We start from the raw sequence: 57,671 nt of genomic DNA, 5'->3' as shown, positions 1-57,671 counted from the left end.
TGCAACTTGCTGCACTTGAACATCATCTTCAAGACTCATCTCAACCGCCGAGCGTTTGAATTCAAGTGAGTATTGTTTTGTCTTTTTCTGGTTCTTGTAAGCTGGCATAGAGCACCTTTTCGTAGTTAAAAAGGTGTCCGGTAAAACGGGGGAAGATCAATGTCCGACTTAATAGCCGTTGTTAGAACTCTTAGTTGAATTCAGACTCTATCAATGCTTGCTTTTTAGATTTTTCTATAAACCCTAATACAGCTTTCTCTGTCAGTGCGTCACGTAACTTCATTGCTTCTTTGTACCCCAAATAAATAGTTTCCGGGTTGTGACTAGAATATTCGTTATATTTATTTTTGAACTTTGGAAAAGAAACGACCAACTGATGAATTTCGTCGGATTGGGAAAAGAAAATTACCGACAAGCTTACTCCATAACCAAAATTCCAATCACCATTCCCGACCTTCCAGAATGTCTGATAAGTATTAACTTTACTAATCTCTTTTTCTAGCATTACCTTTTTTGATGATGCCTTTAGATTCCACTCTTTATACTTATCGATAGCTTCTATTAGGCTGTTCGCCTGATCTCTTGTGATAGTAAAACCAGTTAAATAGAGATTCTCCTTTATATAGAAATCAAATATTTTCCTTTCTAAATCATAATCGATACGGGTTGCCATATCATATTGCTTCTTCCAAACATCATTGAAATATTTTGGCGTAATTTCGCTTGTGTATTGAATTGCTTCTCCAAATGACGCACCGGAAACAACTAGCCCTATAACCAACAACATGTATCTCATTTTCTATTACCCCCTTTCAAAATTATAACGCCTTGCTAAACGGCAGCCGAAGCGCAGCGCGGGCTGTCCGGTGAAGGCCGCGTCTTTTGCGGCCGGAACGTATTTGAGAAATTTGTTATGAACCAACGCCAAGAAAACTTAAAATGACACCTGCAATTGCACTTCCTGGAACAGAGACAGATAAATCATAGAGCCACTGCAATGCATTTTGATTTTTTGCTTTGTTATTGGTTTTTAGAGATTCAATGGTAGAAGTGAAACCTTCTTGTTGCTCTAGCGTTAATTCATGAAAATGCTTCGAAGCTTCGGATACAAATGAAGCCAAAGAATCCGAGTTAACACTCACATTAAGATTTACAATATCGCCACGAACGTTATGACCTTCATTATCTGATATTTCAAGTTCCACATTGTGTGGTACATCGACCCTTATTAGATCACCACCAATATTTGTGCCTTTGTTCCCTTTAATAATTATTGCCATATAAATCTCCTTGATTCATAACAGTTTATTAATACGCATACGCGATTCCTAAGTCAGGCGGTTTTGAACAACCGTCCATAACCTACTGGTTTTCAGAGCCACTCACCTAGTACTGGTAATTCAATCACCGAGTTAATGCGCACTAACTCAACTCTTCTGTTCGCAAGGTCTCTTAAATCAGCCACTTACGCTACCAGCTGGATAAAAAACGAGCAAACCATTTCAGCCAATTGCGCATGAATACTTGATGCGGGCACGGGGTAAGAAGGTACAGGTACGCTGCTGGAAGGCTAACTTTTACGGGCGGGCCGTCGGAGCGCCGCTCTACCGCGCTCCCATCACTTTCTCTGGTAAAAAAAGAGGATCAAACGTTTCTGCGGAAGGCTCTTGAGAGCCTGCCTCAATCATCATCCTGCATAGGGATGCTGTAGATCCCGGCGTCCAGTCCTATCAGGCGTTTGTTCACCTCGGCTTGCTCGACCTCACTCAAGGCGTCTACAGCTGCATCCTGCTGAAACAGGTGCTTGCCGGTATCGGCGTTGAATCGGATTCGGCCAATGATGCGGCCGTCGTCGCTGATGCAGTCGAGTTCTTGCTGGATGGGGAAAAACAGCACGGTGTGGTCCTTGGTTAGTTATTGTTGGGTCGTGATGATGGTCCGGATTTTCTCACGTTCAAGCGCAGCCGTCCTCTTTGAAAAGCCACCCTGCAAGTATTAAAAAAGCCGCTCACCTTGCGGTTGAGCGGCTTTTTATCAACTACCAGCTGTCAGTTACCAGTCGTCAGTTACCGGCAATCTGTCGCCAGTCACCTGCCGCCAGAAACCGATAACGAGCTTGCGCAGCGGCGAAAACCGCTGCGCTGGTGATTACTGAGCCAGACGCTTGTACTTCACACGCTTAGGCGCAGCATCGGCACCCAGACGTTTCTTACGGTCGGCTTCGTACTCGGTGTAGTTGCCTTCGAAGAAGTTGACCTTGGAGTCGCCTTCGTAAGCCAGGATGTGAGTGGCAATACGGTCCAGGAACCAACGGTCGTGGGATACCACCATCACGGTGCCCGGGAAGGCGTCGACGGCTTCTTCCAATGCACGCAGGGTTTCTACGTCGAGGTCGTTGGACGGTTCATCCAGCAGCAGTACATTGGCGCCCTGCTTCAGGGTGTAGGCCAGTTGCAGACGGCCGCGTTCACCACCAGACAGCTCACCCACGCGCTTCTGCTGGTCACCGCCCTTGAAGTTAAAGCGACCAATGTAGGAGCGGCTTGGGTATTCCTTGCCGTTGATGTTGAGCATGTCCTGACCGTCGGAAATGGATTCCCATACGGTTTTGCTGTCGTCCAGTTCGTCGCGCAGCTGTTCTACGAAAGCCAACTTGACGGTTTCACCCGTCACCACTTCACCGGAATCCGGCTGTTCAGTGCCAGCAATCATGCGGAACAGGGTCGACTTACCGGCACCGTTACCACCGATGATGCCAACAATGGCACCGGCCGGTACGGTGAAGCTCAGGTCGTCGATCAACACGCGGTCGCCGAAGGACTTGGTGACGTTGTGGAATTCAATCACTTTGTCGCCCAGGCGTGGACCAGGCGGGATGTAGATTTCGTTGGTTTCGTTACGGGTCTGGAATTCGCGGGAATTCATTTCCTCGAAGCGAGCCAGACGGGCCTTGGACTTGGACTGACGGCCCTTGGCACCTTTGCGAACCCATTCCAGTTCGTGCTTGATGGCCTTGGCGTGGGCATCTTCGGCTTTCTTTTCTTGCTCCAGACGCTTCTCTTTGGCTTCCAGCCAGGTGGTGTAGTTACCCTGGTAAGGAATGCCGTGGCCACGATCCAGTTCCAGAATCCACTCGGCACAGTTATCCAGGAAGTAACGGTCGTGGGTAATGGCCACTACGGTGCCCGGATATTCTTCGAGGAATTTCTCCAGCCAGCCTACGGAATCGGCATCCAGGTGGTTGGTTGGTTCGTCCAGCAACAGCATGTCTGGCTTGGACATCAGCAGGCGGCACAGGGCCACACGGCGACGCTCACCACCGGACAGTTTGGTTACGTCGGCGTCCCATGGCGGCAGACGCAGGGCGTCGGCGGCGATTTCCATCTGACGGTCGAGGTCGTGACCACCAGCGGCTTCAATGATGGCTTCCAGACGGCCTTGCTTCTTGGCCAGTTCGTCGAAGTCAGCATCCGGTTCGGCGTAGGCAGCGTATACCAGATCCAGTTCGGCCTTGGCGTTCACCAGCTCGCTCAAACCGTCTTCAACGTTACCTTTAACGTCTTTGGCCGGGTCCAGTTCCGGCTCCTGCGGCAGGTAGCCAATGTTCAGCTCTGGCTGTGGGCGGGCTTCACCAATGAAGTCCTGGTCGACACCGGCCATGATCTTCAACAGAGTGGATTTACCGGAACCGTTCAGACCCAGTACACCAATCTTGGCGCCAGGAAAGAAAGAAAGTGAAATATCGCGCAGAATCTGACGCTTGGGCGGAACAATCTTGCCCAGACGATTCATCGTGAAGACATACTGTGCCATGGTGAACCTCATAACTTGATAAACCGCGCCAAACTACTCAAAAGCACGGTCATTGGCAAACAAAGGGTGGCCTGTCTCGCAATTCCTCTGCACACCGCTATCTTCTGAAGGGCCATGTGAAGACCAACAGCCAACGTTACAGCAAGAGAAACCGGGATAGTCAGGTTTGATCTGATCGACAAATGATCAAACAGTTGCCATTCTGATTGGCTTCCGGCTCTTTCTAAGTAGAATCAGCAGGCTCAGGACAGGGAAAGTTTTATGTCGAGTGAATCACACACCGGAGATGGCCAATATCAATGGCCAAGCCAAAAGCGCCTGCTCACCATCTCCTGGTTGATTATGGCGGTGCTGTCGCTGATCAACCTGTACAGCATTTATGTCGACGAACAACGCTATCTGTTAACCCAGGCGGAAAACAGCACCCGCGACCACGCTCGTCAGGTCACCGCGATCTTACAGGCCTATTCCGCCGTTCAATGCGACGACACCCCACAAACCGGCCTGTTGCCAGACGACCCCACCCCTGCCGCACTATTGATTGAGACCGCTGCCAACGCCGTTTTCCTGGATCGTTACGGAGCGATTTACCATCACCGTGGCGACTTCATGCCCGATATCCTCAGCTTCGAGCAAGTGCAGCGCGAACTCGGGCTGATTGCTCCCGGCATGAGCAGCCCGGTGATTGTTGGTGACGCCACTTATATGGTCAGCCACTGCGTCAGTGGCGAAAGCAACTGGGCCATCAGCCAGGTACCCAACAGCATCCTGCAAGACGCCCTGCTGGAAACCGCCCAGCCAGCCATGGTGTTCGCACTGGAAGACAGCATGGGGCAGCGCTTGCTGCCGAAAATTCGCGGCCACGCCGAGCTGGCACGTCTGTCAATTCCCAACAGCAGCTGGCAGCTGCTGGCTTGTGAAGTGGAAGGCTACATCGCCGGGCAAATTGCCGAACGCCTGATGAGCCCACTGATTCTGATTTTGGTGATGAGTCTGGTGGTACTGACGTCCATCCGGCTGCAAAAACAAACCGAGCAAACTGCCAGACAGGCAGAAATTGCCAGACTTCATGCCGAAGCCCGTGCCGACCTGGTGTTGCAGTCGATTGAAGACGCGTTGGTATCGACCGACTCAAAAGGCAACATCACCTATTACAACCCGCGCGCGGCCACCTTGTTTGGCATGGACTCGGCGACACCATCAACCATGCCTTCAACTGCACCTTCAGCTGGCCACTCCTCCACAAGCCCATCTCCAGTAACCGATCCGGGCTCGACCGCTGCTGCGGCCTATTTAAATGGCAGTGACGGCCGCTGGCTTAACCAGCCACTGGAGCAGGTTTGGCCGCACCCTCGTGCACTGTGGACCCACGGTTTGAGCATTCGAGAGCTGGAAGCCTTGCAGGATCAGGGTCGCACCCTGTCTGTGGTGGTCGGCGAAGAAGCCCGCGTGCTGGAGCAGAACTACCACCCGCTGTACCGCGACAACCAGATCGACGGCATCGTCTGGATTCTGCGTGATATCAGCACCTCGGTGCGAACCCGTCAGGAACTGGAGCGCAGTCGCCAGCGCTATATGTCGTTGTTTGAAGAAGCCGGTGTGGCGCACTGGGTGCTCGACCTCTCTGGCTTTAGCAACAGCCTCGACTCCATCGCCCTTGCCAACGCCAACAATGCCGCCGTTGAACTGGCTGGCGCTGGCAGCAAACCGCAAATGCAATTGCAGTTTGCCGAGCTGTTCCAGTTGGGTTGCGACAAGCTGATCGAATGCCTGCAACAAATGCAGCAGTCGCCCCATCGCATTGTCGAAGCCGAGCTGCAATTAAAGCGGCTGGATGGCCCGGTACGGGTGTTGTCGGCGCACTTCAGCAGCGGCATCGACCAGCAGGTGATGGTCAGCCTGATCGACATTACCGAGAAAAAACGCGCCAACGAATTAACCCGCGAACAGGAAGCCTTCTGGGGCGCGGTGATGGCCGCCATGCCCGACACGGTACGGGTCGCCAATCTGGATGACGAACTGCTGCCAAGCATCGTCTACAGCAACCGCAGTGCCGCCGAGACTCTGGGTTACCTGCCCGACAGCAGCGTGGACGCCTACGACTGGCCACAGTATTGCGCCACACCGGAATGCAAACAGGGCATGCAGGAAACCCTGCGCCAGCTGCGTAATTGCGGCAGCAACGAGCCGCTGCTGTTTCGGGGCAAATTCCTCGACGCCAACGGCACTCACCGGGTTATTCAGCTGGAATACACCCCTTTCCGGCGAGACATTGAAGGCCAGGTCGACCGCTATATCTGTACCTCACGGGACATCACCGAAGAGGTCACCAAACAGCAACAGATTGTCGACAGCGAAGCGCGCTACCGTCTGGTGGCTGAAAACATGACCGACATTGTCTGGTCCACCGACACCCATCTGAACTTCACCTTCGTCAGTGCCTCCATCGAACGGCTGCTGGGGTACACCTCGGCCGACCTGTTTGAACTGGGCATCGGTACCATTTTCGACAAGCGCGATATTCGCCGGCTGTTCAAGGAATTCCGGTCGCGCTTGCGGGTTGTTCTGAAAGCCGGTGAAGAAGAACACCACAAGGTGCTGATTCAACGGGACATCACCGCCCGCGCTCGCAATGGCGAACGCTACATTCTGGAGTTACAGGCCACCCTGCTGTGGAATTCCAACGGTGTGATGGAAGGCATTCTCGGGGTTTGCCGGGACGTGACCGAAGCCCGCCAGAACCAGCGCGAGCTGATGCTGGCGTCCGACGTATTTGAAAACTCCAACGAAGCCATTCTGGTCACCGACGACAAATTCCGCATCGTCAAAACCAATCGGGCGTTCTCGCTGATTACCGGCTTTGACAGCAGCGAGGTGCTGGGCAAAACACCGGAAACCCTGCTTGGCCCAGAGCACAACAACCACGACTTCCTGTCGGAAATGATGGAAAGCCTGCTGCACGACAGCTACTGGCAAGGGGAGCTGAAATTCCTCTGTCAGAACGGCGCGGTACGTACCTCCTGGACCGGGGTCAGCATCATTCGTGACGGTGAAAACAACATCCAGAGCCTGACCATCATTATGTCGGACATCACCGACCGTAAGGTGATTGAAGAACGCATCCACAAACTGGCGTACTTCGACCCACTGACCGGGCTGGCCAACCGCACCCAGATGCACGAACGCCTGGATCTGATGATGCATCGCGGCGACGGCAAAAACCGTACGGCATTGCTGTTCATCGACCTAGACCGCTTCAAGCCCATCAACGACTCGTTCGGCCACCCGGCCGGGGACAAGATTCTGGTGCAAGTGGCCGGGCGTCTGCGTAATTGCGTCAAGTCGACCGACATTGTGTCGCGGATGGGCGGCGACGAATTCACCATTTGCCTCAACTTCAGCGCCGGTGACGACGACATCGCCACCCTCTGCCAGCAAGTGGCCGAACGCATTCTGAAAGAAGTGAACAAGCCCTACTACATCGACAAGCACCAGCTGTTCCTCAGTGCTTCGGTCGGCATCGCCATCTACCCGAACGACGCCCTGACGGTGATCGAGCTGTTGAAAAACGCCGACATGGCGATGTACCACGCCAAGGAATCCGGCCGTAACAACCTGCAATTCTTCAATGCCGACATGAACCGTCGGGCGGTCGAACGCATGCAGCTGGAAAACGACCTGCATCAGGTGATTCAGCGCAACGAGCTGTACATGATGTTCCAGCCGCAGTTCGACTCCCGCTCTTTGCGCCCGGTGGGGGTGGAAACCCTGCTGCGCTGGCATCATCCGGATCGCGGTGACATTCCACCGCAACTGTTTGTCGACATTCTGGAAGACACCGGCCTGATCGTGCCGATTGGCCGCTGGGTGATCGAACAGTCCTGCTTGCAGCTGGCGCAGTGGCTGGAACAGGGCATCGACCTCGACCTGATCGCCGTCAACGTCTCAGCCCGGCAGTTCAAGCACCCGGATTTCGTCTCCGAAGTGAAAAACGCCATTCTGCGCTCGGGCATTCATCCCCATCAGCTGGAACTGGAGCTGACCGAATCCATCCTGATTGACGACATCGACTACACCCTGACCTTGCTGCATGAGCTGCGTGAGCTGGGCGTGCGTATTGCCATCGACGATTTTGGCACCGGCTACTCCTCGCTCAACTACCTCAAGCAGTTCCCGGTCGACATGCTCAAGATTGACAAGAGCTTCATTCAGAACCTGCCGTCCAACCGCAACGACGCCCAGATCACCCGCACCATCATCGCCATGGCGCACAACCTGGGCTTGGCGGTGATTGCCGAAGGGGTCGAAAACAACGACCAGCTCGATTTTCTGGTGCGCTCACGCTGCGAGAAAATCCAGGGCTTCCTGCTGTCGCGGCCAGTGCACGCAGAACAGCTGGTCGACTATCTGAAAACCGGTGCACCGGAAGACATCACGCTGGCAGACGCCGAGGCAGAAGTGAATTCAACTCACCCCGCACATGAAGAATGATCACGTGCCAGTGGCGGGCATTTTGCGGTAGAATGCCCGCCCTTTTTCTTTAATCTGGCGCAAATCGGCATTTCCTTGCCGTTTTCATGCCCCCATTAACTCTATTGAGGATGCCCGGATGTTTAGCCGCGATATGAACATTGCCGACTTCGATCCTGAACTGTGGACTGCCATGCAGGCAGAAGATGCCCGTCAGGAACACCACATCGAACTGATTGCTTCCGAGAACTACACCAGCCCACGCGTGATGGAAGCACAGGGCTCCCAGCTGACCAACAAGTACGCCGAAGGCTACCCGGGCAAGCGTTACTACGGTGGTTGTGAACACGTTGACGTGATCGAACAACTGGCCATCGACCGCGCCAAGGAACTGTTTGGCGCCGGTTACGCCAACGTTCAGCCTCACTCCGGTTCCCAGGCTAACGCTGCTGTATTCATGGCGCTGGTCAAGCCAGGCGATACCGTACTGGGCATGAGCCTGGCACACGGTGGTCACCTGACTCACGGTGCTTCCGTATCCTTCTCTGGCCGTATCTACAACGCCGTTCAGTACGGTCTGAACGCCGAAACCGGCGAGATCGACTACGAAGAAGTTGAGCGTCTGGCCAAAGAACACAAGCCAAAAATGATCATCGCAGGCTTCTCTGCTTACTCTCGCGTGGTTGACTGGGCTCGTTTCCGCACCATCGCTGACGAAGTAGGCGCTTACCTGTTCGTTGACATGGCCCACATCGCGGGTCTGGTTGCAGCAGGCGTTTACCCGTCTCCAGTTGGCATCGCTGACGTTGTCACCACCACCACTCACAAAACCCTGCGTGGTCCACGTGGTGGTCTGATCCTGGCCAAGGAAGACGAAGAGCTGAACAAGAAGCTGAACTTCGCTGTATTCCCTGAATCCCAGGGCGGCCCATTGATGCACGTGATCGCCGCCAAGGCCGTGTGCTTCAAGGAAGCGCTGAGCGAAGAATACAAAGCCTACCAGGCCCAGGTGGTTAAAAACGCCCAGGCCATGGCCGAAACCTTCATCAGCCGTGGTATCAACATCGTTTCCGGTGGTACTGACGACCACCTGTTCCTGGTTGACCTGATTGGTAAGGAATACTCCGGTAAAGACGCTGACGCCGCCCTGGGCCGCGCCAACATCACCGTGAACAAGAACTCCGTACCAAACGACCCACGCTCCCCGTTCGTGACCTCCGGTATCCGTATCGGTAGCCCGGCTGTGACTTCCCGTGGTTTCAAGGAAGAACAGTGCGCGCAACTGGCTGGCTGGATCTGTGACGTGTTCGAAGGTCTGGAAAACGGCAACTCCGACGCCGTTGAAGCCGACGTTAAAGCCAAGGTTGTTGCCCTGTGTGAAGAATTCCCGGTTTACCGTTAATTCAACACACGCAGCGTGTAATGCGCTGTAGCAAGACCAGCAAACGCCCCGTAAGCGCCGCTTACGGGGCGTTTGTGTATCTGGAGTCTGGAGTCTGGAGTCTGGCCAGTTATTGTGGGAGAGAGCTTGCTCTCGATAAACACACCCAATCGGCAGCAAGCTACCTCCCACAGCCTTCCTGTAGGTCGGATAAGCTTGCGCCATCCGACAAGGGGACAGCGCAAACACGTCAGATGGCAGCCGCTTCGCGTCTTTATCTGACCTACAAACTCCCACCCGACTCCCGACCTTCAAACAAGGTATTTTGCGCCACACTGGACATTTTACGACACCCAATTTTAGTGCCAGTTTTCATCAACAGATCCTGACAAAGTCTGTGATATCAAGGCCAAACCAGATAACTATCAACAACTTGCAGACACCGCTGTCACACGCTCGCAACAATTGAGTAACACCTTTCCATCAGGGGGCGTTTTTTTGGTTGCCCCTTCAAGCATTTTTCATAGAATTGCGAGCAATTTCCTTTCTGTCAGTCACCCACAAAGGAGGCGTCATGGACACTGTTTTTGGCCCAGCCCAAACCCAATGGACACCGATCAATGAAACTGGCCTGCAACAACGCATCAAAGCCGCGGTTGCTCGTATCCCGGAGCGCCAGAAAGCCCTGTGGGAATTGATTCGATTGCCGTCACCGGAAATCTGGGAGCAGCATCCCTGGGCCGATGAAGGCTGTGGTTTCTGGGTTGTCGCCACCTACGGCCGCTGCTGTGTGTATTTCAATGATGTCACCCACGGTTTCGCCGTCAGCCGCTTCAAACGTTGGGGCAATATCGACCACTTTGAAACCAAACCCGACGAACTGGACGACATTCTCTCCGAGCTGGTACAGAACGACGCTGAAATCGTTGCCTGAACCCGGTCGCAGGAGTAGAATTGCGCGCTTTGGCCAAAGCGCCTCCATTCGCTCTTTAGATCACCGTTCAGCTTATGCACTGTCCATTCTGCTCACATTCAGAAACCAAGGTGGTCGATTCCCGCTTGATGGCCGACGGAACTCAAATCCGTCGCCGTCGCGAGTGCTGTGACTGTAACCAGCGCTTCACCACCTTTGAAACCATCGAGCTCAATCTGCCGCTTGTCGTCAAGCAAAGCGGCGAACGCGAAACCTTCCTCGAAAACAAACTCCGCAGCGGCGTATTGCGTGCCCTCGAAAAGCGTCCGATTGCTGCCGACGCGACCGATGCCATGATCAACCGGGTACTGCAAACCCTGCGCAATCTGCACGAAAAAGAAGTCAGCAGCCGTCATATTGGCGAGCTGGTGATGGCCGAGCTGCGTCAACTCGACGAGGTAGCGTTTGTGCGCTTTGCCTCGGTATACCGCAGCTTTCAGGACATTGAAGAATTCCGCGCCGAAATCGAACAGCTGTCGCAGCAGGTTCCGGCCAACCAGCCAATCGGCGAATTCACCACCGACATCAAACCGGCGGTTTCCGGAGAGCCACTGCCATGAGCACGCTGTCTGGCAAAACCCCGGATCAGGTATGGATGGCCCGTGCGCTCAAGCTGGCCGCCAAAGGCCTCTACTCCACCAGCCCCAACCCTCGGGTTGGCTGTGTGATTGTTGGCCGTGATGCAGACGGCAACGAAGTCGTCGTAGGCGAAGGCTGGCATCAAAAAGCCGGTGAACCCCACGCCGAGGTCAACGCCCTGCGTGCGGCTGGTGAACGTGCCCGTGGTGCCACCGCCTACGTCACGCTGGAACCTTGCAGCCACTATGGCCGCACACCACCTTGCGCCAAAGGCCTGATTGAAGCGGGTGTGGCCCGTGTTGTTGCCGCCTGCGCCGACCCCAACCCTCAGGTTGCCGGTCGTGGTTATGGCATGTTGCGCGATGCCGGTGTCGACGTCACAGAAGCCTGTCTGGCGGCAGAAGCCGAACAGCTCAATGTTGGCTTTATGAAGCGCATGCGCACTGGTTTACCGTACGTGCGCATCAAGCTGGCCCAAAGCCTTGATGGCCGCACCGCCATGCAAAGCGGTGAAAGCCAGTGGATCACCGGGCCACAAGCCCGTAGCGACGTGCAACGACTGCGAGCCCGCAGCTGTGCGGTAATTACCGGCGCTGACTCGGTCTTGATCGACAACCCGTCGATGACCGTCCGACCCGCCGAGACCGGCATTGAACAAGCCGAGCAGCTGTGGCGTCAGCCCCTGCGCGTGCTGGTCGACAGCCGTCAACGAGTGACGCCGGAGGCCAAACTGTTCAGCCTCGCAGGGGATATTCTGATTGCCTGCCACAACGAACCGGGTGCCGACTTCAGTGCCTGTGAAGCCCGGGTCAGTCACTGGCAAGCCGCTGCCAGCAACGACAAGGTCGACCTCGAAGCCCTGCTGCGTTATTTGGCCGAGCAAGGCTGCAACGAAGTGCTGGTCGAAAGTGGCGCTCAACTGGCGGGCGCCTTTGTCGCCGCCGGTCTGGTCGACGAACTGGTGGTGTACACCGCTCCAACGCTGTTGGGCAGCAACGCCCGACCGCTATTGAATTTGCCGTTCGACCGCATGCAACAGCAACTGCGCTGGCAGTGGCAGGATGTCCGTATGGTTGGCAACGACCTGCGTCTGACCCTGACCCCGGCGGCTACCGAACAAGAGGAACACTGATGTTTACCGGTATTATTGAAGCCGTAGGCACCATCAGCCAGGCCCAGCAGGTTTCTGGCGATATCCGTCTGGTGATCAACACCGGCGCGCTCGATCTGGCCGACGTGCAGCTGGGTGACAGCATCGCCACCAATGGCGTCTGCCTGACTGTGGTGGAGCTGACCGGCTCAGGCTTTGCCGCCGACGTCTCCCGCGAGTCACTGGCCCATACCCGCATTGGCGAGTGGGCTGCTGGCACCAAGGTGAATCTGGAAAAGGCATTGCTGCCGACCACCCGTTTGGGCGGTCATTTGGTCAGCGGCCATGTTGATGGCGTGGGCATTGTGCGCAGCCGTGAAGCGGACGCCCGTTCGATCCGCTTCAGCATCGAAGCACCGGCGCAACTGCGCAAGTACATTGCCGCCAAGGGGTCCATTACCGTGGATGGCGTCAGCCTCACCGCCAATGACCTGACCGCCAATGGCTTCACCCTCAACATTGTTCCGCATACGGCCGCTGAGACAACCCTGATTTCCATTCAGGCGGGTGATCAGGTACACCTCGAAGTTGATATGATTGCCCGCTATCTGGAGCAGCTGCTGAAACCGGAAACGGTCACACCGCAATCCCGCCTGACCGAGGGATTTCTGGCAGAACACGGCTTTATGAAACGCGGCTACTGAACCGCCTTTCCTAGCTACATTTCCGGGCTGCTTTCGGACGCGTAGATCCGGGCACAGAAAAAGTCGGCGTCAGACCGACAGCGTAATGCAAATGGCTGTAACATCAGCCAGACTTGAACGTTGGAACCAGCAAACAGGCTAGAGCATGGCACTGAACAGCATTGAAGACATTATTGCCGACATTCGCGACGGCAAAATGGTCATCCTGATGGATGACGAAGACCGCGAAAACGAAGGCGATATCATTGTCGCTGCCGAAAAAGTAACGCCGGAAATCATCAACTTCATGGCCACCGAAGCCCGTGGTCTGCTGTGTTTGACCCTTACCGGCGAACGCTGTGATTTCCTTGGTTTGCCTTCCATGGTAGCCAGCAACGGCGCCAGCTTCTCGACCCCGTTCACCGTGTCGATTGAAGCCGCCGAAGGCGTCACCACCGGTATTTCGGCCGCCGACCGCGCCAAGACCATTCTGGCCGCAGTCAACCCGATGGGTAAGCCGGAAGACATCGTTCAGCCGGGTCATATTTTCCCGCTGCGTGCGCGTCCGGGCGGTGTACTGAGCCGTGCCGGTCACACTGAAGCAGGTTGTGACCTGTCACGTCTGGCTGGCCTGATTCCGGCCGCAGCCATTATTGAAGTCATGAACCCGGACGGCACCATGGCCCGTCGTCCGGAACTGGAAGTGTTTGCCGAAAAACACAACATCAAGATCGGCACCATCGCCGACCTGATCCACTACCGCATCAACAACGAAAAAACCGTTGAGCTGGTCAGTGCAGACGATGTTGAAACCGAATTCGGCACTTTCAAACTGCACACCTTCCGCGACACCATCGAAGGCAACACCCACCTGGCACTGACCATGGGTGAAATCAACGCCGACGACCCAACCGTGGTGCGTGTGCAAACCAACAACTACCTGCGCGACGTGCTGGGCATGCGTCCGCAACAGGGTTCAAGCTGGTCTTCCCAGGCTTCCCTGAAGCGCATTGCCGATGAAGGCAAGGGTGTACTGGTGGTGTTGTCTGCGGGCCAAAGCGAAACCATCGACGCCAGCCTGGACGATTTTTTCGGCCGCGCCCGTCCGGTACGCAGCCCCAACAAGGACAGCTCCGGCGCCTTCCTGACCATTGGTACCGGTTCGCAGATTCTGTGCGAACTGGGGGTTCAGAAAATGCGCCTGCTCAGCTCTGAAATGAAGTACAGCGGCATCTCCGGTTTCGGTCTGGAAATTACCGAATACCTGCCGTTTGATGCCGACTAACGAACGTTATACGAATTATTGGAAGCTCACATGAAAGACATTCAAGTCATCGAAGGAAACCTGACTCCAAACAGCGGCAAATACGCCATTGTTGTGGGTCGCTGGAACGCATTTGTTGTTGAAAGCCTGCTGGAAGGTGCGGTCGACAGCCTGCTGCGCCATGGCGTTGAAAAAGACAACATCACCATCATCCGTGCACCGGGTGCCTTCGAAATTCCACTGGTAGTACAGCGCGTTGCTGCCACTGAGAAGCACGATGCCATCATCGCCCTGGGCGCGGTCATCCGTGGTGGTACGCCTCACTTTGAATACGTTGCTGGCGAATGCACCAAGGGTCTGGCCTCCGTTTCACTGGAATACGGCATCCCGGTTTCCTTCGGCGTACTGACCGTAGACAGCATCGAACAAGCGATCGAACGTTCCGGCACCAAAGCCGGTAACAAGGGTGAAGAAGCAGCGATGTCTGCCTTCGAAATGGTTTCCCTGCTGAACGCTCTGGAGGACTGATTCGAATGTCCCGTGCTTCCGGCAACCACAAACCAAGCCCTGCTGCGCGTCGCAAGGCGCGTCGCTTCGCGGTACAGGCACTGTATCAATGGCAACTGTCTGGCGCCAACCTGGGCCAGATCGAAGCTGAGTTCCGTGCCGACAACGACATGAGCAAAGTCGACCTGGAATACTTCCACGACATTCTTCATGGCGTGCCAAAGGATTGCGCAACACTGGACGAGAAAATCACTCCACTGCTGGATCGTCGTCTCGATGAGATGACTCCGGTTGAAATGGCCATCCTGCGTCTGGGTGCATTTGAAATGCTGCACCGCATCGACGTGCCATACAAAGTGGTGATTAACGAATCGGTAGAACTGGCCAAAACCTTCGGCGCCACCGACGGACACAAGTTCGTTAACGGCGTACTGGACAAACTGGCCCAGCGTACCCGCAGTGTCGAAATTCGCGGTGGCAACAAGCCTGCCTCTTCCGGCAAGCCATCCCGCCCAAGCGAACGCTGATCATCAGCACTGCGTCGATGAGTTCCGAATTTGAACTGATCAAACGCTGCTTCAGCGAAGGGTATCCTCACAGCGAGGATACCCTTTTTGCGATTGGTGACGACGCCAGCCTGGTGCGTCCACCGGCCAACGCCATTCTGGTGCAAAGCCTCGACACCCAAGTCGCCGACGTCCACTTCCCGGCCAACGCCCCCGCCAACCTGATTGCCCAACGTGCCTTGCGTTGCGCTGTCAGCGATCTGGCTGCCATGGGCGCGCGCCCACAAGCTTTCCTGCTGGGCCTGACCCTGCCCCACAATAAACCCGACTGGCTCGATGATTTTGCCAACGGCCTGCGTGCCGGAGCCCACCAGTGCGGCATCGCCCTGATTGGCGGCGACACCACCAAGGGCAAACAACTGGTGGTCAGTGTATCGGTACAAGGCTGGATTGATAGCCAGCACGCCAACGCCCGTAGCCTGCGCCGCAACAACGCCCAAGCAAACGACGACGTGTGGGTCAGTGGTGTGATTGGTGAATCGGCACTGGCACTGCCACAAATTCTGAAACGGCCGGACTGGCAAGACGGCCTCGCCGAAGCCTATTACTTCCCTAAGCCGAGATTAGCGCTTGGCCAGGCATTGCATGGACTGGCCCACGCTGCCATGGATATTTCCGATGGCCTGCTACAGGATGCCCGCCACATTGCCGCAGCCTCCGGCGTTGCAATACAGCTGGATGGCGAACAGATCCCAACCGCAGCACCACTGGGCCATCCGGACTGGATGACCTGCCTCAGCGGCGGCGACGATTACGAGCTGCTGTTTACCGCGCCTGCATCGGCACGAGCAGCGCTTCAGCAACTGTCCCACACGCTGGATTTACCGCTTAGCCGCATTGGCGTTTGTTCCGATGCTTGTTTAACCAGTTCGTCAGAAACTGGCTCAGATAAGCCAAAACCCGTCACCTTACTGCTGAACGGCCAACCCGTGGTTGCCCGACAAGGCGGTTATCAGCACTTCTGATCCGCGTCGCTGTTTGTTGAAATCGGTCAAGGATTCAACAGGAACCAAATCTGTAAAGTGCGGGTCAGTGCTTCTCAGAACAACGACTCCCGGATGCCCGACCATGAAATTTCTGACCCCAGTGTACGCACTGATGCTCGCCAGCAGCTCGCTTTACATCAGCAGCAGCCACGCCGACACCTCCGTCACACCGTCTTCCGCCATGGTGCAAGCAGCCACCGTGCAGGTATCGGCCAGCTCGGAAGTCAAATCCATGCCCGACTACGTGCTGGTTAACCTGCAACTGAACGACACCCAGCCAACGCTGGAAGAAGCCAAAACCAGTGTCGACAAAGCTTTCGGTCAGCTGCTGAACATCACCAATGAGCTGAACATCCCACAAGGCATGGTGCGGGCCGAACAAATCCGCAACTACCCGCGCTATCAATGGAACCGCGGCGACCGCCGCTACACCGGTGAAGAAGTCTCCCGCAGCGTGCAAATCAGCCTCTACGACCTCGACCAATACACCAGCCTGATTGACCACCTGCTGCAACTGCCACTGGCGCAAATCCAGAACAGCAGCTTCCTGTTTGAAGACCCGACCAAGCTGGAAAACGAGGCCCTGCAAAGCGCTCTGCTGAAAGCCCGCGACAAAGCCGAGCTGATGGCCGCCACCATGAAGCGCGAACTTGGCGGTGTTATTTCAATGGCCGAAAACGGCAACCACGCGCCATCGCCCATGGTATTCCGCTCGGCCTTTGCCAAGGCAGAGTCAGCCGACACCTCCTCCAACATGATGGTGCAGGAGCAAAGCGTCAGCACCTCGGTGACGGTGCAGTTTGAATTGAAATAATCCGTCGATTCCTCACCTTGCATCAAAGCAGGCTTAGAGCGCACCATTAGCGGCTTTGATGCACAGACAGGAACACCGAATGACCGCTAGCACCGAGCCCCACACTCCGAGCATTCAGCCAGGCCACTACCGCCATTACAAGGGCGCCGACTACGAGGTATTTGGTCTGGTGCGTCACAGCGAAACCGAAGAATGGCTGGTGCATTACCGCACCCTGTACGGCGACTACAGCCACTGGGTACGACCGTATGAGATGTTCGTCGAGCAAGTCGTGGTTGATGGTGAGTCCGTCGACCGCTTCGCCTATCAAGGCCCAGCCACGAACCAAAACGACAGCGAGAACGCCCAATGACCCCGGCCATCAAACTCGCTCAAAAACAGAAAATTGCCCACACCGTGCATGAATACCACCACGACCCCAGAGCGGAGTCTTACGGGTTGGAAGCGGCGGAGGCGTTGGGCATCGCCGCCGAGCAGGTGTTCAAAACCTTGCTGGTCGCCCTCACCGGCCACAAAAGCCCACTGGCGGTTGCCATTGTGCCGGTGAACAAACAGCTGAGCCTGAAGTCGATTGCCAAAGCGCTGGGGGCCAAAAAAGCCGACATGGCAGACCCAAAAGTGGCGGAAAAAACCACCGGCTACGTGGTCGGAGGCATCAGCCCGCTGGGGCAGAAGAAAGCCCTGCCAACCGTACTCGACAGCAGCGCCGACGCCCTCGCCACCATCCATGTATCAGCTGGCAAACGCGGGTTGGAAATTGAACTCAGCCCCGCCGATTTACTGCGTCTGACCCGAGGCACCAGCGCCGCTATTGCAGCCTGATGTTCACAGCAGAGCGGCTGCGGCCGCTTCTGCTACCTGGGAATCATTCGGGCCATGAGCACCGCTGACGCCCACCGCTCCCACAAACGAGCCGTCCTTCAGAAACAAGGGCACACCGCCTTCCAACGGGGTCACCCCCGGTGTTGCCAGAAAGCTCGGCTTGTTGTGGTCATTGATGTAATCCTCAAAAGCCTTCGATGGCTTGCGCAGCAGGGCTGCGGTTTTGGCCTTGCCAATCGCCACCGATGGTGAAATCGCAATGGCGTTATCGTCACGCACCAGCGTCACCAACTCGCCACTGTTGTCGACCACCGCCACGGTGATCACCCAACCATTGCTGCGGGCTTCTTTCAAAGCCGCGGCCATCACCCGTTCAGCTCCGGCCAGCGATACCGTTTGCTGAGGTATTGCCAATGCGCTTGTATTCCCGCTGGCCTCTCCTGTCGTCTTATCCACATCAGCCTGAGCCGTGGAGATCAGGGACAGACTCAAAGACACGCTCAAAGACAGAGCCGCCACAGAGTATTTCAGTTTACGCGTCGTCAACATACTTCAGACTCCTTTCTTACAAGTGTTAGTTCGTTGATACCGATTCTTCGACACTCGTCATTCGGCGCTATCAGACCGAGCGCTTTTCTGACTCAACCGGCATCTGGCTGGCAGCGCTTCCCGCCGCCCGGTACAACCAGCGCTGCACGCTATCCAGTCCCACATAAGCCGCTGGCAGTACCAGCAAGCAGATGAAGGTGGTGAACAGGATGCCAAAGCCCAGAGATACCGCCATCGGCATGATAAAGCGCGCCTGACGGGAGTTTTCGAACAGCATGGGGGCCAGCCCAAGGAAGGTGGTCAGGGTAGTCAGCAGGATCGGTCGGAATCGTCGAACACCCGCTTCAATGGCTGCCTGACTGGCGGTCAGTCCCGGCCGCAACAAACGCTGACGGTTGGCATAATCCACCAGAATCAGGCTGTCGTTCACCACCACGCCAGACAGCGCCACAATGCCCATGATGCTGATGATCGACAGGCCATAGCCCATCGCCATATGGCCGAGTACCGCGCCAACGGTGCCAAACGGAATCACCAGCATGATCAGCAACGGCTGGCTGTAACTGCGGAATGGCAAGGCCAGCAGTACGTACACCAACGCAACCGCCAAACCACCATAAATGGTCATCGCGCCGACGCTTTCACGGGTGTCGGCCTGACTGCCGTCAAAGCCAAAGCTGATGCCCGGGTAACGGGCTTCCAGCACCAGAAACTGGTTGGTTTCCAGCTGATTCATCAGCGCCGGAATCTGCTCGCGTGGCTCCACATTGGCTTCGACGGTGACGATTTGCTGGCCGTTGCGACGGGAAATACGCGCCGGTGCGAAGGTCTTGTGCAGGGTGGCGACTTCGGCCAGTGGCACGTAGTCACCTGCAGGAGTCCGAATCTGCAAGCGCTCGATATCGGCGCTGTAACGCCGCTCGTGCTGTGGCAAGCGCACCAGTACCGTCACTTCGTTGCTTAAACGTTGCTGACGCAGTGCCCGCGCGCCATACAGCGCGGCACGAATCTGGCCCGCGACTTCGTCGGCTTGCAGTCCCAGACTGCGGCCCAGAGCGTTCAGCTCAACATCCCACATGGGTTTGCCGCTGGTAAAGCTGTTGGCTACGTCGCTGACGCCGCCCAGCTCTTCCAGCATGTTCGCCATATCCGCGCTGGCAGCAGCCAGAGTGCGGGTATCGGAGCCGCGCAGTTCAATGGTCAGGTCGGCACCGCCCGATGGACCGCCGCCGCGCTCGGATTCAAAAGTCAGGCTGCGGATACCGGGAATATCGCCAATGGCCTCACGCCACAACGCCGTGACCTGATAGGACGACACGGTGCGTACTTCCGATGGCATCAGCAGGGCTTCAACTTCCACAGAAGATCCTTCAACGTCGCCTTCCATGCTGACCACTACCTGAGTGCCGTCGGCTTCCAGCGGTGCAATGGCCTGACGCAGTTTGTCTTCCAGAATCTGGCGAACCTGCTCGGCCTGTTCAAACGGTGCATTACTGGCCAGTTCAACATTGGCGACGGCGTAATCGCCTTCCACTCGAGGGAACATGCTGAAGCCCATGCGACCGCTCATTGGCCACGCCATTACCGCCACACCAAAGGCCACCGCCACCGCAACGGTGAGGGTTGGCTGTGCCACACAGGCTTTTAATGCTGGCTGGTAAAGCCGGTCAATAAACCGGCTCAGGCCGCCGTCGACCTTTTGCTGAACGGCGTCCATTTTGCGGCCAATACGGCTGTTGGATTCCTTGTCGAGACTGGCCAAGTGGGTCGGCATGATAAACAGGGCTTCAATCCAGGAAATGATGAAGCAGCAAATCACCACAATCGGAATGGCAGCGAACATATCGCCCATACGGCCCGGCAAGGTCAGCAGCGGCATAAAGGCAACGATGTTGGTCAGAATGGCGAACGCCAGTGGCACAGCGACTTCCCGCGCACCTTCAATGGCGGCTTTCGGGAACGACATGCCTTTCTGCATGTGCTCGTAAATGTTTTCACCGGCGATGATGGCATCGTCGACAACAATGCCCAGCGCGATAATGAACGCGAACATCGAGAACATATTGATCGACACATCGAAGATTGGCAGCAGCAGAATGGCGCCCATAAAGGCCGTCGGAATCCCCATGGTGACCCAGAACGCCAGCCGATATTCCAGAAACAGACTCAACAGCACGATCACCAGAATCAGGCCGACAATGGCGTTGTTCAGCAGCAGGCCGACACGGTCGGAATAGGTTTTGCCGTCGTCGTCGGTAATAACAATCTGCACTCCCGGCGGCAGCAGCTCGGCTTTGACATAATCGAGCCGCTCATAGGCAGCCGCCACGACGGTGGTTGGCGTTTGGTCTTCCGAGCGATACACCCGCAGCCGCACGGCCTCCTGACCGTTGTAGGTCACCCGTTCATTGGTGTCTTCGAAGCCTTCTACCACGGTGGCGATGTCGCCCAGTCGCAGTTGCACGCCCTGGGCATCCTGCACCACGGGCAGGTCGAGGTACTCCTCGGCCCAGTAACGACGTTCATCCAGCGTGACCAGAATATCGCCGCCCGGCGTACGCACGGTGCCCGCGCTTTGTTCCACCGCGTTGCCACCCACCAGCTCGGCAATATCGGACAGCGTCAGACCGTAGCGTTGCAGCTGTTGCTGCGACAGCTCGATGTGAATCTGTTCGTCAGGCAAGCCACGCATCACCACCTGGGAGATTTCCGGTGCCTGCAACAGCTCAGCCTTGATGCGCTCACCAAGGCGCTTCATTGAAAAGGCATCGACCGGGCCGAACACCGCAATTTCCAGCACGTCGATGGTACGGCCTTCAATGCTGACCCGCGGCTGTTCCATGCCGCCGGGAAAGGTACCAATGCGGCCGACGGCCTGCTGGATATCCAGATACAACTGCTGCAAATCGGCGCCTTTTTCGGCTTCCGCAGAAACTTCCGCAGAGCCTTGCGAGGCCGTTGAGGTCAGCTCCTTGATGCCGTTGATCGACGCCAGTTCGTTCTCAATCGGCAGCACAATGCCTTGCTCGATTTCCAGCGGTGTGGCACCGGGATAGCTGGCTTCGACGTTGATGACCTGCTCTTCAAACGGCGGAATGTATTCCTTGCGAATCAGCAGCGACATCACAAAACCGCCGATGATCAAAAACGCCATCAGCAGGTTGGGGGCCACGCCATGACGCGACATCCAGGCAACCGGGCCCTTGTAGCCCGCCACTTCCGGGGTATCTGCGCGCGCCATTACTGGCCTCCCTCGGAGCTGGCCAGACTGCTGTCGTTATCAGCAGCGGCTTGCGGATGTTGGGCTACCCGTACTGGCATACCAGCGGTAATGGCATCCAGCTGGCTCATCAATAACTGGTCTTGCTGCTGCAAGCCCTCGGTAACCCAGGCATGGGTACGGCCACGCCAGACAACCTGCAACTGGCGTTGCTGCAAGGCGTTGTTATCCACCACCCAGACACGGTCGAGTTCATCCAACTGAGCCAGCGGAATACGGATAGCACCGGCAATCGCTTTGCCCGGCAATACCACATCCAGATAGTCGTTCAGCAGTACTGCTGGTTGTTGCTGGTCCTGACTGGCCAGCGGGTCTGACAGCTCCAGCACCACCCGCGCCAGGCGGTCGGCAGCGTTCACGGCCGGCACCACATCCAGTACCGCTGCGCGACGATGTTGCAGCCCCCACGCAGGGTGAGACACCAGTGCCTCGCCGTCGCCATCCAGAAACGGCAGGAACTGCCTTGGTACTTTCACTTCAATCCAGAAAGCATCGGTATTCACCACCTCGAACAGTGCGGTACTACTGCTGGCTTGCATGCCAACGGCAATATCACGGCTGATCAGCTGGCCATCGAATGGCATGGTGATACGAGTGCGTTGCAGGTTCAGTTCGGCTTGCTGCACCGCAGCCTCGGCGCGAGCAACCTGTGCCCGAGCGGATTGCAGCTGTGGTTCACGCAGCACCAGGGCTTTGTCGGCCCCTTGCAGCGAACGACCGGCCAGTTCGTACTCTTCCTGCGCCAGCGACACTTCGCCCTGTTCAACCGTCAGCGCCGCTTTGGCCTGGGCCAGGTCTGCCCGCGCTTGTTGCAGTGCCAGTTGATAATCGGCCGGGTCCAGCTGTGCCAGCACGGTGCCCTTGCTGAAGCGCGCTCCCGGGCGAGCATTGGCGTTGATCGACGCCACCTGACCGCTCACCCGCGGAGTCAGGCTGACCTGTTCTACCGCTGTTGCCTGACCACCTGTCGGCCACTGCGGATGGGCTTCGGACGATACCAGCGGCATGGCCTCGACCAACCGGGCCACCGGCTGTTTGGCAACCTTTTTCGGCTCTGGCGTGGTGCTGAATACGGCCCAGGCAATCAGACCGCCGACGGCCAATACCGCCACCGAAAGCACCAGCGGCAACCGACTTTGGCCCCGTTGGCAAATCAGCCCTGAGCGCTGACCGAGAGAGTAAGAAACAGAAGTCATAGCGGGTTACTCCCTGCTGCTACTGAGGTGGAAAGTCCGGAGGTAGAAGGTACTGATGAAAGCGAGGATTGCGACGACTCGAAGCGTCCATGGCTGACCGAACGATAAAGCTCGATGCGGTTATTCAGACGCTGCCACTGCAACGCCAGCAGGCTTTGCTCCATCGACAGTACGTCCTGATTAGCGCTCAGCGTTGCCAGAAAATCACCGACGCCACGACGATAGCGGGCTTGCTGATATTCAAAAGTACGACGGGCCAGATCGAGCTGTTTTTGCAGGCTCTGCTGCTGTTGCTGCAAACGTTGTTGTTCAACCAGCAGTCCCTGTACTTGCTGCGCTGCTGCCAACAAGGTTTGACGATAATCCGCCAGCGCCGCCTGACGGTTGGCTTGCTGACGCTCGACTTCTGCCTTGCGGCTGCCACCGTCCAGTAAAGGCGCGACCAGTCCGGCAGCGAGGTTCGCCGCCCAGTTATCCAGTGCCGATGTCAGCGAAGTGCCGCTGCCCTCCAGCCCGGCCGACAGCGTCAATCGTGGGTAGCGATTGGCTGCTGCCGCCGCCAACGCCGCATCGCTAGCCTGCAAGGCAAACCAGCTTTGTTGCACATCCGGTCGTGCTTGTAACTGCTGCACGCCAATAGCAGGCACAGCGTTGTTGTCCAATGTGCTGGCCATCGACAAGTCGGCCAGATTCAGTTCAGCACCTTGCTGCTGCGCCCGATTAAGCCAACGGCTGTCGGCCAGCCACAGCGCCAGCTGCTGCTGATACAAACGCAAATTGGCCTCGGCGACGAGGGTATCGGCGTTAAGGCTTTCCAACAGTTGCTGCTGTTGCCAAACGTCCGATACGTCCACCAGCCCCCGCTCAAAACGGGCATTGGTGATTTTCAGTGACGATTGCAGACGTTCACGCTGCTGTTCAATCAGCCCCAGCAGCTGCTGCTGATAGGCGCTGCCAAACCAGGCCAGACTGACTTCCGCGGCCACACTGTTGGCAACCGTGTTCATGGCAGCCTGCTGCGCCTGCGCCGACAACTCGGCCTCGCGGCTGAGGCCATCCAGACGGCCCCAGAAGTCCAGTTCATAACTGGCGGCAGCCCCCAGCGACCAGCGGTTGCTGTGGTCTGGCTGCCATTGTTGAGTGTTTTTGACGGAAGCTTCAGCCGTCAGCGACTGATCGGCCCGGGCACTGGCCAACACTGCGCGGCTGGCCTGCCAGCTGGCGTGGGCCGCGGCCAGGCTGTAGTTGTTGCTGAGGCCTTGCTGCACCAGCTGGTTCAGCTCGTCGGAATGAAATTGGGTCCACCAATTGGGCACCTCGGTGCCATCGTCGCCCTGCGACGTCATCAGCGTTTCCAGATTGAGAGGAGCTGCCGGATCTTCTGGCAACGGGGTAACCGTGCTACAGGCGCTGAGCGCGCTTAAAAACATGGCCATCAAAGGCGCTGCCATTGGCTTGCAGGCAAGGCCCGACAACGACGGGCGGCCAGTGTTGTTGCTCGCCATCAGGCGTGGAAGCCGCGTCCCATGGGGGTTCGGCTGGCAATTCGACATGGTTGGATGCTCGATGCGTATGGTGGCTGACAGTAATCCGTTAGGAATAAGCGTTGAACCGAAAAAGATTACTATTCAATTTTTCAAGGAAGGTATAGACAGTCAAGTTAAGGCAAAGTTAAGGACTCTCTGAAAAACTCGGTGCCCGCTCTGGATGACAGGGCGAAGCTGAGTCACGAAGCTGGTTTGCAGGCCTGGCGGGTCAAGTCAAAAATCAGCGACACAGAGTCAGCAATGCCCTGCCATCCCCTTCGGGCGCGGCCTGCAGCCCGCCAGAACGGTGTTGGCGAATTTGGAAAGACTCGACCGGACAGGTTCGTCATTCCGCTGCATTCGCCGCCTTGTTCTGACAACCTGCAGGACTCGCGCACGACTGCATGGATGCAGGAGGTAGGGCGAAGCAGGAAGCCAGAGCCGAGAGCTGTGCAGAGTTCTTCAGAGGGTCCTTACGTATGGGAACATGCTCGGTTTTTACAATACGGAGTTGCTGACACTTGCCTGTGGGAAAGATCAGCGCTGGGCAGGCCAACGCATCACAAAGCGGGCGCCACCCAGCGGGCTGTCTTCAATATGAACGCTGCCCTGATGGCGTTCGAGGATTTGTTTGACGATGGCCAGTCCCAGTCCATGACCACCGGTTTCACGGGTACGGCTTTTATCGCCACGCACAAATGGGTCGAACAACTGCTGACCCAATAAGTAGGAAAGAGCGCTCGAACAAAAACGGAGAATACAGACGAGTAGCGATACTCATCAGTTCAGAATGTGTCCTTCCGGCTGCAACAGTTCCGGTGCCGACACCCCTTGCGCCTGCGCCAGTGAGCGATCGTTTACGCGGCACAAGGCTTCCAGCGGCAAGGCATTGGGACTGCCGGAAAACGGACTTTCCAGCTCTTCTCCCAAGGCATCCAGCCCCAGAAAGGCATACGCTACAATCAGGCTGAACAGCGGCGTCATCCAGCCCATGCTGCCAACCAGCCCCAACGGCAGCAGGAAGCAATAAAGATAAGCGGTACGATGAGTCAGCAAGGAATAGGCAAACGGTAACGGCGTGGTGGCCAGTCGTTCGGAAGAGGCTTGTACGGCGGTCAGCCGGGCGATGTGTTCATCCAGAATCCGTACACTCTGGGTATCCAGCCGCTTCTGGTGCAACTCATTGCGGATGATCAGCGCCATTTGTTGCAGCGCCGCATCGGCCGGGTTGGGCGCAATCAACACCCGATCGAGTTGGTCCGGGTGAATGCGTTGGGTGCACCAGGGCGGCAGCTCTTTCATCACCGTGGTGGACTCCAATTTGCCGTTGCGCAGTTGCAAACGCAGGCAGTGGTAATACACGCAGCACCACTTCATCAGCCCTTGCGCGGCGTAAGCCGACATCAGGATTTTGGCCGAGCGCGATAGCGAACGCACATCAGACACCATGTTGCCCCACTGCTTGCGGCCTTCCCACCAACGCTCATAGCAGGCGTTGTTACGAAACCCCAAAAACAGCGACAACGCCACCCCCAACAAGGTGAACGGCGCCACGCTGTAGTGCGACAGGTCGGCCAGATGGTCGTTATGCAACAGTACCACCAGCGACGAAAACACCAGCAGTGCCCCCAACGACGGCGTAATTTTGGGTAAAACCGATCCCCGCCAGGCAAACAACAGGGCGAAGGCGTTGGGGCGTTCTCGAATAATCATCAGTCACCTTTTGATTGGGTGAAGTGCGTCACGATGGTTGGTTAGCGCGATCGGGGGCCGCGTTGTTTTGAATCCTGGAGGCTCTGTTACCAGCCCTGGCCTTGCAGGGTGGCCACGATGCGGCGGGAACCGCCATGGTCGCGGTGCTCGCCCAGATAGATTCCCTGCCAGGTGCCCATGTTCAGCGCGCCGTCGGTGATCGGAATCTGCACACTGTGGCCCAGCAAGCTGGCCTTTATGTGAGCTGGCATGTCGTCACTGCCCTCGTAGTTATGAAGGTAGTATGGCTCGTCTTCCTTTACCGCGCGGTTAAACCAGGATTCAAAGTCCTGCCGTACGGTTGGGTCGGCGTTTTCGTTGATGGTTAACGACGCCGAGGTGTGCTGGATAAACAGTTGCAGCATACCAATACGAATATCAGAAAGCTCGGGCAAGCCCGCTTCGATGTCGCGGGTTATCAAATGAAAACCCCGGCTGCGGGGTTTGAGTTGCAGCGTGCGTTGTGTCCACATAAGTCAGTCTCCGGCGGCGGGCAGAGTGTAACGTGCCCACCGCCTCAGTCCAACGAGCCGCGTCAGGCACGGAACTCCTCCATGCCCGGCAGCAAGGTTTCACCGTCGTCTGCCACCCGGGTGCTACTGACACTGGCGGTGTTGAACTGCAAATCCACAAAGGCCCGACAATAGTGCTCGCCGTGCCGCCATGCCATATCGACACTGGCGTCGTTGGAATAATTCAGTTCAAAGTGGCCATCAAAGGCCGGGTGGCTGTTGCGGAAGCGCATCAGTTTTAGCAGTCGCTGAACCACCGGTTTTTGCACCGCTTCGTCGATTTCATCAAAGCTGTAGTAATGACGGTTAATGTCGCGCAACTCGCCGGTTTGCTCCATCAATTCGTGGTCGTTCTCACCGGCCAGCAAACCAACGTAGTACACCTGTGGAATGCCCGGCGTGAAGAACTGGATGGTGCGGGCGGCGATGTAGGCATCGTCGTTCTGCATCAGCGCATCGTAGAAGGTGCAGGTGAGCTGATAAATAGCCCCCACACTGTGAATATTGGCCGCCGAACGCCGCAAAATCGGGTCAGCTGCACGGTCATTGATGTTGTCGATCAGGATGCGGATTTTCTCGTCCGGCAGCACCCCTTCTACATCCGGAATGCAGATGCCGTCGTGGGTATCCAGAACCGTCACCATGTTGCGCGGGCACATACGCAGCCAGTGCTTCAGATACACGCTGTTGCCGTCCAGCAAGGAGTACAGCATCAAAGGCGGCAAAGCAAAGCCGTACGGGTGCATATTGCGGCGGCCGATGGCGTACTGGTAGGAAGAGTGATCGTGCACTTCCGGCAGAATTTCTGCCCCCAGACTCTGGGCCACCTGATTGCACCAATCAAGGGTCTGATAAACGTCTGGCTCGACCAGAAAACAACTGGTTCCAATGCGCTTGGTGGTGTAGCCAAAAGCATCCAGGCGGAACAGCTTGACGCCCTTACTGGCCAAAAACCGGAAGGTGTTGGCAATGTAGTCGTAGGTTTCTTTGGCCTCGTAATTCAGGTCGATCTGGTGTTCGGTGAAGGTACACCACACCCGGCCCTTGCTGCCGTCGGCAAAGGTCACCTCGCGGAAGGGCTCTTTCTCTTTGCGAATGTGGATTTTCATCAGGTCGTCGTGACTGATCTCGCCCATGGCATCCACGTCGACGAACAGGCTGGCGAACTCCGATTTTTTACCGTGCTGCAGATAATCCTGAAATTCTTTCGACTCATCGGAAATATGATTCACCGTAACATCAGCACAAATATCGTAGTCGGCGGCGATGGCTTCAATGTCGGCCCAGTCGCCATACTCAGGGCTCACTTGCCGGTGAGTCAGTGGCGAAAAGCCGGCATCGGCATTGGAGGGGTAAAACGGCAAGATGTGCACCCCACCGACGGCGTCGGCGAAATGGGTATCGAGAACCTGCTTGAGGTCCTTGAGGTTGGACCCCATGCGATCGGGGTAACAAATCAGCTGGACGGCATTGCGAAGAGCCATAGTAATCCTCTCTGCGGTTGCAGTCCGATCCAGAGCCGCCACTACCAGCACGTTTTTTACGAGCAATAACAACGACCCATTCACGAACGGGTGTAATGGGTGTGGGCAACAGATTAGCGGGTTAATTCCAACTTTTACGGTTTCCACGGTTGATTTGCGGCTTTGAGCTAACAATCCCGACACGTACAATGGCGGCTTGAAAACCAGCCGGACACCTGCATGAAAGTCGATCTCGCCAAAAAGCTGAACCAGAAGAAATACCGCACCGAAACCGGCTGTTATCTGGTCGAAGGCGAACACCTGTTACTGGAATTGGAAAAAACCGCCATCAGCCAGGCGGAGATTTTTGTTACCGAAGCCAACCAGAACTGGGACACCCGCTTTCGCAAAACCGTGATTGGCGAACGCCAGATGGCGCAGCTGTCTGACACCAAATCACCGCAAGGCATGGTGGCGGTGGTACCAATGGCAGAAACCCGCAAACTGGCCCAGCAGCAAGCGCAAAAACAGGCCCGCAGCAAAACCGACCAGAATCTGAAAAGCCTCTACCTGTACGAAGTACAGGACCCGGGCAACCTGGGCACCATTTTGCGCACGCTGGCCTGGTTTGGCGGCTGGCAATTGGTGCTGAGCCCGGAGTCGGTCGATCCGTTCAACGCCAAAGTCGTGCGCTCCAGCATGGGTGCCATCTTCCATGTGCCGATGGAACTCGACGTGCCACTGGACGACTTTATGCAACGCCACGACCGCGTCGCCACCCTCGACATGAACGGCGATGCCCTCAGCTCACCAGTATTCCAACGCTTTGATGCCTACCTGTTTGGCAACGAAGCCCGCGGCGTGCCACGCGAACAGCTGCAGGATTACAACGTCAGCCCTTTCACCATTGCCGGCAATGGCGCCATTGAATCGCTCAACCTGGCATCGGCAGTGAATATGGCGGTGTATGAAGTGAGTCGTTGAAAAAACACCCGCTGCGGACGGAGAAGCCGGAGCGGGTGTTTTACCTATCGCCTGTCAGCGATGCTTATTTGGCTGGTTTCCAATGGGAAGCCGCCATAAAGAAGCCGAAGGTTTCGCCCATCAGCATGTCTTCATCCACATCCAGCGGGAAGTAGCTCAGCTTGACGATCACTGTGTTGGTAGATGGATCAACAAACACGAACTGACCCTGCAGACCAATAGCGGAATACGCTGGTGTGTGAGATACGGTCCAGAACTGGTAGCCGTAATCCACCACTTCATGTTCATCACCGGCTGGTTTGGATGCCGCTTTTACCCATTCTTCAGAAACGATACGACGACCATCAATCTCACCGCCGTGCAGCATCATTTTGCCGAAACGGGCGAAGTCGCGCAGGGTGGCGTTGAAACCGGCACCGCTGAATTCACGACCAACACCTGGCTCACCGTCCATGATGAAGAAGCCATCGTGCTCTGCGCCTAATGGTTCCCACAGGTTTTCGGCCATAAAGTGCGCCAGTTTCTGGCCGGTTACGCGTTCCAGCAGCAAACCCAGTACCGCGGTATCAATGGTTTTGTAGGCAAACACTTCACCCGGCTTGTGGGCACGCTTGATGGTTTTGGCCACATCCACAAAACGCACCACGTTCTTGACCAGGGCTTCTACGTGGTTGGTGGCTGCGATGCCCGGCTTGGCGAAGTCGTAGCTTTCCTCGTAATCGACACCGGAACGCATTTCCAGCACCTGACGGATGGTCACGCCCTTATAGGCGCCTTTTTTCAGTTCAGGCAGGTACTTGGTAACGTCGGCGTCGATGTCCTTGATCAGGCCTTTATCGACCGCAATACCGACCAGAATGGCAACCACGGATTTGGTCATCGACCAACCCATAAAGGTGGTGTCCGGCTTGCTGTAGTTGAGGTAGTTCTCGTAAACGATCTTGTCGTCTTTCATGATCAGCATGGCGTTGGTGTAGGTACGGTCGAGGAAATCGGCCGGGTCCAGCTGCTGACCATTGAACTCGTACTTGAAGTCGAGCGGCTGTTCGTTTTTCTCAAGTGGCGTTACCTGACCGGAACGAGCCACTTTACGGGTAGTGAACAGGGTATCCATGGAACGGAAGGTCAGAGTATTTACGCCCTTGTCGTTCATGTGCCAGCGGGCATTCTGGATCGCGACAGGCACTGAGGATTCGGCACCGATACTGGCCACAATCGGGTTCAGTTCAACGCCGTAAACCGGCAGGGACAAGGCAACTGCAGCGGCAGCGCCGAGCAGGGGTTTGCTATTGATGATCGGCATGGGAAGCTCCATACGTGCCGCCTTCAGAGGCAGCGGGTTAACGTTGGAACCGATGTTAGAAAGCCACTATCGCAAGCTCTTATCCCAAATGGGATATGTGCACAGCGCTGGCTTAAAACGACCTGACAGCCAGTTGCCAAAGTTGGACAAAGAATTGAGCAAGGTAGTGGAAAAGGGCCGTGCAAAAAAGTAACGGCCGTTAGATTCAGACAGCCAATTAACCCAGAGCTGCCACCGTGCGGGTAATCAGACTGACCAGATCGGCTTGCCGGTTGATGCCCAGTTTGAAAAAAATACTTTTCAGTTGAATGCGGCAGGTGCCCACACTGACCTGATACAAATCGGCATGATCCTGCAGGCTGAAACCATGACAGAGCGACTCGGTCAAGCGGGCTTCGGCAGGTGTCAGACCAAACACACTGCAAATCACATCTTGCTGGATACCCGACTGATTCAGCGCCAGATCATCACCATCACTCAGGTTCAGCAGCAATACCGGTTCATTACTGATACAAGCCAACGGTGTTTGTGGCAGTCGCCGCACCCGCACATACAAAGGGTCACCGCCACCGCCATCGAGACGACTGAAGTTGTCTTTTGCCTCTGCTTCTCCCATTGTTGCTGCCCGCTCAAGCAGTTGCTGCAAACGCTGCTGATCACTGTTGTAACGACAACGCAGCCGACCATGTTGCAGCTGCAATAACGGCGATTGTTCCAATAATTGGCAAGCGGCCTGATTGAACCACTCCACCCGACCATTCGAGGCCAGCAAAATGGTGTTGGATTTCATGCTGTTGAGGGTGCCTGTCAGCAATTGCTGCTGTTGCTGTAACTGACCCAGCTGCTGTTGCAGGCTGACGGTTTGGCGCAGGTGCGGGGCCAGCCGGGTTAACAGTTCCGCGGTGTCGGTATCGAAGCAAATGTTTCGCTCCAGCGGTCGATGCAGAATCATGCTGAGGTAACTGTCGGCACCAAGATCCATGGTGACACTGATTGAGCGCCCCAGCCCGATCATCGCAAGCCGCTCGCGCAGCAAGCGGAAGTCTTCCGGTTCGTGGGGGCTGCTGTCCGGTTCGTGATACACCACCACCGGCGGCAGGTCGACCAGATAGCTGGCATCAAGACGCGGATTGTCGGCGTTGTTGACCACCTGATCGTGCCACTCCGACATGTCGGTCGAGGCGCTGTCGCGGGCAGTCCAGGTTTCGGTCAGGCGATCGCCATTGCGCTGGAACAACTGCACCGCCACATTGGCAGCACCGGCCTGCTGTTTCAGCTGATCCAGTACTGGCAGCCATTGCTGTGGCTGCTGGGCAGCTCCGTAGAGATCCGGCAACAGGGATTCAATAAACATCGACAACTCCCCTTTTAATGGCGGTGGGATTTTAGCCCGCGCTATTTGGCGGACTATTTGATCAGCCAGGGACCGATCAGGGTTTCCAGCATCGAGCGCAAATGACCTTCCAGCGTCACGCTGCCTTCGTATTGGCCGCTGACGTATTCCTGAAACTCGTGCGCAGTAATACAGAACAGGATGTCGGCGATCTTGTCGAGCGGACACTCTGCCTTGAGGCTACCGCTGTCTATCAGTCGTTGCATAGCGACCACCGTCTGCTGGCTGTAAAAGGCCCGTTCGGAACCCAGCCCTTCGACCCGTTCCTCGTCGTTCTGTAGCAGTAACGACGCCGCCAGAATCTCCCGCCACAGCACTTTATCCAGCGTCTCATCGGCTGGCTGCAGTGCCGCCAGAATGATGCTGAGCATAAAGTCGACAGGATCTTCAATATTGGCCTGGGTGGCACTGGCCACGGCTTCTACCGAATTCTGTTGCTCATCGTCGAGCAAACCGAGCAGCACCGACTGCTTGGATTCGAAGTAATTATAGAAGGTCGCGATCGATACCCCGGCTTGCTTGCGAATGCGGGTAATGGTCGCCGCTTCGTAGCCTTCTCCTGAAATCAACTCACGGGCTGCATCCAGAATCTTGCGACGAATTGCCAGCGCATTGGCTTCGCGTTTGCCCATTTTTGGGGTGGCTGCGGCGGATTTTGCCGAATTGCTGCTTTCTTGACCTGCTTTGTCAGCTTTGGCCACCTTGCCTGGTGCTGCCGTCATATTTTGTCCCGCTTTGCCGCCTTGTTACGAAAAAAAGAATGTGTTCTACTTTTTAAAACCAGAACAGGTTCTACTTTTTAATTTTAATCGATCGTGGAAGATTATCAAATGACCCCGGATATCGAAAAACGCCTGACCGCTGCGGACGACTCCCACCGCTATGAAGTGGAGTTGTCGTTTCGCTTGTACGTGGAAATTGGCGCAGAAGAAGTCATTGGCGAAACCCACGATGGTTTCCGCCGCAATTATCCCATTATTGGCGGCCGTTTTATTGGCCCTGATGGCCTGACTGGTCGGGTAATCCCGAGCGGTGCCGATATTTCACTGGAACGCAGCGACGGTGTTCATGAATTACACGCGGTGTATCGCATGGAAACCGACGACGGCGTAGTGATCGCCATCGATAACCGCGGTATCTGGCGCAAGGCGGAAGCCAACGACCACTCCGCCGACGGTCATTACCTGCGCACCACGCCGCGCTTTTTTGCCCCCAAGGGCAAGTACGAATGGCTCAACAACAACGTTTTCATCGGCACCGTTGATGACTACGACGAGCACAACCTGATTATTTCCATTCACCGCGTTTTTGGTGCCTGAGACGGCAACCCTGTAACGAAGGAACGAGGCTGATATGAACGTACTGAACACCGCGACATCCTCCCTGCTGCTGGCATCCGCGCTGGTTGCCGCCACCACAGTCAACGCAGCGGAGCAGGAACTGCACCTTTATACCTGGGCAGGCATTTTCGACAGCAAGGTCCTCGGTGACTTCACTGAACAAACCGGCTATCAGGTGCGGGAAGACAACTACGACTCCGACGAAATGCTGGAAACCAAGTTGCTGGCTGGGGCCAAGGGCTACGACATTGCCATCCCGACGGCGGTGCCATTCCTGCAACGCGAGATCAAGGTTGGCGCAATGCAGAAGTACGACCCCAAGCAGGTTCCGAACATGAGCAAGGTCGACCCCGACGTCCTGAAGCTGCTGCAAGTAGCCGATCCGACGCTGGAATATGCCTCCATTGCCGCTTGGGGCACCACCGGTATGGGTCTCAACAAGGCCATGATCAGCCAGCAAATGGATAACGCCCCGCTCAACAGCTGGGATCTGTTCTTCAAGCCGGAATACGCCAGCAAGCTGTCACAGTGCGGCTTTTATATGGTCGATTCCGCCACCGACGTGGTGCCTGTGGTTGCCAATTATCTGGGCCTCGACCCAACCAACCTCGACAAGCAAACCGTCGATACCGTGATGGAAACTCTCTACAAGATCCGTCCGTATGTATTCCTCGACGCCGGTAAATACGGCTCTGAACTGGCCAACGGTGCGATCTGTGCAGCACTGGGCTGGTCCGGTGATGTGATCCGCGCCCAGATGAACGCCGACCGCGTTAACAACGGCGTGCAGCTGGACTACGTGATTCCGCAAGAAGGCTCGATGGCCTGGCTGACCACCATCGCCATTCCGAAAGGCACCGCTAATCCGCAAGCCGCCAATGCCTTTATGAACTACATGCTGGAGCCGGAAGTGGCTGCCTATATGTCGAAGCAAACCGGCTTCCCGACCCCGGTGATGGGTGCCCGTGAACTGCTGCCAGACGAAATGGCCAACAGCGACATCCTGTATCCACCCGCCGAGGTCATGGCCAAGCTGTTCTCCGGTTCGGCCCAGACCGACCGCAACAGCCGCTACCTTAACCGTAAATGGGCGCAATTCCGCAGCGCCGAATAACCTGAAACCTGACCGCGGGGGTTAGCCCCGCTCGCAGATAACGGCAACGCCGCGCGCCATTCCCCTGCCAGTGACCATCACTGTGACTGCCACCGTGCCAGTAACCATCTGGCCTGACGGGGGGAGCGGCTTGCCCTGTGAATTGAGGAACGTATGTCTGAAATACAATATGCCGACGTAGTGAACACCACGTCCGGCCCAGTCGTTGGCCGTGTACTGCAGGACGAGGATTTGTCTGCTTACCTGGGCATTCCCTATGCCCAGCCACCGATTGGTGAACTTCGCTTCAAACCCACCGTGCCGGTGAAACCATGGACCGAAACCCGCGAAGCTATCCGCTTCAGTCCGGCGTCCATGCAGGTGACCTGGCCGGATATTCCGATGAACGACTTCATCGATGAGCCACTGCCAAAAGGCCAGTGCTACCTGGGTTCGGAAGACAGCCTGACCGTCAACGTCTGGAAGCCGAACCAGCCAATGATCGGCAAGCGCCCGCTGTTTATCTGGATTCATGGTGGCGCCAACCACCTGGAAGGCAGCCGCAGCGGCATGTACAACGGTGCTGCGCTGGCGGCCAAGGGCAATCTGGTGTTTGCCTCGTTGAATTACCGCCTTGGGCCACTGGGATTTATGGACGTCAGCGAACTGGGTGGCGACGAATACCGGGGCTCTTCCTGTAATGGTCTGCGCGATCAGCTGATGGCGGTGGAATGGATCATCAACAACGCCGAAGCCTTTGGTGCCGACCCGGATAACATCACCCTGGCCGGCGAATCCGCCGGTGGCATGGACATCAGCTGGCTGTTGGCCAGTGGCAAGCTGAAAGGTCGCATCAAGCGCGCCATCATCATGAGTAACGTCAAAGGGCCATGCGGCTTTGGCGAGAACGTGGATCGCATGTCCCGTCACGACAAACGCTACTCCCAGCGCATTGCCCGTGAGCTGCTTGAGCGGCTGGATTACCCGGACTTCGCTGCGCTGCGCGACGCCCCGGCCAACGAGCTGTTCAAGCGTCTGAGTGAAAACAGCGCTGACGCCGATCTGATCTTCGACCTCGACGGCATGTTCTACCCCTGCGACGATGGCAGCTTTGCCCCGCACGAACCGTTCCGCGCCATTCGTAATGGTATGGTCGACGGCATCGACGTGATGATTGGCTACACCAACTACGAAGCCGGCCTGTGGTTGATCATGGAAGAAGACATGCTCAACTGGCCAGCGCAGAAAATGGTCGACAACTTCGGCAACCTTGGCGACAAGCCAAAAGCCGAAATGGTTGAAGCCTATCGCAAGTTTCACCCGGATATGAGTGAAGGCGAACTGGCCGTCACCATCATGAGCGACTGCGGCTTTGTATTCCCGCAAACCTGGTTTGCTGAAGAGCTGGTAAGACGCGGTAACAAGGTGTGGATGTACCGCTTCGACTGGGAAGTGAACGATACCCTCAAGGCCATGCACTCGGCGGAGCTGCCATTCTTCTTTGGCCGTCCCAACGACAAGGCCGCGGCGGATTCCATTGGCACCGCCGACAGCGAGGAAAAACGTATTGAGCGCGAACGTCTGTCCAACGAGTTCTGCTCACGGGTGATCAACTTCATCCACTACGGAACCCCTGCACCTGGCCCGAATACCTCCGCGCTACGGTGGCCACTCTATAACGAAGGCATGCGACCCATGCTGCGACTGGATAGCGAGACGTCACTGATCTTCGATCCCGACGCCAACAAGCGCCAGTGGTGGACCCGCATGGTCTACAACCCGGTCATGAATCCACAAAAATAGGCAACAACGGCACGATATCGATGACGGTATATAGCGTCATCGATATCCGGCTCAAAACGACCAACACCTGACAATAAAAATCGATATCCATCGACATATAAAAACGAATAGCGAGTTATTCAGCAGTACTGATAAAGGCACGACCGGCTGATATTACAGCCACCACAGGAAGCCCGATTACGGCATGCAGATATAGCAAGCATGGCATTGCTATGCCTACATTCCGAATAGCTGGGCATATAACACGCCATATCCAAACGGATTTGGCCATTGGAGAGATGTCATGAAAGACCTGAAAAAATTGATGTTCGCGGCCTCACTGGCAACCCTGGCCTGCCAGCCTGTGTTTGCAGAGGAAATGCCACCGGCCGACGGTGAGGCACCACAATTCGGTATGCCTCCGGAAGGCCTGCTGATTGCCGGTGTCACTGCCGCCAGTAACTATATGATTGGTGGTGTCAGCCTCAGTGGTAACCAGTCTTCACTGCAGCCTTTTATTGAATATAACTTCCCGTTTGGCCTGTACGTCGGTGGCTGGGCCGCCAACGGCATCGTTGATGTTGACGGCAACAAGTGGGAATACGACTACTTCATGGGTTACCGCGGCATGTTGCTGGATGGCCTGCATCTGGACACCAGCTATTGGGTCTACAACTACGACAAGACGGCCTACTTCGGCGAAGCCGCGTTCGTAAACCTGGATTATGACGTCTCCCGCAAGCTCAGCATGGGTCTGGGCGTTAAGCATGACACCTTCTTCGACAACCAGGTTTTCACAGCGCGCTTTAAATACGACCTGGGTAACGGCTGGAGCGTGTCCGGCAAGGAAGAAGCCGTTAACAAGCGCAGCACCCTCGACGTTGGCGGTGGCTACGAAGTGGAACTGCAATCCGGCACCGAGCTGAACTGGGACCTGGGGCTGACCCATCAGTTTGACCGTATCTGGTCGGTTGACCTGCGTGCCTTCGACTCCAACTTTGAAGATCCGAATACCGGCGATACCGGTAGTCGTTTCGTACTGGCGATCAACGCCTATACCGACTTGCTGCACTAGGAGCATGGGGCCTTTGAAAACTGCCGGTGGCCAGAGGGGGCCGGTGGATTTCAAAGCGTCAGTCACTGGAGCCAAGCACCGGCTCCAGCCATTCTCCTGGTCACAAGAATGCCGGTATAAGAACCCTGAACGTATTGCCAACTACCGCAATGCCCCCCATGGGTTCTTTATAGTGCATACCGGCATTGTCCGTTGTGAAACGGATGTTCTTCGTGCTTTGGGGTCCATTTGGGCCCCCTTTTTTTGATCCCACTTTCGGATTTCAAATACAAAAGAATCGCTGTAATCCCGCTCACTCTATTAACCAAAGAATAAACCCCCGCTGTATTTATGCAGCCAGCAGCCGGACTGCATGGATTCTTTTCGGTCAATGATTACAAATCTTTTGCTCTCTATACCCGAATAGGTATTCCCCAAAAATACAGAATGTATTCTACTATTGATTATAGGATGTAATTCCGGAATAGCAGGAAATATTCCTCGATTAGTAAAACCCGAACCGGAATACAGGGAAAAAATAAAGCGGCCTGGCCGCTTTCATTACAAACATAGCGAGGGCCTCCGAATGTTGGCTTTATCAGAAGCACCCGCAGTCGGGTCAGAAACATCCACACCGTGGACCAATGCACAGGCGACCCCACTGGTTGAAATCCGCTCGGTATCCAAGCAATACGGTGATTTCACGGCCATTGGCGATTTGTCCCTGAAAATCTATCCGGGTGAATTTTTCGCCCTGCTGGGCCCTTCCGGCTGCGGCAAGAGCACCCTGCTGCGCATGCTGGCCGGGTTCGAAACCCCAACCGCCGGCGAAATTCTGCTGAATGGCGAGGACATGGTGCCAATGCCGCCGGAAAAGCGCCCGGTGAATATGATGTTCCAGTCCTATGCGCTGTTTCCGCACCTGACACTGGAGCAGAACATTGCCTTTGGGCTGAAACGCATGAAGCTGCCGAAAGGTGAGATCGACAGCCGCGTGGAAGAAATGCTGCAGCTGGTGCAAATGACCACCCAGGCCAAGCGCAAGCCGCACCAGATCTCCGGTGGCCAGCGCCAGCGTATCGCCCTGGCCAGATCACTGGCCCGCCGCCCGAAAATGCTGTTACTGGACGAACCCATGGGCGCACTCGACAAAAAGCTGCGCCGCGAAACCCAGCTGGAACTGATGGATATCCAGCACCGTCTGGGCACCACCTTTGTGATTGTGACCCACGATCAGGAAGAAGCCATGACCGTCGCCAGCCGCATTGCCATCATGGATCACGGCAAGCTGATGCAGGTGGCCCCTCCAATCGACACCTATGAGACTCCGGCCAGTCGTTATGTCGCTGAATTTGTCGGCGACACCAATATCTTCACCGGCTCCGTCACCGCCGCAGGTTCCAGCGCACTGGACTTCACCCTAGAAGTCTCCGGCCAATCACTCAATGCCTTACCACAACCTGGCATTGCCGCCCCTGATGCCAGATACCTGAACGTGCGGCCCGAGAAAATGGCGGTCAGCAAGGATCGGGTCGACGATGGCTCCAACTACCTGCGCGGCCGCATCGACGAAGTTGCCTATCTGGGCAACCTGTCGACCTACTACGTCGATGTCGGTCTGGATCAGCGGGTGCTGGTGCAGATGACCAACAGCCAGCGCTTTGGCAGCGAACGGTTTGCCGAAGACGATAATGTCTGGGTGTCCTGGTATCCGCAAGACGGCCAGTTGCTGGATCGCTAAGCGGAGACTTGTTATGAACTTACCCATCTCTCGACGCAACCTGCTGATCGGTATTCCCTATACCTGGCTGATGCTGTTTTTCCTGATTCCGTTCGTGATCGTGATGAGCATCTCGCTGTCCGATCCGGTCATTGCTATCCCACCCTACAGCCCGGTGCTGAGCACCAATGATGGGCTGGCTGGAGTCTGGAATTACCTGACCCAGCTCGACTTTGAAAACTTCGCCATAGTGCTGGAAGACGACGTTTATCTGTCGTCCTACCTCAACAGCGTGCAAATGGCGCTGACCACCACGCTGCTGTGTTTGCTGCTGGGCTACCCGATCGCCTATGCCATTGCCTCATCACCGATGCACTGGAAAACACGCTTTATCATGGCCATCAACCTGACCTTCTGGTGCTCATTCCTGATTCGTATCTACGCCTGGATCGTGCTGCTGGGAAATCAGGGCGTAGTGAATAACATCCTCTTGTCACTGGGGGTCATCGACTCCCCGATTCAGATGCTCAATACCGACTTTGCGGTGTATCTGGGACTGGTGTATGCCTACCTGCCACTGATGATTTTCCCTGTCTACGCCACGTTAGAGAAGCTCGATAACAGTGTCTACGAAGCCTCCCGTGATCTGGGCTGCAGTCACATAGAATCCTTCTTCCGAGTCACTCTGCCACTTAGCAGACCGGGTATGCTGGCTGGTGCCTTTCTGGTGTTTGTGCCGGTAACCGGTGAATACATTGTGCCGAGCCTGTTGGGCAACGCCTCGACGCCGGTGATTGGACGGGTGTTATGGAACGAGTTTTTCTCCAATGGCGACTGGCCGCTGGCGGCGTCTATTTCGGTATTGCTGATGCTGGTACTGGTGTTACCCATCGTGCTGTACCAGTTCTTCAGCAACCGCAACGAGGAGAAATAACATGAACCGACACCTGAGCTGGTTTGGCATCACCTCGCTGACCCTGGGGCTGGCCTTTATGTACCTGCCGATTCTGGTACTGGTGATTTACAGCTTCAACGATTCCGAAATGATCACCCTGTGGTCACATCCGTCGCTGCGCTGGTACGAAAAGCTGTTTACCGACGGCAACTACTGGGGCCCGGCCTGGACCACCTTGCGCATCTCGCTGGTGTCGTCGGTGCTGGCCACCATTCTGGGCGTGATGATCAGCCTGGTGGTGACCCGCATGCGCAAGTTCAAGGGACGTTCGCTGTTTGTGGGTATGACCATCGCACCGCTGGTGCTGCCAGAGGTGATTACCGGACTCGCGCTGTTGCTGCTGTTTATTGCCATGGGCGTTGAGCGGGGCTTTATGACCGTGATCATTGCCCACACCACCTTTGCCATGTGTTTTGTGTCGGTGATTGTGACGGCCCGTATGGCCGAGTTTGATATGTCCACCGAAGAAGCCGCCCGCGACCTTGGCTGCGGTCCGGTCATGGCGTTTTTCCACGCCACGCTGCCGGCTATTTTACCCGCCATTGTGGCGGCCTTCCTGCTCGCCTTTGCGCTGTCGCTCGATAATCTGGTGGTCACCACCTTCACCACCGGACCCGGCATTACCACGTTGCCGATGCGGGTGTTCTCGGAGATTCGAACGGGCGTTAAACCGGAAATCAACGCGCTATCGACCATGGTGATCCTGTTGGTGACCTGCGTGGCCATCACCAGCTCGCTACTGACCAAGCGTTCGGCCGCCAAACGGGTAGCGGCAGCCGATTCGCCGCCAGCAACCTCACAGTTGGCCAGCGCATGACGCCACCAACCCATTTAAACCAGCACACCGCAACCAGCAGCGCCGTTGACCCCGTCAGCGGCGCTGCTGTGTATGTTGCTGGCACAGAAAATAGCGCCGCCGATGCACAACATCATCCGGGCGAACATCACCCTGGTGCAGATGCCAGTGATGCCGAGTTGCGGCGGGAGTTCTGGCGTTACACCATCCCGTCGATTGGCGCCTTGCTGGTCAATGGCGTCAACGAGCTGGTCGATGCCGCCTTTGTTGGCAGTCATGTCGGCTATGAAGGGCTGGCGGCCATCACACTGACCTGGCCGGTGATCTGTCTGGTGATTGGTATTGGCCTGATGATTGGCGCTGCCGGTGGCAGCCTGATGTCGATTGCCCGTGGTCGCCGCGACTGGCAGCAATGCAACCGTATCCTTAACCGCAGCGCCGGACTGGCGCTGTTACTGGGGCCATTGTGCGGCGTGCTGGTGATCGCTATCGACCAGACCGTACTGCAATGGCAAGGAGCCAGCGGCGCAGTGGCCGATATGGCACTGCTGTATTCGGAGGTTTTTGCCGCTGGATGTGTGATCAACCTGATTGCCATCGCATTGGCCATGATGGTGCGCAACGACAACAGCCCGATGATCTCGACCCTGATCATGGGGATCAGTGCGCTGGTAAACCTGCTGTTCGACTGGTTGTTTGTTGCGGTGCTCGACCAGGGCGTTGCCGGTGCCGCGCTGGCCAGCATCTTTGCCAAGGCCGCTGCACTGGCGGGCGCCGGGTATTACTTTTTACGTCACAGCCAGCGCCTGCAATTGCAGCTGTCACTAATGAAACCCGACCTCGAATTCAGCCGCCGCATCTGCGCTTTGGGAGCCTCCACCTTTGTGATGTACATTTACGCCGGTGTCGATATCAGCGTGCATAACGCCCTGCTGATGCATTACGGCAGCGCCATCGACGTCGCCGCCCTGGCGATTGCCGGTTACATCATGATGCTGTTTTACTTTCTCTCTGAGGGGGTCGCCAATGGTATGCAACCACTGGTGAGCTACTACCACGGCAGCCGTCTGCTGCAGTTGCAGAACCGCATGCGCGATATGGCAATTCGGGTGCTGGTAATCAGTGGCATTGGCTGGACCGCGCTGGTGTACGCCGCGCCGGAATGGCTGATCAGCCTGTTTTCCGAACACAACCCGGAGTTGACCGAAGTCGCTCGCAACGGCATGTACCTGCACCTGTTCGCGATGCTGTTTGATGGCCTGCTGGTGCTTGCTTCGGTGTACTTTCAGGCGGTGGATCAGGGCCGACGCTCGCTGCTGATTTCGGTGGGTAACATCGCCGTGCAAATCCCTTTCTTTCTGGTATTGCCGCAATGGCTTGGGGTCACCGGAGTCTGGCTGGTGCTGCCAGTGTCGACCACACTGCTGTTTCTGGTGGTGCTGGCAGTGATAGTACGGAGCCACAGATAACAGCCTTGCCGCCAGAGTTAAAACGACCGCGTCAGCTCGTCGAGGTTGCTGGTGATTCGGCCCAGCTGTTGGTCCAGGTTAAGGCCGCTTTCGGCCAGTTCCAGCGCTTCGTTGAGCTTACGTTGAACGATTTCGGTCAGCGCGGCTTCCTGCTCCTGGGTCAGGTCCTGACGATTGAATTCTTCTTCGATTTCATGCACCAGCGTGTTCATCAATTGCATGCTGTCGTTTTTGTATTTTTCCTGATACTTCTGAATATCGCCCATAGCTTTCTGGCCGTCTTTCAGGGCATCCATCACCAGGCATAAACGCTGTTCGGCGATGGCGAGGTCATCACGAATTTTCTGGATCAGGTCGTTGGCGTTTTCAGCCAGAATCGTTAAATAGTCGCGCAGTTCCCCTTCCCGGCCGGGGTTACTGATGGGCTGGTTTTTCACAAAGATGGTGACGTAGTCGTAGTTGATGATCATGCGGGATTCCAGCTGAATAATGCGCTGTTCCATCATGTGCACCCGTTCCAGCAGCTGTTCTTCCATGGGTGCCAACTGCTCGCTGGTGGAAGCATTCCAACACTCGCCACCGGAACGCACCTGGGCCATGCCACTGAGGCCATACTGGGCGATGGTTTTGGTCATGCGCTCCACCAGCACTTGCTGATTGGGTGCTTTCACGCCTTCCCGTACAAAGTTCAGAATGATGCCAATATCTGCCGCGTTGCTGAGTGCCGACATCGCCATTTGCGAGACTTCCTGATAGCCGGTACGCAGGTTTTTCAGCTCTGATGCCTGCTGGCGGGTGGTGTCCAACCGCTTGGCCAGCAGCGCTTTTTCAACGGGTAACTTGATAAAGTCCTGACCGCCGGCGTCATAACCTTGCAGTATGTCATCGGTGCTGCAGTGGTTGGACATAAACACCACCGGTACATCGGCCTGTTCCGCTTTCACCTCGCGACATTTGGCAAAGCCACTTTCCGGGCCTGGGTCAAGGGCGATCACCACCAGGTCGGCGTCGGCCAGTTGAGGCTGCAGCGGCGCATCCGGCTGGCACAACTGCAAGGAAAATCGGTCGTCAGGCAGGTGCGATAGCAGCCGTTGAATATCGCTGCTGTCGCCGATCATGAGTAGCCGGGTGATGTCAGTCATGGGTTCTTCCTGTTTGTAACTTGCGAGTCAATTCCAGCTCCAGCCCATCAAGGTCAAAGTCGAGTGCCAGTTCGCATATGGTTGCGACGTCCTTGCGCTCAGACTCAGGCACCTTGGCCTGCTGCAACTGACGGGCAATGTCTTCCACTCTTAATAAATCCTTGCCCAACCATTGCAGCATGGCGGTGAGCTGCTGGTTGACCTGGGCGGATGTCATGGTGTCTGTTGAGTCTTGCGGTGGCGTCGGAGCCGCGGGATCGGTAATCAGGAAGTCACGCAGGATACTCCCCAACCGGTCGAGTTTGATCGGCTTGGATATGTGCTCGTCCATGCCTTGCACCATGCTTTCCTGGCGGTGCCCATCGGTGGCATGAGCAGTCATGGCAATGATTGGCAGGTTTTCAAATTCCGGGCTGATCTGGCGGATTCGGTGGGTGGTTTCATAGCCGTTCATGCCGGGCATTTGTAAATCCATCAGAATCAGATCAACGCTGACGCCATCGTTGATCAGGGCGGTAATCGCCTGCTGGCCACCGCTGCACACAAAGGTTTTTACCCCAAGCTTTTCCAGCATATGACGGGCAATTACCTGATTTACCTCGTTGTCTTCTACCAGCATCACCCGAAACCCTTTCAGGCTGGCGTTGCTGTGGGGGCTGCCTTTACTGGACTGTCTGGCGATGGCTTCTTCGATCGGCAATGACACGGTAAAGGTTGAGCCGCTGCCCATCTCGCTACGAACCGACACCGTGCCCCCCATCATGCGCACCAGTTTATGGGTAATGCTCAGGCCCAGACCGGTGCCGCCAAAGCGTCGGCTGATGGTCGAGTCGGCCTGATTGAAGGCATCAAAAATGCTGTCCTTGACGGCGTCCGGTATGCCCATGCCGGTGTCGGCAACCTCAATATCCAGCCATTGCTTACGACGGCTGGCGTGCAGTCTGACGGACCCTCGTTGGGTAAACTTGATGGCGTTGGAAATCAGGTTCAGCAGCACCTGTCGAACCCGCAGGGCATCCAGCATCAGCGCGGTAGGCAAGTCGGTGTCTATATCGAGCGTCAGCGCCAGCTGTTTCTGATCGGCCATACCTTTCATTGAAGAGACAATGTCTTCCAGCATGCCGCGCAACGGCACCGCCGCATGCTCCAGTGTCATCATGCCCGCTTCGATTTTGCTGAAATCGAGGATGTCGTTAATGATGCCAAGCAGGTGCTCGCCCGACTGCGAGGCAGTCATTAACAGTTGCTGTTGCTGGTTGTCGAGGCGGGTTTCCGACAGCATGGTTAACATGCCCAGTACGCCGTTCAGAGGGGTGCGTATTTCATGGCTCATATGAGCCAGAAAGTCGGCCTTGGCGCGTGCGGCTCGCAGGGCTTCGTCCCGTGCGATGGAGAGCTCAGTAGTGCGTTCAACGACTTTTTCTTCCAGGTTCACCGTAAGCTTGCGCAACTCTTCCGAGCGGTCGTAAAGCTCACGGCTTTTCTCCGCCAGAATCGACTCTGCTTTTAATCGTGCAGATTTTTCGCGCTCGTAGCGCTTCAGCAAGCTGTCGTAATCGGGCACAGCGTCTCCGGTGTTGGAAATTAGGCAGCATTTATCCCACAGAACCAATGAACGCTGCGGAATTTACCTGCGGGGTGTTGCTGCTTTGTGATTTGAGTATAGAAGATCTGCGCCATTGCATCGGCGTGGCAGTGCACAGTGCGCTAGCATGTATGCAAAACAATCAGAACACGCAGGAAATACAGGTTAGCTGGGCGGTACTTTGGGCATTGCCCTGAGTGCGGCTCTGAGCGACAATGCGCAGCCTTTCAGGCAGTGCAATGTGCTCCGGCCAAAAGCCCGCATTCCACTACCCCGTCTACTACTCTGAAGCCTGCTTAAATAATCCGACATTCAGGAGTCAAAAATGACCTCTCGTACCGAACTGGCGAACGCTATCCGCGCCTTGAGCATGGACGCTGTCCAGAAAGCAAAATCCGGCCACCCAGGCGCCCCAATGGGCATGGCAGATATTGCCGAGGTGCTGTGGAACGACTTTCTGAAGCACAACCCGAACAACCCGGAATGGGCTGACCGCGACCGCTTCATCCTGTCCAACGGTCACGGCTCCATGCTGATCTACTCACTGCTGCACCTGAGCGGCTACGAGCTGTCCATCGACGACCTGAAAAACTTCCGTCAGCTGCACAGCAAGACACCGGGCCACCCTGAGTACGGTTATGCCCCAGGCATTGAGACCACTACCGGTCCTCTGGGTCAGGGCATCGCCAACGGTGTCGGTATGGCGGCGGCTGAAAAAGTACTGGCTGCCCAGTTCAACCGCGACGGTCACGACATCGTTGACCACTACACCTACGTATTCATGGGCGACGGCTGCATGATGGAAGGTGTTTCCCACGAAGCCTGCTCTCTGGCCGGTACTCTGGGTCTGGGTAAGCTGGTTGCGTTCTACGATGACAACGGCATCTCCATCGACGGTGAAGTAGAAGGCTGGTTCACCGACGATACCCCAGCACGTTTTGAATCCTACGGCTGGCAGGTTATCCGCAATGTGAATGGTCACGACTCTGAAGAGATCAAGATGGCCATCGAAACCGCCCGTGAAAACACCACCCAGCCGACCCTGATTTGCTGCAAGACCATCATTGGTTTTGGCTCTCCGAACAAGGAAGGCAAGGAAGACTGTCACGGTGCACCACTGGGTGACGACGAAATCAAACTGACCCGCGAGCGTCTGGGTTGGGAACACGGTCCATTCGAAGTACCAGCCAACGTTTACGAAGGCTGGAGCGCAAAGGACAAGGGTGCCGCTGCCGAGCAGAGCTGGAACGACAAGTTCGCCGCTTATGCCGCTGCTTACCCAGAGCTGGCCGCTGAATTCGAACGTCGTATGAAAGGCGACCTGCCTGCCGACTTCGCTGCCAAGGCACAAGCTTACATCGAAGAGTGTCAGGCCAAGGGCGACGTGGTGGCTTCCCGTAAGGCATCCCAGAACACCCTGAATGCTTTCGGCCCACTGCTGCCAGAATTCCTGGGCGGCTCTGCCGACCTGGCTGGCTCCAACCTGACCCTGTGGTCCGGTGCCAAGGGCGTTAGCGCTGACGACGCATCCGGCAACTACCTGTTCTACGGCGTACGTGAATTCGGTATGAGCGCCATGATGAACGGTATTGCACTGCACAAGGGCTTCGTACCTTACGGTGCCACCTTCCTGATGTTCATGGAATACGCCCGTAACGCCGTACGTATGGCTTCCCTGATGAAGCAGCGCGCTATCTTCGTTTACACCCACGACTCCATCGGTCTGGGCGAAGACGGCCCGACTCACCAGCCGGTTGAGCAAGTAGCGAGCCTGCGTAACACGCCAAACCTGGAAACCTGGCGTCCATGTGACACCGTGGAATCTGCGGTTGCCTGGAAGTCTTCTGTTGAACGTGCCGATGGCCCGTCTGCGCTGATCTTCTCCCGTCAGGGTCTGCCTCACCAGGCACGTGACGCCGAACAGCTGGCCAACGTAGCCAAGGGTGCTTACATCCTGAAAGACTGTGAAGGTACTCCGGACGCCATCATCATCGCCACCGGTTCCGAAGTGGGTCTGGCCATGGACGCCGCTGCGGCCATCACCGACAAGCAAGTGCGCGTGGTTTCCATGCCGTGTGCCGAAGTGTTCTGCAAGCAGGACGCCGCTTACATCGAATCCGTACTGCCAGCTTCCGTAACGGCCCGTGTGGCGGTTGAAGCCCTGCACAAGGACTACTGGTACAAGTTCGTTGGCCTGAACGGCGCCATCGTGGGTATGGAAACCTTTGGTGAGTCTGCACCTGCCGCTGACCTGTTCAAGGAATTCGGCTTCACTGTTGAAAACGTGGTTGCCGCGGTCAACAGCGTAGCCTGATCATTCAGAGCTATGTCCTGCACAGGCCTGTCTTACACGGATCTGTGCGGGAAAGACACATGGCAGCAGTCGCTGCTGTCAGCGTGATTTAAAAGAGCCGGGCACATTCGCCCGGTTTTTTTGTGCCTCTGAAAAGCCCTGCGTCTTACCCTCTCGCGGCCTGCGCCTTCTACCTACTCTCTCGCTATTTATTTATCTCACGGCCTGATAGTTGTCTTCTCGTGAACCTTTGTCCTGTCCGATTCCCCCTTACCCCAGGCTTGAAACACCATCACTTTGGAGCCGCAACTTAGGCTATCGCAATGGTGACAATCCACCGCTTTAGAGCCTGATTACCCCACTGAAATGCAAAATAAAATTCGGCTCAAAAAATGACAAATTAAGCCAGCAATAAATTAAACGGGTGATCGTTAAGGTGGGTGGACCAATACGACTGCATGTCATGTAAAAACAGCCGCAAAAACCCGCTATTTGCCATTTTCAGCGCTCAGAAAACCCGCCTTTTTAACGAAATTTATTTCGTCAGACAAAACAGTAAATGATTCTTTTCAGGTCCGTTACATCGGCTTTGCGAAAAACCTAGAATATTTTTCATCGCTTCAGGAGACGCTCAATCCCGGCCTCGAAAGACGTTCCTGAAGCCAGGCTCAGAGCCGCCAAAAGAAGGTTCCGAAGCCCGTCACAGCCAGCCCGACTGGTTATTCAGAAACATGGGTAACACGATTAAAAACAGCAAGGAGCGCAGCAATGAACTCACCTCAAGCGCTGGAACAACCGCACCAGCATGTGTTGGTTTTCAATCGATTCAGTATTCGTGGGGCTATCCACCACCACACCGACCTGACACTTCACCCGGACGGCCAATGGCAGGTTGAAAGTCACATCACATCCGTCGTGCGTTCTTTCAAACCGCGCATCTCCGTTCATGTGGAGTTTATGGACGAATTTAATATGGACCCGCTGGAGTTTGGCGGCGATGACATAGAGTGGCATCCCAAGTGCCTGTGGTCTTCTGCTTTCCGCAAGCTTCAGGATCGCACCATCAAGATGTCGGGCTGCAGCGACTTTATTCGTGACCACTTTGATGAACTGAGCCAACGCTCAACCGGAAAACTGAAGCTGAAGCTCAGAAAACAGCCCGGCTTGCTGGCCCGTCTGTTCTAAACCCTCTGAAGACCCCTGGTTCGGCCCAACGCTGATACTGCTTTCCCCTCCTCTCAGAACAGTATCAGCGTTCCTGCCATATCCCGTTCAAGAACCAAGCATACTTCTGTTTGACGATCTGAAAAATTTCAACCTGACAGATCCGTCATTCCCTACACTCGCCACCTTCCTGTTACACCTGCACGGCGCTATTCTTTTGGAGTGCTTTTCAACAATCCGGCGCTTGCCTCAGATAACTGCTCACTTATGAATCAGAAAGTTATTTTCGGGCCTGACGGGGCACAGAAACCGGATCACGGGTTCGTGACAATCGGCGCAGTTTTACAGATCATTAAGAAAACCGTCCGAATCTGAGACGTGGTTCGAAAGCTGGCTGAAACCAATCGGGGTTTAATCCCGTCTATTTTCACAGGAACATCCGCCATCAGCGGACGACAGGCAAGCAGGAGCGCAGCAATGAATTCACCCCAGGCTTTGGTGCAACCGCACCAACACGTTTTTGTATTCGAACAATTCAGCATTCGTGGTGCCATTCACCACCATACCGATCTGACCATTCACGACGACGGCCACTGGCAAGTAGAAAGCCGGGTGAGCTCGGTGGTGAATTCGTTCAAACCACGCATTTCATTGCACATCGAATTTATGGACGAAGCCAACATGGGGCCGTTGAGTTTTGGTGAAGAAGACACCGAATGGCATCCCAAGTGTTTGTGGTCAGCGTCGTTCCGTAGCTTGCAGGAACGTACCATCAAAATGTCCGGCAGCAGCGACTTTATTCGCGACCACTTTGACGAGCTGAGCCACCACTCCACCGGCAAGCTGAAGTTACAACTGAAGAAACAAACCAGCCTGTTGGGCCGCTTGTTCTGATTATTCTGGCTGTTTTGATTAGTGGACAGTATCCAAACAGCCAGCCAATTTGAACACTCGCCGGTCCTGGCCCGGGTTTCCCTTGCTGAGCTTCCCTTACTGGGCTTCTCTTACTGGGTTTGCCTCATAAGACCGAGACCGGCGGTGCGGTCTGATACTTTCTAAATCACTCAGGCATGCCCGGGGCCGCCCCCGAGAACATCGCCGTCAGCTGATCCAGATCGGCTTGCGGCACCAGATCCATGGTAGCGAACTGCTCTGGCGTGAAAGGCGCAAAATCCCCGGTAGCAGTCGCTACCAACTCATCCTTCTGGTTAAACAGCTGCCCCTGAATGATCAATTTGCGACGGCGTTCATCCAGGCTTTCCAGCGTGGTAATCGCGTACAACTGATCGCCCACATACACCGGCTTTTTAAAACGCACCTGAATGTCTCGCGTCAGTGGAAACTGATGCAGGAAGTAGATACAGGCCCAGGCCATGGTTTCATCCAGAATGGTGGTGGTCACACCACCGTGGGCCAGATTGCTCCAACCGCGCACATGCTCCGGGATCACCACTTGCGAACGTATTTGCTTGCCATTGGTGGCGAACGTCATGTGCAGGCCCTGATCGTTATGGGCACCACACGCAAAACAATGAGGATCAACCGTCGGCAAGGCTTGCCACAATTCTGCTGGCTGCCCGGTTGGGTTCTCGGCCAAAGCCCCGGTCGAGGAATGAGACACATCAGTCGACATACACGCTCCGCTATCGTCGAATCAAACAATCCCCCGACTATACCGCGGTCACTGCCACAAACCGTGCAAGGGTCCAACAACAGCCTGACTCACAGAATGAACAATGCATTCAGCGATGCCACCGGCACGGTGTTCGGGTTACACTTGGGGGTTTCCACTTTTCTATTCAGCCGTCCTGACATCCTGTGCGTCGGCGGCGGTTTTGGCAGGCAGTATGAGTAATCACCCGTTGTTTACAGACACCACCATTCCCTTGTCGGTGACGCTGGCGGCCACCATTGGGTTGGAGGAAGCCTTGCTGCTGACCATTTTCAATCAGGCAGCGCAACTGCAACCCCAAAGCCAGCGCAATGGCATTCGCATCAGCCGCGAATGCCTGCGTCAGCAATTGCCTTTCTGGGACGACGTGACCATTCGCCGTACCCTCGCCAGCCTGATCGAGAAAGGCATGGTGCAATTGCATGGCCCCATGTACCCGGAAAGTGCCGAAATGCTGTTGGGCTTTGACAGCCAGAACACCAGCAGCCAGCCGCTGCCCAGCGATGTGCGTGCCGCTTACCCGCCACAAGGTAATAGCCAGAACCATCACAGTGGCCAACCAGTTGCTCACAGTCCCCAACACGGCAGCCCTCAACATGGCAGCCAGCAGCCAAGCCAGCACAATACACCGCGTTATTCATCCATTGGCACCGACTGGAAACCGTCGCAAGACACCCTGACGCGACTGCAACAGCGCGGTATTGGCCAGAGTTTTGTGTGGGCCCAGCTCGACAGTTTTATCCTCCACGCGCAGGAAGCCGGCCCCAATCGTAACGACTGGAACGCGCGCTTTTTTAATCACGTGAAAAATCAGTGGGTGTACGCCCAGAACGATGCCGAGCGGCAAAAGCAGTTCCAGCAGGAGCGCGAAGAACAGCAGCTGAATCGCAGTGGTTTCAAGGTCGCTCAGGACGAAGCGGCTCCTATTCAGCCAAGCTGGCGTCCCAGCGCCGATGCCCTGCAAATTTTGCAACGTGCCGACATCGACCAGCAGTTTATTGAAGACGCCATTCCGGAATTTGTACTCTACTGGAGCGAACGCGGCGACGCGGTAAAAACCTGGAACACCAAGTTCCTGCAACACGTGCGCTCGCAGTGGGCTCGCTACTCGGCCTCGATGGAGCATTCCAATGTGCCGATGCCAATTGATCGTAACTGGCAGCCGTCCAGCGACTGCTACGATATTCTGGCGATGGCCCACATCGACACCCAGTTCGCCCGTGAACGGGTGGCGGAATTTGTGCTCTACTGGCGCGATTCCGGTCAGGTGCACAACAGCTGGAACAGCCGCTTTCTGCAATACGTAAAACAGCAATGGGGCAAACGTTTGGCCCAGTCAGGAGATGCTCATGGAACCGCAAGCAACCAATCAGCTGCTCAACCGGGTTACACAACAGCTGAAGCCAGCGTCCAGCGACTCAACGACACCAGTTGGTAATACCGACGCCCAGAAGCAGGCGACGGTGGAACAGAAAGAAGCCATCAACCAGATTTTCGAGCTGTTCCGTTTTAACTACCACAACCAGTTTCTGAAAGCCTTCCCGGATCACGACACCCTGATCATGGCCAAACGGCTGTGGTCACGGCTGCTGGTAGATTACCGTGGCGACGTCATCATGCGTGCTGCCGAGCAGGCGGTGAAAGAAAACGGCTGGCTGCCAAACGTGCATGAAGTGGTATCGCGCTGTGATATTGCCGGCACCCTCGGTGTGCCTGGCACTCACCGCGCCTACATGGAAGCCTGCCGGGCACCGTCGCCGAAGAAAGACTTCAACTGGAGCCACCCGATTGTGTACTACGCCGGGCGTGCCAGTGACTGGTTCTATCTGGCCAATACACCGGAAGAACAGGCGTTCCCGGTGTTCAAACACAATTACGAACTGCTGCTGCAACGACTGCAAGCAGGCGAAGATATTCAGATGGAAATCCAGAAGGCGCTGCCGGAAGAAGTGATCACGCCGCTGCCTCGTAAAGAACAGCAGCAGCGTTTGCAGGATTTGAAGTCGTTGTTATAAACAGCCAACTTTCATGCATTCGACAAGCGAGCGAACGAACCAAAGAGCCTCTGATTTATCGGCCTGCAGATATCACAATCTGCTGTTCGCTCACCTGCAAATCCAACCCGAACAGGTCCGTCACCAGCTCCAGCGTCCCTTCTACATCCTGCTGCCGGTATTTGCCAGAAAACGTCTGCGTCCCATCAATATCGCGCAACTGAATTTGCTTATGGGTGTGGCTTTGCAAATGGGCCACCAGATCGCTTAACGGCTCGCCACTGACCTTGCGCCAGCCGGTTCGCCAACTGCCCGCTTGCTGATCCTTGAAAGGCTGAGCCTGATCACCGTCCAGTCGCACACCCTCGCCAGCGTACAAGCGCCAGCTCTGGCCCTCGTGAGTGACTTCCACAACGCCGTGCTCAACGCTCACCACCAGACCGTCGCCGGATGTATCGACGTTAAACGCCGTGCCCAATACCCGGATTTGACCGCGATCCGTGCTGATAACAAACGGCCGCTGGGTATCTCTGGCCACCGAGAAAAACACTTCCCCTTGCTGTAGCTGCACCCGGCGTTCGGTGTCGGACAGTGCCACCGAGAGCTGGCTGTTGGCGTTAATCGCCAGGTCGGAACCGTCTGCCAGGGTCAGTTGTTGTTGCTCTGCGGTATCGGTTGCGTAATCGACGGCCACAGCTTGGCTGACCTCATTCGAGGCGGAACTGTTCAGGCCAGTACCCAGCACGAACCACAGCAGTGGCGCCAGCAACAGCAGACTGGCGGCGGCTGCCCAACCAAGACCCCAATCAAAGCGGTTGGATGTACTGGTATCACGTTTAGCCCCGGTTTCGGTCTCTGGCTCAAGCTCCGAGACAGTAACAGGTACATAGGCAGAAGAAGGTACAGAAGCTGAACTCCAAGCAGTATCTGAACCGTCGGCCAACAGCCGCTGACGGGCGGTGCGAATATCCGTGACTTTTCTATTCGTGACTGTGCTATCCGATTCATTGCTATCTGACCGGGTGTCGCTGCGCGGTTGTGCAAGCGCCAACAGCAAGGCTTCGCTGTCGCCAAAATAATGCGCGATGTATTCCGCCGCTGCCCGATGGCGCTCGTCTTCGGCCAGCCAATGATGGTAGTCACTGCGCTGGGCGTCATTCAGCTCATCCAGACGGTCGTACCAGTCGGCAGCCTGCTCAAGAATTTCATCTGAAAAGAACTTCAGGTTCATAGGCCGTTACTGCGCCTCCGCTTGATGGCAGCGCATGACTCAATCGTCACGTTCATGTTTTTCCACCGTGCGGGCGATATCCAGCATCGCCCGGGTAATGTGTTTTTTCACCGACGCCTCACTGAGGCCCAACTGTGCAGCAATGGCATCACGGGACAGGCCATCCATTCGACGCATTAAAAACACCTGTCGTCGCAGCGGCGGCATTGCCGTCAAGGTCTCCGACAGTGCTTCCAGCTTGCGTCGCTCCATGTGCTGTTGGTCCAGCGGCGCGCTCTCCTGCTCTGGCAGCTCAGCCACGTAATCCGGCTGACGCTTGCTGCGACGCCAGTGGTCCAGCACCACCGAGCGAGCCACTTGCAGGCCATAGGCCAACGGGTTGCTGACTCGCTCCCGCGCGGTCGTTTGCAGTGACCGCACCATGGTGTCTTGCAGCAGGTCTTCAACGTCGCTGGGGTTGGAAATCTGACTGCGGATATAGCCACGAATGCGTGGTATCTCACTGGTCAGTTGTTGCTCGTAATGGCTATCCGGACCATCGGGCGCTAGCGCCGGGTCGTCCAGCTGGCGATCACAAGACTGGCGGATCATTTTCATTGCCATTCCGGTTTTCACAGACGAGTGGTCGCCATGAGAACACGTCAAAGTGACAGTTTATTGAAGTTAAAAACACGCATGCTCAGCGCTTTCAAGATAAGACGTGCCGAAGGGATAAAAGGGGACAGGGTAATTTGGCGAGAATAGCTTGAAGGTGTCGAAGAGGAAGGAGAAAGAACAATGGGCTGTGCTTTCTCCCCAGAAGCTTTACCTAAGCTGCTCTCTGATCAGTCCGCTTTGATAAAGCGACGCGCCAGCCAGTAATCCACACTCACATAACGGCCAGCGCCGGTGAAAAACAGGCTCAGCAACATCACAAAATAGGTCGCGGCAAACTCAATGCCGTTGTTCAGAATCACAAAAGAGCCACGGCCAGTCAGCCAATCGTAATGGCCATGTTGCTGCAACAGACTGCGTCCTGCCTGCAAGCGATCCGCCGCTTCCATCACACGGTCGTTAGCCAGCCAGCTGGAGGCATCGGCAATCGCCAGCCAGCCGTTTTGCCAATGCACCGTCAACGCCGCCACCAGCATGGTGATCATCAGCGGGATGCTGATCCAGCGCACCGCCAAACCAAACACCAGCAACCAGGCGCCGAAAAACTCGGTGCCCGCCGCCAGCGCCACCATCAGCTCGGGGAATGGCAACCCCAGTCCCCAATCCGGATTCCCAAACCAGGCCACCGTATCGTCAAAGGCTACCAGCTTGTTCCAGCCGGCCTGCATCAGCACCGGTGCCAGATACAGCCGTAACAGCAAGGGAGCCAGGCAGTCAGCAAAGCGGGTGGAATTCAGTGCCTGATGGGCAGGACGGTATAAATCAATCAGGGATTTCATGGCTGGCTCCGCAAACCTGTGTCTTGTTTTCTACACAGTCGCTGGAGCAGCCTGATTCTTACAAAGTATTTTTGCCTGAGCAGAGAACAGCAGAAAACATCAGCAAATACGCGGCAGCTGCTCGCCGTTGAGCCAATCCACCATACGACGGCCACCGAATTTGGTGGTCATCTGCACGAAGTGATTCGGGTCTTCGGTGATTTCACCCACGATGGCAGCATCTGCGCCTTTTGGATGTGCACGCATCACAGCTAACAGCTGTTCGGCCTGTCCAGCCGGGCAAATCGCCAACAGCTTGCCTTCATTGGCAACGTACAGGGGATCAAGCCCCAGAAACTCACAGGCCGATGCCACCACGGGTTTGACCGGAATCTGCGCTTCCTGCAAATGCACACCCACGCCGCTCTGATGAGCAATTTCGTTGAGGGTGTTAGCCAGGCCGCCTCGAGTCGGATCACGCAGGCATTTAAGGGTTGGCACCGCCTCCAGCATAGCGGCAGTCAGGTCATGTAGCGCTTGGGTATCAGACTGCAATTCGGATTCAAAACCGAGGCTCTCACGCATCGACAGAATCGTCACACCATGATCGCCCATGAAACCGGAAACCAGAATCTTGTCACCCGGTTTGGCATTGGCACCAGAAAGCTCAATGCCCTCAGCCACATACCCCAGGCCGGTGGTGGTTATAAAGACACCGTCGCCCTTGCCCTGCTCGACCACTTTGGTATCGCCGGTGACAATCGCCACTCCAGCGTCTTTGGCAGCCGTGGCCATAGACTGCACAATGCGCTTCAGGTCAGCCAGTGGATAACCTTCCTCCAACACAAACGCTGCCGACAGATACAGCGGTACCGCGCCGTTCATGGCCACATCGTTGACCGTGCCATGCACCGACAAACAGCCAATATCCCCACCCGGGAAAAACAACGGCGAGATCACATGAGCGTCGGTCGCCATCACCAACCGACTGTTGGCAGGCGGCTGCGGCAGTACCGCACCGTCGTTTCCCTGGTTGAGATAATCGTTGCTGAACTCGGCGGCAAACAACTCCGAAATCAACTGTTGCATGGCGCGACCACCGCTGCCATGAATCATCTCAACCCTGCCCTTGTTCCAGTCTATACGTGCCATGGTTTATTCATCCGTCGAACGTCCGGGCAAAAGCCAGACGCAATGTTTATTCAATCAACCGTCATAGTTGGGCAAGGCCCAACCTACCGTCTGTAGGAGCGAATTTATTCGCGACACAACGTCAGCCCCGCAGGTCAGATAAAGACGCGCAGCGGCTGCCATCTGACGCCACCGCTGTTGGATGGCTTTCGCTTCGCTCATTTATCCAACCTACAGGAGAATGCCTGAGCCCAGTCAGTGGATGCAGTGCAAGGCGTCCCGCAGCGAGTACCCAAGACATACCGGATTGGTAGGCGCAGGGACGAGCGAGGACACAACGCGCTCACCAAGCCGCTCTGAAGCGTTACGAGCGATGGTAAGACAAGGCATAAAATGGCCGGAACGACGGAGTTTATAAGTTATAAATGAGTAAGTTCCGGCCATTCTTAATGCAGTATTACCAACGCAGCAATGCGCCGCGACATGGGTTCAGTAGCTTCAGATTCAGGCCTCCAGCGCCCGGCCGTACTGATAGTAGGCCGCACACGCCCCCTCACTCGACACCATGCAGGAACCCAGCGGGTTGTCCGGGGTACAGGGTTTATCGAACAGCTTGCAGTCGCGCGGGTTTTTCACGCCGCGCAATATCTGTGGGCATTCGCAGGCTTTGACGTCTTTCGGCACCAGTTTGATCTGTTCGGCGTGGGCTTTCAGGCGCTCGGCAAAGCGTACTTCGGCGTCGAACTCGCGGTACTGCTCACGAATTTGCAATGCACTGCTGGGCACAAAACCCAGGCCACGCCATTCAAAGCTATCGCGCAGTTCCAGCACCTGGTCGGTGATGCGTTTGGCTTTTTCGTTGCCTGTGGCGGTGACCGCTCGGGTGAACTGGTTTTCCACCACACAGCGGCCTTCATTGAGTTGCTTCACCAGCATCAGGATGGCTTGCAGCACGTCCAGTGGTTCAAACCCGGCAATCACCACCGGTTTGCCGTATTGCTTCGGAAAGGGTTCATACGGCTGTGAGCCAATCACGGTGCTGACATGAGCTGGGCCAATAAAACCGTCCAGCTCGACGCCCTGCTCACCTTCTTCGGTGTGCAAAATGCCGTGCATGGCCGCCGGGGTCAGGACGTGGTTGCAGAACACCGTAAGGTTTTGCAGCCCCAGTCTGGACGCCTGTTCGATAACCACCGCGGTTGGTGGTGTGGTGGTTTCAAAACCAATGGCAAAAAACACCACCTGCTTGTCCGGGTTTTGCTGTGCCAGCGCGATGGTGTCGGCCGGTGAATACACCATGCGCACGTCGTTACCTTCGGCACGGATTTTCAGCAAACTGGTGCGACCAGAGCCCGGCACCCGCAGCATGTCGCCATAGGTACACAGAATCACGTCCGGCTGTTTGGCCAACGCCATCGCCATATCCAGACGAGCAATCGGCAGTACACACACCGGGCAGCCCGGGCCGTGAATCAGCTTGATGTTGCTTGGCAGCAAATCCGGCAGGCCGTAGCGAAAAATCGCGTGGGTATGGCCGCCACAAAACTCCATCAAGCGGTACTGACGATCCGAATTTACTTCATTGTTAATGGCATCGGCCAGCTGACGGGCCAGCTCACCGTCGCGGAATTCGTCAACGTATTTCATTCGCTGGCTCCTGCTAACGCGTTTTCAGAATCGACAAGATCACTTTCCAGCTCTTCGGTGACGTCGATGCCCATTTCGGCAAACATCGCGAGGGTTTTCAGCGCCTCGGCTTCGTCGAGTTTCTTGAGCGCAAAGCCAACGTGCAGGATCACGTATTCGCCCACTTGCAGGTCGTCCACCAGCGAGATATTGATCGACTTTTTCAAACCGCCAATATTGGCGACGGCGTTGAAGTCGTCGGTGATGGATTCAATTTGTACCGGTATGGCAAGGCACATGGAGATC

52 protein-coding genes (1 of these 52 running past the window's edge) are annotated in these 57,671 nt (G+C 56.1%); 27 read left to right on the top strand and 25 right to left on the bottom strand.

Annotation, left to right across the window (positions count from 1 at the left end; genetic code table 11):
• The 5 genes from G516_RS0108635 to ettA form a co-directional block, all read right to left on the bottom strand.
• A protein-coding gene (locus G516_RS0108635; RefSeq protein WP_028293315.1) for a transposase crosses the window boundary here: on the bottom strand, positions 1–108 show its 5' end (the start). The gene continues 261 nt to the left of window position 1, outside the view; the window shows 108 of its 369 coding nt (coding positions 1–108); it begins with the start codon at positions 106–108; its stop codon lies off the left edge, out of view.
• Between the two features lie 82 nt (positions 109–190).
• Complete coding sequence (locus tag G516_RS0108630; RefSeq protein ID WP_156878990.1) at positions 191–787, bottom strand: hypothetical protein; 597 nt, start codon at positions 785–787, stop codon at positions 191–193.
• 124 nt (positions 788–911) lie between these two features.
• On the bottom strand, positions 912–1,280 hold the full coding sequence (locus G516_RS0108625; RefSeq protein WP_028293313.1) for a hypothetical protein: 369 nt from the start codon (positions 1,278–1,280) through the stop codon (positions 912–914).
• A gap of 400 nt (positions 1,281–1,680) precedes the next feature.
• A complete protein-coding gene (locus G516_RS0108620; RefSeq protein WP_028293312.1) occupies positions 1,681–1,896 on the bottom strand; it encodes a hypothetical protein in 216 nt (71 codons plus the stop codon).
• Between the two features lie 252 nt (positions 1,897–2,148).
• On the bottom strand, positions 2,149–3,813 hold the full coding sequence (ettA, locus tag G516_RS0108615) for an energy-dependent translational throttle protein EttA (RefSeq protein WP_028293311.1): 1,665 nt from the start codon (positions 3,811–3,813) through the stop codon (positions 2,149–2,151).
• 261 nt (positions 3,814–4,074) lie between these two features.
• On the opposite strand from ettA, the gene G516_RS23830 reads away from it, so the two are divergent.
• The 13 genes from G516_RS23830 (at position 4,075) to ybaK (ending at position 17,948) form a co-directional block, all read left to right on the top strand.
• Positions 4,075–8,304 carry a sensor domain-containing protein gene (locus tag G516_RS23830; protein WP_028293310.1) on the top strand — a complete coding sequence of 1,410 codons (4,230 nt, stop codon included), beginning with the start codon at positions 4,075–4,077 and terminating at the stop codon, positions 8,302–8,304.
• A 118-nt stretch (positions 8,305–8,422) separates the two neighbouring features.
• On the top strand, positions 8,423–9,685 hold the full coding sequence (gene glyA, locus G516_RS0108605; RefSeq protein WP_028293309.1) for a serine hydroxymethyltransferase: 1,263 nt from the start codon (positions 8,423–8,425) through the stop codon (positions 9,683–9,685).
• 553 nt (positions 9,686–10,238) lie between these two features.
• Complete coding sequence (locus tag G516_RS0108600; RefSeq protein ID WP_051219113.1) at positions 10,239–10,598, top strand: hypothetical protein; 360 nt, start codon at positions 10,239–10,241, stop codon at positions 10,596–10,598.
• Between the two features lie 74 nt (positions 10,599–10,672).
• Positions 10,673–11,197, top strand: coding sequence for a transcriptional regulator NrdR (nrdR, locus tag G516_RS0108595; RefSeq protein ID WP_028293307.1), 525 nt, complete (start codon positions 10,673–10,675; stop codon positions 11,195–11,197).
• Positions 11,194–12,348 carry a bifunctional diaminohydroxyphosphoribosylaminopyrimidine deaminase/5-amino-6-(5-phosphoribosylamino)uracil reductase RibD gene (gene ribD, locus G516_RS0108590; protein WP_051219111.1) on the top strand — a complete coding sequence of 385 codons (1,155 nt, stop codon included), beginning with the start codon at positions 11,194–11,196 and terminating at the stop codon, positions 12,346–12,348. Before nrdR ends, ribD begins: the two co-directional genes overlap by 4 nt.
• A complete protein-coding gene (locus G516_RS0108585; protein WP_028293305.1) occupies positions 12,348–13,010 on the top strand; it encodes a riboflavin synthase in 663 nt (220 codons plus the stop codon). The genes ribD and G516_RS0108585 overlap by 1 nt, the downstream gene beginning before the upstream one ends.
• A 145-nt stretch (positions 13,011–13,155) precedes the next feature.
• Positions 13,156–14,274, top strand: coding sequence for a bifunctional 3,4-dihydroxy-2-butanone-4-phosphate synthase/GTP cyclohydrolase II (locus tag G516_RS0108580; protein WP_028293304.1), 1,119 nt, complete (start codon positions 13,156–13,158; stop codon positions 14,272–14,274).
• Positions 14,275–14,304: 30 nt separating this feature from the next.
• Entirely contained in the window at positions 14,305–14,781 is a 477-nt protein-coding gene (gene ribH, locus G516_RS0108575; RefSeq protein WP_028293303.1) for a 6,7-dimethyl-8-ribityllumazine synthase, read from the top strand.
• Between the two features lie 5 nt (positions 14,782–14,786).
• The gene (gene nusB / locus G516_RS21700; protein ID WP_051219109.1) at positions 14,787–15,287 is read left to right on the top strand and encodes a transcription antitermination factor NusB; all 501 of its coding nucleotides are present in this window, start codon (positions 14,787–14,789) and stop codon (positions 15,285–15,287) included.
• 17 nt (positions 15,288–15,304) lie between these two features.
• Positions 15,305–16,291, top strand: a complete 987-nt coding sequence (gene thiL, locus G516_RS0108565; RefSeq protein WP_028293302.1) for a thiamine-phosphate kinase — start codon at positions 15,305–15,307, stop codon at positions 16,289–16,291.
• 103 nt (positions 16,292–16,394) lie between these two features.
• Positions 16,395–17,126 carry an SIMPL domain-containing protein gene (locus tag G516_RS0108560; protein WP_028293301.1) on the top strand — a complete coding sequence of 244 codons (732 nt, stop codon included), beginning with the start codon at positions 16,395–16,397 and terminating at the stop codon, positions 17,124–17,126.
• 79 nt (positions 17,127–17,205) lie between these two features.
• Positions 17,206–17,478: a DUF1653 domain-containing protein gene (locus G516_RS0108555; protein WP_036535319.1), complete on the top strand. Its 273-nt coding sequence runs from the start codon at positions 17,206–17,208 to the stop codon at positions 17,476–17,478.
• Positions 17,475–17,948, top strand: a complete 474-nt coding sequence (gene ybaK, locus G516_RS0108550; RefSeq protein ID WP_028293299.1) for a Cys-tRNA(Pro) deacylase — start codon at positions 17,475–17,477, stop codon at positions 17,946–17,948. Before G516_RS0108555 ends, ybaK begins: the two co-directional genes overlap by 4 nt.
• Positions 17,949–17,951: 3 nt before the next feature.
• On the opposite strand, the gene G516_RS0108545 is transcribed toward ybaK, so the two are convergent.
• The 8 genes from G516_RS0108545 to gtfA all read right to left on the bottom strand — a co-directional run bounded on the left by G516_RS0108545 (position 17,952) and on the right by gtfA (position 28,247).
• On the bottom strand, positions 17,952–18,497 hold the full coding sequence (locus G516_RS0108545; RefSeq protein ID WP_084644958.1) for a GlcG/HbpS family heme-binding protein: 546 nt from the start codon (positions 18,495–18,497) through the stop codon (positions 17,952–17,954).
• Between the two features lie 70 nt (positions 18,498–18,567).
• A complete protein-coding gene (locus tag G516_RS21695; RefSeq protein ID WP_084644957.1) occupies positions 18,568–21,738 on the bottom strand; it encodes an efflux RND transporter permease subunit in 3,171 nt (1,056 codons plus the stop codon).
• The gene (locus G516_RS21690; RefSeq protein WP_051219107.1) at positions 21,738–22,973 is read right to left on the bottom strand and encodes an efflux RND transporter periplasmic adaptor subunit; all 1,236 of its coding nucleotides are present in this window, start codon (positions 22,971–22,973) and stop codon (positions 21,738–21,740) included. Before G516_RS21690 ends, G516_RS21695 begins: the two co-directional genes overlap by 1 nt.
• Positions 22,970–24,478, bottom strand: a complete 1,509-nt coding sequence (locus tag G516_RS0108530; RefSeq protein WP_169449511.1) for a TolC family protein — start codon at positions 24,476–24,478, stop codon at positions 22,970–22,972. The genes G516_RS21690 and G516_RS0108530 overlap by 4 nt, the downstream gene beginning before the upstream one ends.
• A 558-nt stretch (positions 24,479–25,036) precedes the next feature.
• Positions 25,037–25,210, bottom strand: a complete 174-nt coding sequence (locus G516_RS25020) for an ATP-binding protein (protein ID WP_281168012.1) — start codon at positions 25,208–25,210, stop codon at positions 25,037–25,039.
• A 69-nt stretch (positions 25,211–25,279) separates the two neighbouring features.
• Complete coding sequence (locus G516_RS0108515; RefSeq protein WP_028293295.1) at positions 25,280–26,212, bottom strand: bestrophin family protein; 933 nt, start codon at positions 26,210–26,212, stop codon at positions 25,280–25,282.
• An 86-nt stretch (positions 26,213–26,298) separates the two neighbouring features.
• On the bottom strand, positions 26,299–26,724 hold the full coding sequence (locus G516_RS0108510) for a secondary thiamine-phosphate synthase enzyme YjbQ (protein WP_028293294.1): 426 nt from the start codon (positions 26,722–26,724) through the stop codon (positions 26,299–26,301).
• Between the two features lie 62 nt (positions 26,725–26,786).
• Positions 26,787–28,247, bottom strand: coding sequence for a sucrose phosphorylase (gtfA, locus tag G516_RS0108505; protein WP_028293293.1), 1,461 nt, complete (start codon positions 28,245–28,247; stop codon positions 26,787–26,789).
• A 219-nt stretch (positions 28,248–28,466) separates the two neighbouring features.
• On the opposite strand from gtfA, the gene G516_RS0108500 reads away from it, so the two are divergent.
• Positions 28,467–29,210: a TrmH family RNA methyltransferase gene (locus G516_RS0108500; RefSeq protein ID WP_028293292.1), complete on the top strand. Its 744-nt coding sequence runs from the start codon at positions 28,467–28,469 to the stop codon at positions 29,208–29,210.
• A gap of 64 nt (positions 29,211–29,274) precedes the next feature.
• On the opposite strand, the gene G516_RS0108495 is transcribed toward G516_RS0108500, so the two are convergent.
• The 3 genes from G516_RS0108495 to G516_RS0108480 all read right to left on the bottom strand — a co-directional run bounded on the left by G516_RS0108495 (position 29,275) and on the right by G516_RS0108480 (position 32,628).
• Positions 29,275–30,513, bottom strand: coding sequence for a serine hydrolase domain-containing protein (locus tag G516_RS0108495; protein WP_028293291.1), 1,239 nt, complete (start codon positions 30,511–30,513; stop codon positions 29,275–29,277).
• 217 nt (positions 30,514–30,730) lie between these two features.
• Positions 30,731–31,867, bottom strand: coding sequence for a helix-turn-helix transcriptional regulator (locus G516_RS0108485; RefSeq protein ID WP_028293289.1), 1,137 nt, complete (start codon positions 31,865–31,867; stop codon positions 30,731–30,733).
• Positions 31,868–31,920: 53 nt separating this feature from the next.
• Positions 31,921–32,628 (bottom strand): TetR/AcrR family transcriptional regulator, encoded by a 708-nt coding sequence (locus tag G516_RS0108480; RefSeq protein ID WP_028293288.1) that lies wholly within the window; start codon positions 32,626–32,628, stop codon positions 31,921–31,923.
• Between the two features lie 108 nt (positions 32,629–32,736).
• Here G516_RS0108480 and G516_RS21685 point away from each other — a divergent pair, with 108 nt between their 5' ends.
• The 8 genes from G516_RS21685 (at position 32,737) to G516_RS21675 (ending at position 42,115) form a co-directional block, all read left to right on the top strand.
• On the top strand, positions 32,737–33,225 hold the full coding sequence (locus G516_RS21685) for a DUF3237 family protein (RefSeq protein ID WP_051219101.1): 489 nt from the start codon (positions 32,737–32,739) through the stop codon (positions 33,223–33,225).
• Between the two features lie 34 nt (positions 33,226–33,259).
• A complete protein-coding gene (locus G516_RS0108470) occupies positions 33,260–34,360 on the top strand; it encodes an extracellular solute-binding protein (protein ID WP_028293287.1) in 1,101 nt (366 codons plus the stop codon).
• 153 nt (positions 34,361–34,513) lie between these two features.
• Positions 34,514–36,142: a carboxylesterase/lipase family protein gene (locus tag G516_RS0108465; RefSeq protein ID WP_028293286.1), complete on the top strand. Its 1,629-nt coding sequence runs from the start codon at positions 34,514–34,516 to the stop codon at positions 36,140–36,142.
• A 283-nt stretch (positions 36,143–36,425) separates the two neighbouring features.
• Positions 36,426–37,196: a TorF family putative porin gene (locus G516_RS0108460; protein ID WP_028293285.1), complete on the top strand. Its 771-nt coding sequence runs from the start codon at positions 36,426–36,428 to the stop codon at positions 37,194–37,196.
• Positions 37,197–37,761: 565 nt separating this feature from the next.
• The gene (locus tag G516_RS0108455) at positions 37,762–38,916 is read left to right on the top strand and encodes an ABC transporter ATP-binding protein (RefSeq protein WP_028293284.1); all 1,155 of its coding nucleotides are present in this window, start codon (positions 37,762–37,764) and stop codon (positions 38,914–38,916) included.
• A 13-nt stretch (positions 38,917–38,929) separates the two neighbouring features.
• Positions 38,930–39,829 (top strand): ABC transporter permease, encoded by a 900-nt coding sequence (locus G516_RS0108450; RefSeq protein ID WP_036535313.1) that lies wholly within the window; start codon positions 38,930–38,932, stop codon positions 39,827–39,829.
• A gap of 1 nt (position 39,830) precedes the next feature.
• Positions 39,831–40,667, top strand: coding sequence for an ABC transporter permease (locus G516_RS21680; protein ID WP_051219099.1), 837 nt, complete (start codon positions 39,831–39,833; stop codon positions 40,665–40,667).
• Positions 40,664–42,115, top strand: a complete 1,452-nt coding sequence (locus tag G516_RS21675) for an MATE family efflux transporter (protein WP_084644954.1) — start codon at positions 40,664–40,666, stop codon at positions 42,113–42,115. The genes G516_RS21680 and G516_RS21675 overlap by 4 nt, the downstream gene beginning before the upstream one ends.
• Positions 42,116–42,132: 17 nt before the next feature.
• On the opposite strand, the gene G516_RS0108435 is transcribed toward G516_RS21675, so the two are convergent.
• Positions 42,133–43,257, bottom strand: a complete 1,125-nt coding sequence (locus G516_RS0108435; RefSeq protein WP_028293282.1) for a PleD family two-component system response regulator — start codon at positions 43,255–43,257, stop codon at positions 42,133–42,135.
• Positions 43,250–44,821 (bottom strand): ATP-binding protein, encoded by a 1,572-nt coding sequence (locus tag G516_RS21670; RefSeq protein WP_051219097.1) that lies wholly within the window; start codon positions 44,819–44,821, stop codon positions 43,250–43,252. Before G516_RS21670 ends, G516_RS0108435 begins: the two co-directional genes overlap by 8 nt.
• A 346-nt stretch (positions 44,822–45,167) precedes the next feature.
• Here G516_RS21670 and tkt point away from each other — a divergent pair, with 346 nt between their 5' ends.
• The 3 genes from tkt (at position 45,168) to G516_RS0108410 (ending at position 49,193) form a co-directional block, all read left to right on the top strand.
• Positions 45,168–47,156 (top strand): transketolase, encoded by a 1,989-nt coding sequence (gene tkt / locus G516_RS0108425; protein WP_028293281.1) that lies wholly within the window; start codon positions 45,168–45,170, stop codon positions 47,154–47,156.
• 747 nt (positions 47,157–47,903) lie between these two features.
• Positions 47,904–48,320 (top strand): hypothetical protein, encoded by a 417-nt coding sequence (locus tag G516_RS0108420; protein WP_028293280.1) that lies wholly within the window; start codon positions 47,904–47,906, stop codon positions 48,318–48,320.
• A gap of 456 nt (positions 48,321–48,776) precedes the next feature.
• The gene (locus G516_RS0108410) at positions 48,777–49,193 is read left to right on the top strand and encodes a hypothetical protein (protein ID WP_028293279.1); all 417 of its coding nucleotides are present in this window, start codon (positions 48,777–48,779) and stop codon (positions 49,191–49,193) included.
• 166 nt (positions 49,194–49,359) lie between these two features.
• Here G516_RS0108410 and G516_RS0108405 read toward each other — a convergent pair whose 3' ends face one another.
• The gene (locus tag G516_RS0108405) at positions 49,360–49,932 is read right to left on the bottom strand and encodes a PaaI family thioesterase (protein ID WP_028293278.1); all 573 of its coding nucleotides are present in this window, start codon (positions 49,930–49,932) and stop codon (positions 49,360–49,362) included.
• A 214-nt stretch (positions 49,933–50,146) separates the two neighbouring features.
• On the opposite strand from G516_RS0108405, the gene G516_RS0108400 reads away from it, so the two are divergent.
• Together G516_RS0108400 and G516_RS0108395 are read left to right on the top strand one after the other, a co-directional pair.
• Complete coding sequence (locus tag G516_RS0108400) at positions 50,147–51,409, top strand: DnaT-like ssDNA-binding domain-containing protein (RefSeq protein WP_028293277.1); 1,263 nt, start codon at positions 50,147–50,149, stop codon at positions 51,407–51,409.
• Positions 51,321–51,986, top strand: a complete 666-nt coding sequence (locus tag G516_RS0108395; protein ID WP_051219094.1) for a replication protein P — start codon at positions 51,321–51,323, stop codon at positions 51,984–51,986. The genes G516_RS0108400 and G516_RS0108395 overlap by 89 nt, the downstream gene beginning before the upstream one ends.
• Before the next feature lie 55 nt (positions 51,987–52,041).
• On the opposite strand, the gene G516_RS23825 is transcribed toward G516_RS0108395, so the two are convergent.
• The 6 genes from G516_RS23825 to G516_RS21660 form a co-directional block, all read right to left on the bottom strand.
• The gene (locus G516_RS23825; protein WP_028293275.1) at positions 52,042–53,196 is read right to left on the bottom strand and encodes a FecR family protein; all 1,155 of its coding nucleotides are present in this window, start codon (positions 53,194–53,196) and stop codon (positions 52,042–52,044) included.
• A 39-nt stretch (positions 53,197–53,235) separates the two neighbouring features.
• Complete coding sequence (locus G516_RS0108385) at positions 53,236–53,793, bottom strand: RNA polymerase sigma factor (RefSeq protein WP_028293274.1); 558 nt, start codon at positions 53,791–53,793, stop codon at positions 53,236–53,238.
• Positions 53,794–54,020: 227 nt separating this feature from the next.
• Complete coding sequence (locus G516_RS0108380) at positions 54,021–54,629, bottom strand: HvfX family Cu-binding RiPP maturation protein (RefSeq protein WP_028293273.1); 609 nt, start codon at positions 54,627–54,629, stop codon at positions 54,021–54,023.
• A gap of 99 nt (positions 54,630–54,728) precedes the next feature.
• A complete protein-coding gene (gene hypE, locus G516_RS0108375) occupies positions 54,729–55,760 on the bottom strand; it encodes a hydrogenase expression/formation protein HypE (protein ID WP_028293272.1) in 1,032 nt (343 codons plus the stop codon).
• 483 nt (positions 55,761–56,243) lie between these two features.
• Positions 56,244–57,386 carry a hydrogenase formation protein HypD gene (hypD, locus tag G516_RS0108370; protein ID WP_028293271.1) on the bottom strand — a complete coding sequence of 381 codons (1,143 nt, stop codon included), beginning with the start codon at positions 57,384–57,386 and terminating at the stop codon, positions 56,244–56,246.
• Positions 57,383–57,664 (bottom strand): HypC/HybG/HupF family hydrogenase formation chaperone, encoded by a 282-nt coding sequence (locus G516_RS21660; protein ID WP_051219092.1) that lies wholly within the window; start codon positions 57,662–57,664, stop codon positions 57,383–57,385. Before G516_RS21660 ends, hypD begins: the two co-directional genes overlap by 4 nt.
• Positions 57,665–57,671 lie beyond the last annotated feature (7 nt).

Origin of the sequence: Oceanobacter kriegii DSM 6294 (genome assembly GCF_000422845.1) — a bacterium.
In the GTDB taxonomy this organism is placed as follows: domain Bacteria; phylum Pseudomonadota; class Gammaproteobacteria; order Pseudomonadales; family Oceanobacteraceae; genus Oceanobacter; species Oceanobacter kriegii.
Note: the sequence above shows the minus strand (reverse complement) of the source record. Positions and strands in the feature narration are given on the sequence as shown.

Coding starts and splice junctions, on each gene's coding strand:
- G516_RS23830 (WP_028293310.1), top strand. CDS start 4,075: ATGTCGAGTGAATCACACACCGGAGATGGCCAATATCAATGGCCAAGC.
- G516_RS0108500 (WP_028293292.1), top strand. CDS start 28,467: ATGAAAGTCGATCTCGCCAAAAAGCTGAACCAGAAGAAATACCGCACC.
- G516_RS21680 (WP_051219099.1), top strand. CDS start 39,831: ATGAACCGACACCTGAGCTGGTTTGGCATCACCTCGCTGACCCTGGGG.
- G516_RS0108380 (WP_028293273.1), bottom strand. CDS start 54,629: ATGAAATCCCTGATTGATTTATACCGTCCTGCCCATCAGGCACTGAAT.
- G516_RS0108470 (WP_028293287.1), top strand. CDS start 33,260: ATGAACGTACTGAACACCGCGACATCCTCCCTGCTGCTGGCATCCGCG.
- hypD (WP_028293271.1), bottom strand. CDS start 57,386: ATGAAATACGTTGACGAATTCCGCGACGGTGAGCTGGCCCGTCAGCTG.
- G516_RS0108410 (WP_028293279.1), top strand. CDS start 48,777: ATGAATTCACCCCAGGCTTTGGTGCAACCGCACCAACACGTTTTTGTA.
- G516_RS21695 (WP_084644957.1), bottom strand. CDS start 21,738: ATGGCGCGCGCAGATACCCCGGAAGTGGCGGGCTACAAGGGCCCGGTT.
- G516_RS0108465 (WP_028293286.1), top strand. CDS start 34,514: ATGTCTGAAATACAATATGCCGACGTAGTGAACACCACGTCCGGCCCA.
- G516_RS0108585 (WP_028293305.1), top strand. CDS start 12,348: ATGTTTACCGGTATTATTGAAGCCGTAGGCACCATCAGCCAGGCCCAG.
- G516_RS0108450 (WP_036535313.1), top strand. CDS start 38,930: ATGAACTTACCCATCTCTCGACGCAACCTGCTGATCGGTATTCCCTAT.
- ribH (WP_028293303.1), top strand. CDS start 14,305: ATGAAAGACATTCAAGTCATCGAAGGAAACCTGACTCCAAACAGCGGC.
- G516_RS21690 (WP_051219107.1), bottom strand. CDS start 22,973: ATGACTTCTGTTTCTTACTCTCTCGGTCAGCGCTCAGGGCTGATTTGC.
- G516_RS21685 (WP_051219101.1), top strand. CDS start 32,737: ATGACCCCGGATATCGAAAAACGCCTGACCGCTGCGGACGACTCCCAC.
- thiL (WP_028293302.1), top strand. CDS start 15,305: ATGAGTTCCGAATTTGAACTGATCAAACGCTGCTTCAGCGAAGGGTAT.
- G516_RS0108600 (WP_051219113.1), top strand. CDS start 10,239: ATGGACACTGTTTTTGGCCCAGCCCAAACCCAATGGACACCGATCAAT.
- G516_RS0108515 (WP_028293295.1), bottom strand. CDS start 26,212: ATGATTATTCGAGAACGCCCCAACGCCTTCGCCCTGTTGTTTGCCTGG.
- ettA (WP_028293311.1), bottom strand. CDS start 3,813: ATGGCACAGTATGTCTTCACGATGAATCGTCTGGGCAAGATTGTTCCG.
- ybaK (WP_028293299.1), top strand. CDS start 17,475: ATGACCCCGGCCATCAAACTCGCTCAAAAACAGAAAATTGCCCACACC.
- G516_RS0108455 (WP_028293284.1), top strand. CDS start 37,762: ATGTTGGCTTTATCAGAAGCACCCGCAGTCGGGTCAGAAACATCCACA.
- G516_RS21660 (WP_051219092.1), bottom strand. CDS start 57,664: ATGTGCCTTGCCATACCGGTACAAATTGAATCCATCACCGACGACTTC.
- G516_RS0108580 (WP_028293304.1), top strand. CDS start 13,156: ATGGCACTGAACAGCATTGAAGACATTATTGCCGACATTCGCGACGGC.
- G516_RS0108545 (WP_084644958.1), bottom strand. CDS start 18,497: ATGTTGACGACGCGTAAACTGAAATACTCTGTGGCGGCTCTGTCTTTG.
- tkt (WP_028293281.1), top strand. CDS start 45,168: ATGACCTCTCGTACCGAACTGGCGAACGCTATCCGCGCCTTGAGCATG.
- G516_RS23825 (WP_028293275.1), bottom strand. CDS start 53,196: ATGAACCTGAAGTTCTTTTCAGATGAAATTCTTGAGCAGGCTGCCGAC.
- G516_RS0108435 (WP_028293282.1), bottom strand. CDS start 43,257: ATGACTGACATCACCCGGCTACTCATGATCGGCGACAGCAGCGATATT.
- G516_RS0108510 (WP_028293294.1), bottom strand. CDS start 26,724: ATGTGGACACAACGCACGCTGCAACTCAAACCCCGCAGCCGGGGTTTT.
- G516_RS0108560 (WP_028293301.1), top strand. CDS start 16,395: ATGAAATTTCTGACCCCAGTGTACGCACTGATGCTCGCCAGCAGCTCG.
- G516_RS0108495 (WP_028293291.1), bottom strand. CDS start 30,513: ATGCCGATCATCAATAGCAAACCCCTGCTCGGCGCTGCCGCTGCAGTT.
- nrdR (WP_028293307.1), top strand. CDS start 10,673: ATGCACTGTCCATTCTGCTCACATTCAGAAACCAAGGTGGTCGATTCC.
- glyA (WP_028293309.1), top strand. CDS start 8,423: ATGTTTAGCCGCGATATGAACATTGCCGACTTCGATCCTGAACTGTGG.
- nusB (WP_051219109.1), top strand. CDS start 14,787: ATGTCCCGTGCTTCCGGCAACCACAAACCAAGCCCTGCTGCGCGTCGC.
- G516_RS0108400 (WP_028293277.1), top strand. CDS start 50,147: ATGAGTAATCACCCGTTGTTTACAGACACCACCATTCCCTTGTCGGTG.
- hypE (WP_028293272.1), bottom strand. CDS start 55,760: ATGGCACGTATAGACTGGAACAAGGGCAGGGTTGAGATGATTCATGGC.
- G516_RS0108625 (WP_028293313.1), bottom strand. CDS start 1,280: ATGGCAATAATTATTAAAGGGAACAAAGGCACAAATATTGGTGGTGAT.
- G516_RS0108420 (WP_028293280.1), top strand. CDS start 47,904: ATGAACTCACCTCAAGCGCTGGAACAACCGCACCAGCATGTGTTGGTT.
- G516_RS0108405 (WP_028293278.1), bottom strand. CDS start 49,932: ATGTCGACTGATGTGTCTCATTCCTCGACCGGGGCTTTGGCCGAGAAC.
- G516_RS0108460 (WP_028293285.1), top strand. CDS start 36,426: ATGAAAGACCTGAAAAAATTGATGTTCGCGGCCTCACTGGCAACCCTG.
- gtfA (WP_028293293.1), bottom strand. CDS start 28,247: ATGGCTCTTCGCAATGCCGTCCAGCTGATTTGTTACCCCGATCGCATG.
- G516_RS21675 (WP_084644954.1), top strand. CDS start 40,664: ATGACGCCACCAACCCATTTAAACCAGCACACCGCAACCAGCAGCGCC.
- G516_RS0108385 (WP_028293274.1), bottom strand. CDS start 53,793: ATGAAAATGATCCGCCAGTCTTGTGATCGCCAGCTGGACGACCCGGCG.
- G516_RS0108555 (WP_036535319.1), top strand. CDS start 17,206: ATGACCGCTAGCACCGAGCCCCACACTCCGAGCATTCAGCCAGGCCAC.
- G516_RS0108485 (WP_028293289.1), bottom strand. CDS start 31,867: ATGTTTATTGAATCCCTGTTGCCGGATCTCTACGGAGCTGCCCAGCAG.
- G516_RS0108530 (WP_169449511.1), bottom strand. CDS start 24,478: ATGGCGAGCAACAACACTGGCCGCCCGTCGTTGTCGGGCCTTGCCTGC.
- G516_RS0108395 (WP_051219094.1), top strand. CDS start 51,321: ATGGAACCGCAAGCAACCAATCAGCTGCTCAACCGGGTTACACAACAG.
- G516_RS0108630 (WP_156878990.1), bottom strand. CDS start 787: ATGTTGTTGGTTATAGGGCTAGTTGTTTCCGGTGCGTCATTTGGAGAA.
- ribD (WP_051219111.1), top strand. CDS start 11,194: ATGAGCACGCTGTCTGGCAAAACCCCGGATCAGGTATGGATGGCCCGT.
- G516_RS0108480 (WP_028293288.1), bottom strand. CDS start 32,628: ATGACGGCAGCACCAGGCAAGGTGGCCAAAGCTGACAAAGCAGGTCAA.